At 70.3% G+C, this 46,816-nt stretch carries 34 protein-coding genes and 1 tRNA gene; 26 read left to right on the top strand and 9 right to left on the bottom strand.

Annotation, left to right across the window (positions count from 1 at the left end; all coding sequences use genetic code 11):
* Window positions 1-143: 143 nt before the first annotated feature.
* From ACTWQR_RS46585 to moeZ, 5 genes are all read left to right on the top strand, one after another.
* Complete coding sequence (locus ACTWQR_RS46585; RefSeq protein WP_443233388.1) at window positions 144-1,952, top strand: DUF3492 domain-containing protein; 1,809 nt, start codon at window positions 144-146, stop codon at window positions 1,950-1,952.
* Window positions 1,953-2,158: 206 nt separating this feature from the next.
* Complete coding sequence (locus ACTWQR_RS46580; RefSeq protein WP_443233387.1) at window positions 2,159-3,508, top strand: hypothetical protein; 1,350 nt, start codon at window positions 2,159-2,161, stop codon at window positions 3,506-3,508.
* A gap of 150 nt (window positions 3,509-3,658) precedes the next feature.
* Window positions 3,659-4,618: an NAD-dependent epimerase/dehydratase family protein gene (locus tag ACTWQR_RS46575; protein WP_443233386.1), complete on the top strand. Its 960-nt coding sequence runs from the start codon at window positions 3,659-3,661 to the stop codon at window positions 4,616-4,618.
* Window positions 4,606-5,355 (top strand): spherulation-specific family 4 protein, encoded by a 750-nt coding sequence (locus ACTWQR_RS46570; protein WP_443233385.1) that lies wholly within the window; start codon window positions 4,606-4,608, stop codon window positions 5,353-5,355. Before ACTWQR_RS46575 ends, ACTWQR_RS46570 begins: the two co-directional genes overlap by 13 nt.
* A gap of 63 nt (window positions 5,356-5,418) precedes the next feature.
* Entirely contained in the window at window positions 5,419-6,597 is a 1,179-nt protein-coding gene (gene moeZ / locus ACTWQR_RS46565) for an adenylyltransferase/sulfurtransferase MoeZ (protein ID WP_443233384.1), read from the top strand.
* Between the two features lie 125 nt (window positions 6,598-6,722).
* On the opposite strand, the gene ACTWQR_RS46560 is transcribed toward moeZ, so the two are convergent.
* The 3 genes from ACTWQR_RS46560 to ACTWQR_RS46550 all read right to left on the bottom strand — a co-directional run bounded on the left by ACTWQR_RS46560 (window position 6,723) and on the right by ACTWQR_RS46550 (window position 12,943).
* Window positions 6,723-8,273, bottom strand: a complete 1,551-nt coding sequence (locus ACTWQR_RS46560) for an alpha/beta hydrolase (RefSeq protein ID WP_443233383.1) — start codon at window positions 8,271-8,273, stop codon at window positions 6,723-6,725.
* Between the two features lie 137 nt (window positions 8,274-8,410).
* Window positions 8,411-9,961 (bottom strand): alpha/beta hydrolase, encoded by a 1,551-nt coding sequence (locus ACTWQR_RS46555; protein WP_443233382.1) that lies wholly within the window; start codon window positions 9,959-9,961, stop codon window positions 8,411-8,413.
* A gap of 204 nt (window positions 9,962-10,165) precedes the next feature.
* Window positions 10,166-12,943, bottom strand: a complete 2,778-nt coding sequence (locus ACTWQR_RS46550; protein ID WP_443233381.1) for a lysylphosphatidylglycerol synthase domain-containing protein — start codon at window positions 12,941-12,943, stop codon at window positions 10,166-10,168.
* 176 nt (window positions 12,944-13,119) lie between these two features.
* Between ACTWQR_RS46550 and ACTWQR_RS46545 the strand changes: the two genes are divergently transcribed.
* From ACTWQR_RS46545 to nudC, 5 genes are all read left to right on the top strand, one after another.
* Window positions 13,120-13,494, top strand: a complete 375-nt coding sequence (locus tag ACTWQR_RS46545) for an MGMT family protein (protein ID WP_443233380.1) — start codon at window positions 13,120-13,122, stop codon at window positions 13,492-13,494.
* A 248-nt stretch (window positions 13,495-13,742) separates the two neighbouring features.
* The gene (locus tag ACTWQR_RS46540; RefSeq protein ID WP_443233379.1) at window positions 13,743-17,441 is read left to right on the top strand and encodes a UvrD-helicase domain-containing protein; all 3,699 of its coding nucleotides are present in this window, start codon (window positions 13,743-13,745) and stop codon (window positions 17,439-17,441) included.
* 150 nt (window positions 17,442-17,591) lie between these two features.
* Complete coding sequence (locus tag ACTWQR_RS46535) at window positions 17,592-21,182, top strand: UvrD-helicase domain-containing protein (protein ID WP_443233378.1); 3,591 nt, start codon at window positions 17,592-17,594, stop codon at window positions 21,180-21,182.
* 10 nt (window positions 21,183-21,192) lie between these two features.
* Window positions 21,193-22,596 carry a dipeptidase gene (locus ACTWQR_RS46530; protein ID WP_443233377.1) on the top strand — a complete coding sequence of 468 codons (1,404 nt, stop codon included), beginning with the start codon at window positions 21,193-21,195 and terminating at the stop codon, window positions 22,594-22,596.
* A gap of 86 nt (window positions 22,597-22,682) precedes the next feature.
* On the top strand, window positions 22,683-23,630 hold the full coding sequence (gene nudC, locus ACTWQR_RS46525) for an NAD(+) diphosphatase (RefSeq protein ID WP_443233376.1): 948 nt from the start codon (window positions 22,683-22,685) through the stop codon (window positions 23,628-23,630).
* A 12-nt stretch (window positions 23,631-23,642) separates the two neighbouring features.
* Here the strand turns inward: nudC and ACTWQR_RS46520 are convergent, their stop codons facing one another.
* Window positions 23,643-23,885: a mycoredoxin gene (locus ACTWQR_RS46520; protein WP_030929162.1), complete on the bottom strand. Its 243-nt coding sequence runs from the start codon at window positions 23,883-23,885 to the stop codon at window positions 23,643-23,645.
* Window positions 23,886-24,036: 151 nt separating this feature from the next.
* On the opposite strand from ACTWQR_RS46520, the gene ACTWQR_RS46515 reads away from it, so the two are divergent.
* From ACTWQR_RS46515 to ACTWQR_RS46495, 5 genes are all read left to right on the top strand, one after another.
* Window positions 24,037-26,328 carry an ATP-dependent DNA helicase UvrD2 gene (locus ACTWQR_RS46515; RefSeq protein WP_443233375.1) on the top strand — a complete coding sequence of 764 codons (2,292 nt, stop codon included), beginning with the start codon at window positions 24,037-24,039 and terminating at the stop codon, window positions 26,326-26,328.
* A 164-nt stretch (window positions 26,329-26,492) separates the two neighbouring features.
* Window positions 26,493-26,807 (top strand): hypothetical protein, encoded by a 315-nt coding sequence (locus tag ACTWQR_RS46510; RefSeq protein WP_443233374.1) that lies wholly within the window; start codon window positions 26,493-26,495, stop codon window positions 26,805-26,807.
* 174 nt (window positions 26,808-26,981) lie between these two features.
* Window positions 26,982-27,350, top strand: coding sequence for a WhiB family transcriptional regulator (locus tag ACTWQR_RS46505; RefSeq protein WP_054228178.1), 369 nt, complete (start codon window positions 26,982-26,984; stop codon window positions 27,348-27,350).
* Window positions 27,347-27,670: a hypothetical protein gene (locus tag ACTWQR_RS46500; protein WP_443233373.1), complete on the top strand. Its 324-nt coding sequence runs from the start codon at window positions 27,347-27,349 to the stop codon at window positions 27,668-27,670. The genes ACTWQR_RS46505 and ACTWQR_RS46500 overlap by 4 nt, the downstream gene beginning before the upstream one ends.
* A 119-nt stretch (window positions 27,671-27,789) precedes the next feature.
* Window positions 27,790-27,999, top strand: coding sequence for a hypothetical protein (locus tag ACTWQR_RS46495; protein ID WP_443233372.1), 210 nt, complete (start codon window positions 27,790-27,792; stop codon window positions 27,997-27,999).
* A 72-nt stretch (window positions 28,000-28,071) separates the two neighbouring features.
* Here the strand turns inward: ACTWQR_RS46495 and ACTWQR_RS46490 are convergent, their stop codons facing one another.
* Window positions 28,072-29,460, bottom strand: a complete 1,389-nt coding sequence (locus ACTWQR_RS46490) for an ABC1 kinase family protein (RefSeq protein ID WP_443233371.1) — start codon at window positions 29,458-29,460, stop codon at window positions 28,072-28,074.
* The gene (locus tag ACTWQR_RS46485; RefSeq protein ID WP_443233370.1) at window positions 29,453-30,646 is read right to left on the bottom strand and encodes a TOMM precursor leader peptide-binding protein; all 1,194 of its coding nucleotides are present in this window, start codon (window positions 30,644-30,646) and stop codon (window positions 29,453-29,455) included. The genes ACTWQR_RS46490 and ACTWQR_RS46485 overlap by 8 nt, the downstream gene beginning before the upstream one ends.
* A 209-nt stretch (window positions 30,647-30,855) precedes the next feature.
* On the opposite strand from ACTWQR_RS46485, the gene ACTWQR_RS46480 reads away from it, so the two are divergent.
* The 4 genes from ACTWQR_RS46480 (at window position 30,856) to ACTWQR_RS46465 (ending at window position 34,794) form a co-directional block, all read left to right on the top strand.
* Window positions 30,856-31,452, top strand: coding sequence for a M48 metallopeptidase family protein (locus ACTWQR_RS46480; protein WP_443233369.1), 597 nt, complete (start codon window positions 30,856-30,858; stop codon window positions 31,450-31,452).
* A 152-nt stretch (window positions 31,453-31,604) separates the two neighbouring features.
* Window positions 31,605-33,326, top strand: coding sequence for a TerD family protein (locus ACTWQR_RS46475; protein WP_443233368.1), 1,722 nt, complete (start codon window positions 31,605-31,607; stop codon window positions 33,324-33,326).
* Window positions 33,327-33,339: 13 nt separating this feature from the next.
* The gene (locus ACTWQR_RS46470) at window positions 33,340-34,020 is read left to right on the top strand and encodes an AIM24 family protein (RefSeq protein WP_363105606.1); all 681 of its coding nucleotides are present in this window, start codon (window positions 33,340-33,342) and stop codon (window positions 34,018-34,020) included.
* Between the two features lie 18 nt (window positions 34,021-34,038).
* The gene (locus tag ACTWQR_RS46465) at window positions 34,039-34,794 is read left to right on the top strand and encodes an AIM24 family protein (RefSeq protein ID WP_443233367.1); all 756 of its coding nucleotides are present in this window, start codon (window positions 34,039-34,041) and stop codon (window positions 34,792-34,794) included.
* Between the two features lie 189 nt (window positions 34,795-34,983).
* Here ACTWQR_RS46465 and ACTWQR_RS46460 read toward each other — a convergent pair whose 3' ends face one another.
* Together ACTWQR_RS46460 and ACTWQR_RS46455 are read right to left on the bottom strand one after the other, a co-directional pair.
* On the bottom strand, window positions 34,984-35,505 hold the full coding sequence (locus ACTWQR_RS46460) for an NUDIX hydrolase (RefSeq protein WP_443233366.1): 522 nt from the start codon (window positions 35,503-35,505) through the stop codon (window positions 34,984-34,986).
* A complete protein-coding gene (locus ACTWQR_RS46455) occupies window positions 35,502-36,929 on the bottom strand; it encodes a zinc-dependent metalloprotease (protein WP_443233365.1) in 1,428 nt (475 codons plus the stop codon). The genes ACTWQR_RS46460 and ACTWQR_RS46455 overlap by 4 nt, the downstream gene beginning before the upstream one ends.
* 193 nt (window positions 36,930-37,122) lie before the next feature.
* Here ACTWQR_RS46455 and ACTWQR_RS46450 point away from each other — a divergent pair, with 193 nt between their 5' ends.
* The 4 genes from ACTWQR_RS46450 (at window position 37,123) to ACTWQR_RS46435 (ending at window position 40,550) form a co-directional block, all read left to right on the top strand.
* On the top strand, window positions 37,123-38,286 hold the full coding sequence (locus tag ACTWQR_RS46450; protein ID WP_443233364.1) for an SDR family oxidoreductase: 1,164 nt from the start codon (window positions 37,123-37,125) through the stop codon (window positions 38,284-38,286).
* Window positions 38,287-38,586: 300 nt separating this feature from the next.
* Complete coding sequence (locus ACTWQR_RS46445) at window positions 38,587-39,048, top strand: molybdenum cofactor biosynthesis protein MoaE (protein WP_443233363.1); 462 nt, start codon at window positions 38,587-38,589, stop codon at window positions 39,046-39,048.
* Window positions 39,049-39,197: 149 nt separating this feature from the next.
* Window positions 39,198-39,386 carry a hypothetical protein gene (locus ACTWQR_RS46440; RefSeq protein ID WP_443233362.1) on the top strand — a complete coding sequence of 63 codons (189 nt, stop codon included), beginning with the start codon at window positions 39,198-39,200 and terminating at the stop codon, window positions 39,384-39,386.
* A 69-nt stretch (window positions 39,387-39,455) separates the two neighbouring features.
* Complete coding sequence (locus ACTWQR_RS46435; protein WP_443233361.1) at window positions 39,456-40,550, top strand: YlbL family protein; 1,095 nt, start codon at window positions 39,456-39,458, stop codon at window positions 40,548-40,550.
* Window positions 40,551-40,581: 31 nt separating this feature from the next.
* On the opposite strand, the gene ACTWQR_RS46430 is transcribed toward ACTWQR_RS46435, so the two are convergent.
* Complete coding sequence (locus tag ACTWQR_RS46430) at window positions 40,582-41,139, bottom strand: PPA1309 family protein (protein WP_443233360.1); 558 nt, start codon at window positions 41,137-41,139, stop codon at window positions 40,582-40,584.
* 137 nt (window positions 41,140-41,276) lie between these two features.
* On the opposite strand from ACTWQR_RS46430, the gene ACTWQR_RS46425 reads away from it, so the two are divergent.
* The 3 genes from ACTWQR_RS46425 (at window position 41,277) to ACTWQR_RS46415 (ending at window position 46,409) form a co-directional block, all read left to right on the top strand.
* Window positions 41,277-44,207, top strand: a complete 2,931-nt coding sequence (locus tag ACTWQR_RS46425) for a UPF0182 family membrane protein (RefSeq protein WP_443233389.1) — start codon at window positions 41,277-41,279, stop codon at window positions 44,205-44,207.
* Window positions 44,208-44,271: 64 nt separating this feature from the next.
* Window positions 44,272-44,345 (top strand) — tRNA-Met (locus ACTWQR_RS46420).
* A 240-nt stretch (window positions 44,346-44,585) separates the two neighbouring features.
* The gene (locus ACTWQR_RS46415) at window positions 44,586-46,409 is read left to right on the top strand and encodes a sel1 repeat family protein (protein WP_443233359.1); all 1,824 of its coding nucleotides are present in this window, start codon (window positions 44,586-44,588) and stop codon (window positions 46,407-46,409) included.
* Window positions 46,410-46,816: the final 407 nt, after the last annotated feature.

Genomic DNA, 46,816 nt, shown 5'->3' with positions numbered 1-46,816 from the left:
ATGGAAAATTTACGCCTTTTCCCCTTTTTGGGGGGCGGGGGGAAAACCCTTCCCTCCCGCCACCGTCATGTCCGCATACGTTCGTCCCGCTGCGAGCCGTCGGGTCAACGGCGGCTCCCCATACGGAGATCGGGGGTGCGTTCGTGCGCATCGGACTGCTTACGGAGGGTGGCTACCCGTATGTGAGCGGTGACGCCAGGCTCTGGTGCGACCGGCTCGTGCGCGGGCTCGGGCAGCACGAATTCGACATCTACGCGCTCAGCCGCAGCGAGCGCCAGGAGGACGAGGGCTGGATCCAACTCCCGCCCCAGGTCAGCCGCGTACGCACCGCACCGCTGTGGACCGCGGACGACGACGGTGTCGGGTACGGACGACGGGCGCGGCGACGGTTCGCCGACTGTTACGGCGAGTTGGCGGCGGCCGTGTGTGCGGGGGATACCGCTGTGGTGGCGGAGGATGCCTCCGAGGGCGTGGCGGACCGTTTCGGCAACGCGCTGTACGGGCTCGCCGAACTGGCCCGCGACGAGGGCGGTCTGGTCGGCGCCCTACGCTCCGAGATCGCCGTACGCGCCCTGGAGAGCGCCTGTCGCGCGCCCGGCGCACTGCGTACCGCTCGAGGCGCACGCGTGCCCGATCTGCTGGCCGTCGCCGCCCAGGTGGAGCGTGCGCTGCGACCGCTCTCGCTCGACTGGTACGAGGACGACGGACTCGGCTCGGCCGACCTGTGCCACGCCACGTCCGGCGGCGCGGCGGCCCTGCCCGGTCTGCTCGCGCGGCACTTCTCGGGTGTACCGCTGCTGGTCACGGAGTACGGGGTGCAGTTGCGAGCGCACTATCTGGGCTCTCGTGACGATCTCGACGGTCGTGTGACGTCGGCCCCGGCACGGGCCCTGCTCGCGGCGTTCCACGGCCGGCTCGCCGCCGAGGCGTACCGGCAGGCCGCGGTCATCACGCCCGGCAACACGCATGCCCGGCGCTGGCAGGAGCGCTGCGGCGCCGACCGCGCCAAGATCCGTACGGTCTATCCCGGCATGGAGGCATCCCGCTTCTGGGATGTCGGCGAGAGCGCCGAGTGCGCCGATCCGGACACCCTGGTCTGGGTCGGGCGCATCGAGCCCGCCAAGGACCTGATCTCGCTGCTGCACGCCTTCGCGGAGATGCGCAAGGAGGAGCCGAAGACGCGGCTCCGCATCGTTGGCGCGCCCGCCGACGGGCTGGAGGGCGCGACCTATCTGGCGCACTGCAAGGCGCTGGCCGCACAGCTCTTCCCCGACGAAGCCGACGGCGTGCACGCCGTCGGCGACAACCCGGTCTCCTTCGAGGAGATCGGCGGACCGGAGGTACCGACCCTCGTGGAGGCGTACGCGGCGGGCGCGGTCGTCGTCCTGTCGAGCGTCGTCGAGGGCTTCCCGATCGGCCTCGTCGAGGCGATGCTCTGCGGACGCGCAACGGTGTCCACGGACGTCGGCGCGGTCGTGGAGGTCATCGGCGGTACGGGTCTGGTGGTGCCGCCGCGCAATCCGCGGGCGCTCGCCGAGGCGTGCCTCGCTCTGCTGCGCGACCCCGAACGCCGAGAGCGGCTCGGCGCGGCGGCACGCGCGCGTGCGCTCGAACTGTTCACCGTCGAGCAGAACATCACGGCATTTCACAGCATTTACCTGGATATCGTCTCGCGCTGCCCTGTCCGGCGCGTCCTCGTCGACGAGTCGGGCGAGCCGCTGCCGTTCGCCGTACCGGCCGAGGTGCATGTGCCTGGGCGCTGGGCCGAGTCGGGGACGCGGTTGATCGCGGGTCGACCGGGACCAGGGTGGGCGGCGGGTCCGCCGGTGCGGGGCATGTCTCTGGGCCCCGTCTCGGGTGCCGCTGTGGGTTCCGCCTCGGGTTCCGTGTCGGGGGTTGCTTCGGCCGCTTCGGGCCAGGAGCCGGTGCCCGCGGGGGAGGGCACGTGGTGAGCGGGCGGCGACGGGTCGAGGGCGTGGACCAGCCGCAAGCGTCGGCGAGCCCGGGTGCGTGGGACGTCCGGTCGGAGAAGTGGCTCGTGGGAGTCGGGGAGCTCAGGGAGACGGAAGAGACCGAACCCCACTTGGGAGAGACGCGGGTGGTCGATGTCCGGCTCGGGGAGACGCGAGTGGCGGACGTCTTGCTGGGGGAGACGCGAGTGGCGGATTCCCAGTCGGGGGAGGCCCGCCTGCCGGTTGCCCAACTGGAGGAGGCACGACTGGCGGCTGCCGGGCTGGAGGGGGCACGACCGGCGGCTGCCGGGTTGGAGGGGGCGCGGGTTGAGGCTGTCGGGCTGAACGAGACGCGTGTCGTGGACGCACGGCTGAAGCAAACGCGTGGCGCGGATGCACAGCGCGCGCGGGACGCCACCTTCCGCGGGAGCGAGACCCCCGCCCCCGACCGCAAGCCTCCCAACCGCCGCGGTGCCGCCGACCCCGTGAAGGCCCTGATGCACCGCCACCGCGAATTGTGCGAGCGCGCGGTGGACCCTCTGGAGATCGCCGCGGGCCTGGAGGCGCACGGCGTGACCGACCGGACCGCCACCCGCTTCCGGCACCGGGACGTCTTCTCGCTCGCCGAGGAGATGTACGCGCGTGTGCCCCGCGACGCCGATTCGGCACCGCGACCGGAGGCGCCCGACACACCCGGGGCCCGCGCCGGCTGGGCCGTGCTCGCCCTGTTGCCGGGCACGCTCTGCGCGGCAGCCGTGACCGGGCTGCGGCTCACCGAGGGACGGCCGCGCCTCGCGGTGACCGTCGCGGGCGTACTCGCCGTTGCCCTGGGCCTGCGCGCGGCCCTCCGCCGCGGCCCGCTGCACGCCACACGCGCGTGGCAGACGACAACGTCCACACGGACGTGGATCTGCTGGCTCCTCGCCTACGCACTCCTCGGCGACGGCCTGCTCACCGCGGGCATCGAGGGCGGCCCCGACGGACCGCCCACCGGGGGCCTCGACAGCCCCTGGCCGATCTCCCTCGCCGCCGTCCTGGCCCTCACCCTGGCCTGCGCCCCGGCGGCCTGGTGCGCCCACCTCCTCGCCGTACGAGCCCGACGCAAACTCGCTCTCAGCCGCGGCCTGGAGGAGTTCGCCGCCTCCGTAAAACCCTTGCTCCTGGGCGTGTTCGGACTGTTCCTCTGCGCCCTGGGCGGGCTCCTCGCGCTGTGCGGGGCGGTACTGGGTGAGCCCGCCGCGTACGCCGGAGCCGGCGCCCTCGGCGCGCTCCTGCTGCTCGCCCGGCTTCTCACCGTGCACGGCTTCACGCGCGCCCCCGCCGTCATCCTCGCCGCCGCGGGCACGGTCGAGACGGCGGCCCTGGCGAGCGTCTTCGCGGGCCGCCTGCCCGGCCTCTCGGACCTGGCCCTGCCCGTCGAGAGCCTCGCCGACCGTTGGGGGCCGGGCGCCGTCCCGGCTCTCGTGTGCGGGGGCGCGGCGCTCGTCCTCCTGATCCACGCGACCAGGACCCTCACCCGGGCCTCGGCCCACGCGACACACGGCGACACGCCGTGAATCGCCCCCGGCGCCCGGCGTCCGTGCCGAGCGCGCCCCTACCCGCGGGGCCGACACCGCGGGCCTTCCGCACGACCCAAGGCAACACCCTGAAGGAGAACGCCAGATGATCACCCTCCGCATCGGAGAGTCCGCCCCGGGAGCCGCCCGATGAGGGTGCTGCTGATCGGAGCCAACGGATACCTGGGCCGGTTCGTCGCCGACCGCCTCCTCGCCGATCCGGCCGTGCAGCTCACGGCGCTCGGCCGGGGTGACGACGCGGACGTCCGCTTCGACCTCGCCAGCGGCAGCCCGGGCGCGCTCACCCGCTTCCTGGACGCGGTGCACCCCGGCGTCGTCGTCAACTGCGCCGGCACCACCCGCGGCGGTGCCCGCGAACTGACCCGGCACAACACCGTCGCCGTCGCCACCGTCTGCGAGGCCCTGCGCCGCAGCGGCTGCGGGGCCCGCCTCGTGCAGATCGGCTGCGGCGCCGAGTACGGCCCCAGCCAGCCCGGCTCCTCCACGGCCGAGGACGCCGTGCCGCGCCCCGGCGGCCCGTACGGCGTCAGCAAACTCGCCGCGACCGAACTGGTCCTCGGGTCCGGCCTGGACGCCGTCGTCCTGCGGGTGTTCTCGCCCGCCGGACCCGGCACCCCGGCAGGCTCTCCGCTCGGCCGCCTCGCCGAAGCCATGCGCCGCGCCATGCAGTCCGGCGACGGCGAACTCAAACTCGGCGGCCTCGCCGTCCAACGCGACTTCATCGACGTACGCGATGTCGCCCGTGCCGTCCACGCCGCCTCCCTCTCCGCCGCTCAGGGCGTCATCAACATCGGATCCGGTCGTGCCGTACGCCTCCGCGACGCCGCCGCCGTCCTCGCGCGCGTGGCCGGCTACGGCGGCGCACTCCACGAACTGGACGGCCCGCCCGGCGCGATCAGGCCATCCATCGGCCACCCCCGCTCCGAACCAGAGCACACGGCCCCGGCCGCGTACCCCTACCCGGACGGCTGCGGCAGCTGGCAGCAGGCCGACGTGCGCACCGCACGTGACCGGCTCGGCTGGCGGCCCCGGATCAACCTCGAAGAATCCCTCGCCGACATCTGGATGGAGGCGGCATGCCGTATCTGACCAGCGCCTCAGCGGGAACCGCGAGCACGGACCTGGGGCTCGGCTTCGGCATCCCCGGCTATGCGCACCCCCTCGTCGCGCCCACGGAGTGGGGCGAACTCACCCGCCCCGGAACCCCCTTGCACTGGGTCGTCCTGAACGTCGCCGACGGTCCCGGCACGCGCCCCGACCCCCACTGCCTGGAGGCGACCGGACGCCTGCGCAACGCGGGCGTCCGCGTACTCGGCCACCTGGATGTGACGTACGGCGCACGCGCCTTCGGTGAACTCGTCTCCGACGCGCACCGCTATCTCGACTGGTACGAGGTCGACGGCTTCCTTCTGGACCGCTGTCCCACGGAGCGGACAGCACTCCCCGAGGTGCGGCGTACGGTCGCGACCCTGCGCGCGCTCCTCGGCGGCGGCCACCTCGTCCTCGGCCACGGCACCCACCCGTATCCCGGATATGCCGACACCGCCGACCAGTTGGTGACGTTCGCCGGGCCCTGGAGCGATTACCGCTGGTCGCAGGTGGCGGAGTGGACCGCCGAGCATCCGCCCGAGCGGTTCTGCCACTTGGTGCACGGCCTGCCCCACCGCCATCTCGACGAAGCGCTGCGCATCGCTCGCTGGCAGGGAGCCTCGACGATCTACTTCACCGACCACACGGACCGTGGCGGTTCGACCGATCCTTGGGTGACCATGCCCGGCTACTGGGACGAAATCGTCTCGCGGGTCGGAACAGGTGTCTCGGAATGAAGAGGGGCATGGCAGTGTTACGGCAAGAACAACCGTAGTGATTGACCGACCAACGGAGTCCCCGTGTCGCTGCCACCCCTGGTCGAGCCAGCTGCTGAGCTCACCGTAGACGAGGTCCGCAGGTACTCCCGCCACCTGATCATCCCCGACGTGGGCATGGACGGGCAGAAGCGGCTGAAGAACGCCAAGGTGCTCGCTGTGGGCGCCGGCGGACTCGGATCGCCGGCGCTGATGTACCTGGCCGCCGCGGGCGTGGGCACGCTCGGCATCGTGGAGTTCGACGAGGTCGACGAGTCCAACCTGCAGCGCCAGATCATCCACAGCCAGGCGGACATCGGCCGCTCCAAGGCCCAGTCGGCCCGTGACAGCGTGCTCGGCATCAACCCGTACGTGAACGTGATCCTTCACGAAGAGCGGCTCGAAGCCGAGAACGTGATGGACATCTTCAGCCAGTACGACCTGATCGTCGACGGCACGGACAACTTCGCGACCCGCTACCTGGTCAACGACGCGTGCGTGCTCCTCAACAAGCCGTACGTCTGGGGCTCGATCTACCGCTTCGATGGTCAGGCCTCCGTCTTCTGGTCCGAGCACGGCCCCTGCTACCGCTGCCTCTACCCGGAGCCCCCGCCGCCGGGCATGGTCCCCTCCTGCGCCGAGGGCGGCGTGCTGGGCGTGCTCTGCGCGTCCATCGGCTCCATCCAGGTCAACGAGGCCATCAAGCTCCTCGCGGGCATCGGCGAGCCGCTCGTCGGCCGCCTGATGATCTACGACGCCCTGGAGATGCAGTACCGCCAGGTCAAGGTCCGCAAGGACCCCAACTGCGCGGTCTGCGGCGAGAACCCCACCGTCACCGAGCTCATCGACTACGAGGCCTTCTGCGGCGTCGTCTCCGAGGAGGCCCAGGAGGCGGCCGCCGGCTCGACGATCACTCCCAAGCAGCTCAAGGAGTGGATCGACGACGGTGAGAACATCGAGATCATCGACGTCCGTGAGATCAACGAGTACGAGATCGTCTCGATCCCCGGCGCCAAGCTGATCCCGAAGAACGAGTTCCTCATGGGCACCGCCCTGGAGACCCTCCCGCAGGACAAGAAGATCGTCCTGCACTGCAAGACGGGTGTCCGCAGCGCGGAGGTCCTCGCCGTCCTCAAGTCGGCCGGTTTCGCGGACGCCGTGCACGTGGGCGGCGGCGTGATCGGCTGGGTCAACCAGATCGAGCCGGAGAAGCCGGTGTACTAGGCGTATGCCTTGTGGGCAGGGGCTCGGCACCGAGTGTGCCGGGCCCCTTTCCGCTGCTCGGGCCACGCTGGTTTTCGCTGCCCACGCGGCGCGGGCGGGCAGGGGCCGTCGGCCCTCCGCCCGGGCTACGACTCGCAGACCTTGCCGTCGTCCGGCACCTTCCCGTCCAGCAGGTACGCGTTCACCGTGTCGTCGACACAGGAACTCCCGCTGCCGTACGCCCCATGCCCCTCGCCCTTCCAGGTGAGCTCCACACCGACGTCCTTGCCCAGCTCGTCCGCCATCTTGCGGGCGCCCTCGTACGGCGTCGCCGGGTCGCCGGTGTTGCCCACCACCAGGACGGGCTCGGCCCCGGGCGCGGTCACCTCCGGTGACTCGTGCTGACCGGGCACCGGCCAGTCGTGGCACCAGCCGGCCGTGTCCCAGCCCATGAACTCGCCGAAGACGGGCGATATCTTCCGGAACTCGGGCAGCAGTTCCTTCGCGTCCTCGGGCGTCGGCCGCGCCTTGTCGTCCAAGCACGATATGACCCGCTGCGAATGCGTCGTCGTGCCGTAGTGTCCCGACGCGTCCCGCTCGTTGTAACCGTCGGCCAGCGTGAGCAGCTCCGAACCGTCGCCCGCTTCGGCCGCGTCCAGTGCGCTGGTGAGGGTGGGCCAACCCTGCTCGCTGTACAGCGGCAGGACGATGCCGGTGAGCGCCAGCGTCTGCGTGAGCTCGCGGCCGCTCGACGTCGGCAGCGGCTCGGCGTCTATCTTCTTCAGCAGGTCCGCGATCTTCTGGGAACCCTCGTCCGGGTCCTGTCCCGTGGACTTGAGGTAGTTGTCCAACGCGCGCTGGAAGCCGCGGGTCTGGTTCTTGGCGTGGCCCACCGTGTCGGCGCTCGGGTCGACGACCGCGTCGAGCACCAGGCGGCCCACGTTCTGAGGGAACAAGTGGGCGTATACGCCGCCCAGTTCGGTGCCGTACGAGATGCCGAAATAGTGCATCTTCTTGTCGCCCAGCACCTGGCGCATCAGGTCCATGTCGCGAGCTGTGTCAGTCGTGGAGACATGCGCCATCAGCTTGCCGGCCGACTTCGCGCAGCCCTCGCCGAAGTCGTCGGCGTCCTTCAGGAACGTGGTCTCCTCGGTGGCGTCGTCCGGTGTTCCGTCGACCGACTCGGCGGCCTGGATCTCCTTGTCGCTGCGGCAGCGCACACCCCCGCTGGCGGCGACTCCGCGCGGGTCGAAGCTCACCAGGTCATATCGGCCGCGCAGTTCGGAGGCCAGGTCGGCGTACGACGGCATTCCGGAGATGCCTGAGCCGCCCGGTCCGCCGAAGTTGAAGAGGAGCGAGCCGATGCGTGAGCCCTCGCCGGTGGATTTGCCGCGTATCAGCGCTATGTCGATCGTCTCGCCCGTCGGCTTCGCCCAGTCCAGCGGCACCTTGAGCGTGGCGCACTGCCAGTCGCCGCCCGGCTCGGGGCCGTCCGATGTGGCTTTGCAGCGGTTCCAGTCGAGCTTCTGCGAGGTGAGCGAGGCGGGCAGTCCCGGTGTCGTGTCGGACGGCGACGCGGCCGGGGCCTTGTCGTTGTCCCTGCTCTCGTCCTCACTGCTCCCGGACGAGCTGCCGCTGCAGCCGGCCACCAGCAGCGCGGTGGCGGCCAGAGCCGTCCACCGTGCGAAACGCGCCATGAGCACTTCCCCCCTCGCAACGTCGTCCGCCGGATGTCGCGGATGACTGTCAGGCCATAGTAGGCGGACGGTCGTAGGCGGCGCGGAGGCCTGTGGATAACGCTCTGACCTCCAGTTTTATCGAAGAGCCGCGCATTTTATGCGCACACGGTGCGGGTCATGGGGACCTTGCCGTCGAGCAGATAGCCGTTCACCGCGTCGCGCACGCACTTGTTCCCGCTGTTGTACGCACCATGTCCCTGTCCCCTGTACGCCAGCTCGACGCCGACGCCCTTGCCCAGCGACTCCACCATCTTGCGGGCGCCCTCGTAGGGCGTCGCCGGATCGCCGGTGTTGCCGACCACGAGGACCGGCGCCGAGCCGGGTGCGCTGACATCCGGGTGGTCGGCGGCGCCCGGCACGGCCCAGTCGGTGCAGCCGACCAGACCCCACGCCAGGTAGTCGCCGAACAGGGGAGACGCCTCGCGGAACTCGGGAAGCCTCACCAGCACGTCGGCGGTGGTGTACCGCTGCTTCTCGTCGGCGCAGTTGATGGCGACGTTGGCGGCGCTGATGTTGCTGTACTCGCCGTCCTGGTCGCGCCCGTTCATGGAGTCGGCCAGCAGCATCAGGACCCTGCCGTCACCCTCGTACGCCCGCTGGAGGCCCTCGGTGAGGTACTCCCAGAAATCCTGGGAGTACAGCGCCTGCACGATGCCGCTGGTGGCGTAGGTCTGGGTCAGCTGACGCGGGAAGACGCCCGGGATCGGCTTGCTGTCGAGGTCCTTGAGCAGCTTGGCGATCCGGTCCTTGACGTCCTGCGCGCTCTCGCCGAGCGGGCAGTCCTCATCCTTCGAGGTGCAGTCCTCGGCGAAGTTGTCGAGCGCGAGCTGGAAGCCCCTGGCCTGTCCGAGCGACCCCTGTTCCGGGTTCTGCGTCGGGTCCACGACCGCGTCGAAGACGGCCCGCCCCACCTTCTTGGGGAACAAGTGGGCGTACACGCCGCCCAGTTCGGTGCCGTACGAGATGCCGAAGTAGTGCAGCTTGTCGTCGCCGAGGACCTGGCGCATCAGTTCGATGTCGCGGGCCGCGTCGGTGGTGCGTACGTACGGGAGGGTCTTCCCGGAGTTCTTCTCGCAGGCCGAGTTGAAGTCCCTCGTACTGTCCAGGAGTTGCTTTTGCTCGGCCGCGTCGTCGGGGGTGGCGTCCTGCTGGAAGTACTCGTCGAGTTGTTCGTCGTTCTCGCACTTCACGCCCGCGCTGCGGCCGACGCCGCGCGGGTCGAAGCTGACCAGGTCGTAGCGGGTGCGCAGTTGCGCGTAGTCCTGGCCGAACGCGGGGAGCGTCGTTACGCCCGAGCCGCCCGGGCCGCCGAAGTTGAAGACCAGCGAGCCGATGCGCTGGTCCTTGGTGCCGCTCGCTTGCGCCCGGATCAGTGCGAGCCCGATCGTGTCTCCCTTGGGCTTGTCCCAGTCGAGGGGCACCTTCAGGGTCGCGCACTTCCATGTGTCGCCGTTCGGCAGGGGCGACGGGGCGCCTCCGCCGCCCTGCGAGTCGGACGGCTCCGGGCAGTCTTTCCAGCTCAGCTTCTGCGCTGCCAGGTCCTCGTCCTCGGAGTCGCCGTCGCCGCCGCATCCGGCGAGGGCCGCGGCCAGCAGAACGGCGGTGGCGGTCAGGGCAGCGGCGCGCAGCGGGGAAGGATTCGGCATGATTCCATCCTGGCGTCGTCCAGGACGGGGCGCTCGGGGCGCGGGCCGTGCGGGTGAGAACCCCGCGTATGCAGACGCGCGTTTCATGGGCCGGAGGCCGACGCTCCTGGGCGCGGCAGGTGGCACGCGCGCGTGGAGCCCGTTTTCGCGTGGGCTGTTGGACCGTTTTGCGTGGGTCGTAGGTCGGTGGCGGAGGACGTACGGCTAGAGCGCGCCCTTGCGTGTCAGGTGGTTGAAGAACAGCCAGCCCGGCAGGACGGGAAGCCACAGCGTGAGGAGCCGGTAGAGGAGCACCGAGGGCGCCGCGACCTCGCTGGGGAGCCCGACGGCGACCAGACCGGCGAAGAGGGTGGCCTCGACCGCGCCCACGCCGCCGGGTGTCGGAGCCGCCGAGCCCAGCGCGTTCCCGGCGAGGAAGACCACGGCGACGCTGGCGATGCTGATCGTGGGCATGTCGTCGCTGCCGAACGCCCGGATCGACGCATCCAGGCACATCACGAAGCAGGCTGTCAGCAGGAGCATGCCGCCGATGCCCGTCATGAGCTTCTGCGGCCGCTGCAGCACGTCGAGCATGCGCGGTACGACACCCGCGAAAAGCGATCGCACGCGCGTGACGACGAATTTCCGCAGGAACGGCACCGAGGTCACCACGAGGACGAGCACCGCGACGGTCAGCAGACCCGCGATGACCGTCCTGGACGGCGACAAGGAGGGTGTCTTCTCGGTGCCGGTGAGGTAGCCGAAGGACAGCAGCATCAGGATGTGGCAGCCGAGCCCGAACAGCTGCGACGCGCCGACACTCGCCACCGCGAGCCCCGGCCGCACTCCCGCGCGCTGGAGGAAGCGCGTGTTGAGGGCGACACCGCCCACCGCCGCGGGCGCCACGATCTTCACGAAGGACCCGGCGACCTGTGCCGCCACGGCCCGCATGAACGGCACTCGCTCGGGCACGAAACCCAGCAGACTCATGGCCGCCGCGAAGTAGCTCAGCGTGGAGAAGAGCGCGGCCGCGGCGACCCAGCCCCACTCGGCCTCGTCGAAGAGCGTGCCGAACTCGATGTGTGTGAGCTGCGACAGCAGGAAGTACGCGCCGAACGCGCCGGCGATGAAACTGATCAGTGTGCGCGGCCTGATGCGTTCCAGGCGGGCCGGCTCGACCGGCGCCTGTGGCCTGATCCGCAGCACCTGGTGGCGGATCTGAGTGAGCAGATCCTCCTCGCGTGCTTCCTCCAGCGCCTCGTCGATGGCGCGCTTCTCGGCCCGCATTTCGGCGCGTACGGCCTTCTTGGCGGGCTTCTCAAGGACGGGCCTGGTGTTCTCGGACGTGTCCTCGTGCTCCTCGGCGCGGGCCAGCTTGGCATGCCGCGAGGCCTCCAGAACCGCCTCGCGCTCGCGCTGTGACCGCTCCCTGGCGAGTTTCCGCAGCGTCGCGCGGTGGGAGCGCGTCAGCGCGATGGGCTGCAGCATCGGCAGACAGTCGGCGACCGTGTCGGGGCCGAGTACTCCGACCGCCGACGCCACCGCGCGCTCCGCGCCGACCCGCAGGCCGAGCGTTGTCACCAACTGGGCGACGTCCATGCGCAGCAGCAGTTCACCGGCCGCGATCTCACCGTTGCGCAGATCCGTGAGGATCACCGTGCCGGAACGATCCACCAGGATCGCGTCGCCCGCGAGCCGGCGGTGCGCGATGCGCCTCGACTGCAGCGCCTGCACCTGGCGCCACGTGTCGCGCAGCAGATCGTCGGTGATGTCCTCGTCCGCCAGCGAGTCGAGCGTGCGCCCTCCGATGTGCTGGTAGACGAGCATCACTGCGTCCGGGCCGAGCTCGGAGGTCGCGATCAGCTTGGGCGCGTTGGCCCCGGCCGCGATGGCCGCGTACGCGAGGAGCGCCTCCTGCTCCAGGGCTTGGCGCAGTGACTGGAGGCTGCGGCGCGTTGTGATGCCGCGCAGCGTCAGACGGCGCCACGCACGGTAGAAGAAGCCCTGCGCCTGCTGCTCGCGGTCGACCACCGTGACGTCCAGCGGCGGGCCGTCCTCCAGCGACACGAAGTACCGACGTCCGCGGTCGCCGTATTCCGCTACCTCCGGTGTCTCCTCGCGGGCCGCGCTCACCGGTCGGAAACCGACGTGCCGCAGGCCCGCCATCAGGGTCCGCCCCGTGGGCTGCACGTTCGGCGAGCCGACCGCGTACAGCGTCCCGTACGCCACGCTCCAGCCGATCAGCACCGTCAGGATGATCGAGAACGGGGTTGTGTAGCCGGTGACCAGCATGGAGAAGGCGTCGAGCAGCAGCACCACCCACAGCACCGCGCGCCAGCGTGGCCGCCGCGACATGCCGACAGCCGTCATGTATGCGATGACCGGAGCGAGATAGCCGTGCACCGGGTCGGTGAGGGCGTGGATGTCGCCCGGCGAGGGCTGCGTGAGTGCCTTCTGGATCGAGTCCGGGGCCGTCTTGGCGACCCACAGGTCGGTGGCGAGCGTCACTCCGTGCGCGAGGACCGCGGCCAGGACGCCGTCGGCGATCCGCAGCCCGTCCCGCTTGATCAGCCGCTCGATCGCGAAGGCGACAGGCACCAGGAGGATCGCGATGCTCGACGCGAGTCCCGCGACCTTGATCAGCAGGTCGGGCGCCTCGTCGGTGCCCTTGTTGATGTCCTGCGCCAGCCCTGACGTCGTGCCGTGCGCGAACGCGGCGATCGACAGCAGCACGACGATCGCGAGGACGCCCACCACGAGGCGCATCAGGTCCGAAGGGCGGTGCACGCGCGCGGGGAGCAGCGGTTCGTCGCCCTCGACCTCTTCGGAGTAGGCGTCGCCGGCGGCGCGATCGGTCTCCTCGACGGCACTCTCCTCGCTGGTGTCCGTCTTCCTCTTGGTCAGGTCCGGGGGGCGCGCGTCCGAGTCGTCGCCGGTGTCCGGGCGCGACGAAACCTCAGAGGTGCCCTCCGCGTCTTCGGGGTGCACACCCTGCTGTTTCATCGTCTCTTCTTGATCTCGTATCACCAGTAACCGCCCGCACGATGGTGGCATGCCCCGCCGACACAGGGGGGCATCAGGGTGCAATGCGGGGGCGCATAGTCTGCCCCAAGCGCTGCTTCGGGGCGAGGTATACGCACGGTCGCCGCCCCGTCCCATTGTCGGTGGGGTGGGGCAGGATGGGGCGGATGAGCGAGCAGAGCCTTCCGGCGGACGCCCTGCCGGAGTACGCGGAGCGGGTCCTCGAGGTCGCCGAGCTGATTCCGCCCGGGCGCGTCATGACATACGGAGACGTCGCCGAATGGCTGGAGGAAGGAGGGCCGCGACAGGTCGGCCGCGTGATGGCCCTCTACGGAGGAGTCGTTGCTTGGTGGCGGGTCATACGTGCGGACGGCGTGCTGCTCCCGGGCCACGAACTGGAGGCGCTGGACCAATACCGCGCGGAGGGCACGCCCCTCAAGGAGGCCGGCAGGGCCGCCGAAGGCCATCTGCCGCGCGTCGACATGAGACGGGCACGGTGGGACGGCGGGGAACGCGCGGAAGGTCACACCTGACAGCTTCCGCCATCGGAACGCCGGAAGGGGGATCGATGGCCCGTACGGGGGAAACGAGGCACGTCCGTGACATGCCGTACGTTCGTGATGCGGGAGACGCGTGTGCCGAGAGGGAACAAGAGGAAGCCCTGCTTCCACCACATCCACCGGCGTAGCGTCGACGGCACGCATCCCCTTCATCCCGCGGCCACCGCCCTCCACACGCGGTAGTCCGCCAACCAGCACACCCACCAGGACCGGCGAACCACGTGAGCTCCTCTTCTTCCACCAGGCGCCTGTCGCACCCCCAGGGGCGGCAGGGGGCCCGTGGCGCTTACCGACTGGTGCGTACCCCGCCGGTCCGGGTGGCTCCCCCTCTGCTTGACGCAGGGCAACGCGCGGTGGTTGACCACAAGGCCGGCCCGCTGCTCGTCCTCGCAGGTCCTGGCACCGGCAAGACGACCACACTCGTCGAGTCCGTGGCCGCCCGGATCGCGCGCGGCGCGGACCCGGAGCGCGTCCTCGTGCTCACGTTCAGCCGCAAGGCCGCCGTGGAGCTGCGCGACCGCATGGCGCTGCGCATAGGAGCGGCCCGCGCGCCCCAGGCGACGACCTTCCACTCCTTCTGCTACGCCCTGGTCCGCGCCCACCAGGACAGCGACCTGTTCGTGGAGCCGCTGCGGCTGCTCTCCGGCCCGGAACAGGACGTGGCGGTGCGGGAACTGCTCTCGGGCCAGCCCAGCCTGGAGAGGCTCGGTCTCGCCCATGTGCGCTGGCCGGACGAACTGCGCGCCTGCCTGACCACACGCGGCTTCGCCGACGAGGTCCGCGCCGTCCTCGCCCGCAGCCGCGAACTGGGCCTCGGCCCTGAGGCACTGCGGCTCTTCGCGAGGCGCATCGGCCGCCCCGACTGGCTCGCGGCCTCCGCCTTCCTTGCCGAGTACCTCGACGTTCTCGACATGCAAGGAGTGCTCGACTACGCGGAACTGGTACACCGCGCGGTGCTGCTCGCCCGGCGCCCAGAGGTGGCCGAACGGCTCGCCGCGCAGTACGACGCGGTGTTCGTGGACGAGTACCAGGACACCGATCCGGCGCAGGTACGGCTGCTGCACGCGCTCGCGGGCGGCGGCCGCACCCTCGTCGCCTTCGGAGACCCCGACCAGTCGATCTACGCGTTCCGGGGCGCCGATGTGAACGGCATCCTGGAGTTCCCGGAGGCATTCCCGCGCGCGGACGGCACATCGGCGCCGGTCGAGGTCCTGAGGACATCACGCCGCTCGGGCGCCGGCCTGCTCGCGGCCACCCGGCTGGTGACCCAGCGCATGCCCCTGACCCGCCTCCCGGCGGAGAAAGTACGCGCCCACAGGGAACTGGCTCCGGTCCGGGGCGGAGGACGCGTCGAGGTCTACACGTACCCGACCCCCGGCACTGAGCTGGACAACATCGCGGACATCCTGCGCCGCGCCCATCTGGAGGACGGTGTCCCTTGGAGCGACATGGCCGTCCTGGTGCGCGCCGGCTCCCGCACCATCCCGACGATCCGCCGCACCCTCACCGCGGCGGGCGTCCCCCTGGACATCGACGGCGACGACGTGCCACTGCGCCATGAACCGGCGGTGGCGCCGCTGCTGACGGCACTCAAGGCGGTGGCCTCGGCGGAGCTGGGGGAGACCGGCGGGAGTGCGGTCGAGGAGCCTGAAGGTGCTGCCGGCGAAGAGGCCGAAGCGGCTGCTCACGCTGGAGGGGCTGCTCACGAAGAGCCGGAATCCGAAGGCGCCGAACAGGAGAGGACCGGATCGAGCGGGCCCCGGCCGGAAGCGCCCGGTACCGGGGAACCCGAAGGATCTGGAGAACTCGAAGGACCCGGAGAGCTCGAATCTTCCGGGGAACGCGCATCCCGCGAGGAATCCCAATCCCCTGAGGAACTCACATCCGCGGAGGAACCTGGATATCCCAAGGAACCCGCGTCCCCCGGGGAGCCCCGATTCGTCGAGGCACCCGGGTCGGAAGAAACCGGGTCAGAAGAAACCGCAGAAGAACCTGCATCAGAAGAACCTGCACCAGAAGGACCAGCCCCCGAAGAGTCCTGGCTCGACACCGAGACCGCGCTCACGCTGCTCGCGTCCCCGCTCGCAGGCATGGACGCCGCCGATCTGCGCCGCCTGGGCCGCGCCCTGCGCGAGGAGGAGCGAGCCGCGGGCAACCTTGTGCCGCCGCCCTCCGACGAGTTGCTGGCGCGGGCACTGGCCGAACCGGAGCGGCTGGTCGCCCACGACCCGTCGTACGCGCGCGGAGCCCAGCGCCTCGGCGCCCTGCTGCGGAAGGCCCGCGAGCGCCTCGCGGGCGGTGGTACGGCCGAGGACGCGCTCTGGGAGCTGTGGGACGGCACACCGTGGCCGCAGCGGCTGGAACGGGCCGCCCGGCGGGGCGGTGCGGCCGGGCGCAACGCGGACCGTGACCTCGACGCCGTGTGCGCGCTGTTCGCGACCGCGGCCCGCGCGGAGGAGCGCACCGGCGGCCGCGGCACCCTCAACTTCCTCGAGGAGATCGAGGCCGAGGACATCGCCGCCGACACGCTCACCCGCAGGGCCGTACGCCCCGACGCCGTACGCATGATGACCGCGCACCGCTCCAAAGGCCTGGAGTGGCGCCTCGTCGTCGTCGCGGGCGTCCAGGAAGGTCTGTGGCCGGACCTGCGCCGCCGCGGCTCCCTCCTGGAGGCCGACCGCATCGGACGCGACGGCCTCGCCGAACCCCTCACACCTGGAGCGCTCCTCTCCGAAGAACGCCGTTTGTTCTACGTGGCCGCCACGCGCGCGCGTGAGCGCCTCGTCGTCACCGCTGTGAAGGCCCCCGCCGCCGACGGCGACCAGCCCTCCCGGTTCCTCACCGAACTCGGCGTCGAGCCCAAGGACATAACGGGCCGTCCCCGCCGCCCCCTGTCCGTCGCCGCGCTCGTCGCCGAACTGCGCGCCACGACGGTCGACCCACGCGTGTCGGAAACGCTCAGGGAGGCCGCGGCCCGCCGCCTGGCCAGGCTCGCCGCGCTCGGCGACGAGGACGGCCGTCCACTCGTGCCGTCCGCGCACCCATACCGCTGGTGGGGCATGTACGAGCCGACCGAGAGCAAGGTGCCGCTGCGCGACCGCGACCACCCCGTAGTGCTCTCCGGAAGCGCCCTCGACCAGCTCGCCAACACGTGCGCCCTGCAGTGGTTCCTCGGCCGCGAGGTGAAGGCCGACGCGCCCGCGACAGCCGCCCAGGGCTTCGGCAACGTGGTGCACGTCCTGGCCGACGAGGTCGCCTCCGGCCGTACCCCCGCCGACCTCGCCGTCCTCATGGAACGCCTCGACTCCGTGTGGAACGCGCTCGCCTTCGACGCGCCCTGGAAGTCGGCGCAGGAGAAGGAACACGCGCGCGTGGCGCTCGAACGCTTCCTGAAGTGGCATGTCGATTCCAATGGCGCCCGCGCCGGACGGACCCCGGTGGCCAGCGAGCACGACTTCGACGTCACCCTCGAAGCGGGCTCCTACGAAGTACGCATCCGCGGCTCCATGGACCGTGTCGAGGCGGACACCGAAGGCCGCGCCTACGTAGTCGACTTCAAGACCGGCAAACAGACGCCGAGCGCCGCAGACGTGGCCCACCACCCACAGCTGGCCGTCTACCAGCTCGCCGTCCGCGAGGGTGCCGTCGACGAGGTCTTCGACGGCGAACGCCCCGACCCCGGAGGCGCCGAACTCGTCCAGCTGCGCCAGGGCGCCCCCAGGAAGGACGGCGGCGAGACCCTCCCCAAGGTGCAGGCCCAAGCACCACTGGAGGGGGAGTGGGTCGGCGACCTGCTCGCCACCGCTGCGGGCAAGGTCCTCGACGAACGGTTCACGCCGACCACCGGCCAGCACTGCTCCCACTGCTCGTTCCAGGCCTCCTGCAGCGCGCGGCCCGAGGGACGGCACGTCGTCGAGTGACCCCGGGCGCCGGGCCCGCGCCCCACGAGCGCCGCGTCGTCAAGCCATACCGGAAGTGACGTACCGCACCACACGTGCTGACCAGCTCATCTTCCGGCCCGGCCACCGATACTGCACCGACTGTCAGTGGGCGCGGCTAGCCTCTCTGACGTGCCAGCCCGTATCACCGATCCCGAGCAGCTCAAAGAGCTCCTCGGCATCCCATTCACCCCGGAGCAGACGGCCTGCATCACCGCACCGCCCGCCCCGCAGGTGATCGTGGCCGGAGCCGGCTCCGGCAAGACCACGGTGATGGCCGCGCGCGTGGTGTGGCTGGTCGGCACCGGACAGGTCGCCCCCGAACAGGTCCTCGGCCTCACCTTCACCAACAAGGCCGCCGGCGAACTCGCCGAGCGTGTCCGCAAGGCACTGATCAAGGCCGGCGTCACCGACCCGGACGTCATCGACCCCGACAACCCGCCGGGCGAGCCGGTCATCTCCACCTACCACGCCTTCGCGGGTCGCCTGCTCACCGACCACGGGCTGCGCATCGGGCTCGAACCCACCGCGCGACTCCTGGCCGACGCGACCCGCTACCAGCTCGCCGCGCGTGTCCTGCGCGAGGCCCCGGGGCCCTACCCGGCGCTCACCCGCTCCTTCCCCGACCTCGTCAGCGATCTCCTCACCCTCGACTCCGAGCTCGCCGAACACCTCGTACGCCCCGAGGAACTGCGCGCGTACGATGCCGGGCTGCTGCGCGACCTGGAGAGCGCCAAGCTCACCAACGCCGACCTGCGCAAGGTCCCGGAGACGGCCGCCGCCCGGCGTGAACTGGCCCAGCTGGTGGGCCGCTACAGGGCGGCAAAGCGTGAGCGCGACCTCCTCGACTTCGGCGACCAGATCGCCCTCTCAGCGACCCTCGCCCGCACCCGCCCCGAGGTCGGCGGCATCCTGCGCGACGAGTTCTGGGTGGTCCTGCTCGACGAGTACCAGGACACCTCGGTGGCCCAACGCATCCTCTTGGCGGGCCTGTTCGGCGGCGGCACGGGCCACCCGGTGACCGCCGTCGGCGACCCCTGCCAGGCGATCTACGGCTGGCGCGGCGCCTCCGTGGCCAACCTCGACGACTTCCCTGAGCACTTCGCCCACGCCGACGGCCGCCCCGCGACCCGCCAGGCGCTCAGCGAGAACCGCCGCAGCGGCGGCCGCCTCCTCGACCTCGCCAACGGCCTCGCCGAGCCCCTGCGCGCCATGCACGCGGGCGTGGAGGCCCTCCGTCCGGCCCCCGGCGCCGAGAGCGACGGCATGGTGCGCTGCGCCCTGCTGCGCACCCACGCCCAGGAGATGAACTGGCTCGCCGACTCCATCGCCCACCTCGTACGCACCGGAAAAGCGCCCGGCGAGATCGCCGTCCTGTGCCGCACAGCGACCGACTTCGCCGAGATCCAGGGCGCGCTCGTCGCCCGCGACATCCCCGTAGAGGTCGTCGGCCTCTCCGGACTGCTGCACCTGCCCGAGGTCGCCGACCTGGTGGCCGTCTGCGAGGTCCTCCAGGATCCGGGCGCCAACGCCTCGCTGGTCCGTCTGCTCACCGGCCCGCGCTGGCGGATCGGCGCCCGCGACCTCGCCCTCCTGGGACGCCGAGCCAGGCTCCTCGTGTCGCACGCGCGGGTGGGGGCCGACGACGACCCCGACCGGCGGCTCGCCGCGGCCGTCGAGGGAGTCGACCCGGCCGAGGTGATCTCGCTCGCGGACGCGCTCGACACGTTCCTGGAGACGCCACTGGGAGGCGACGGGGACGACGACGGGCTGCCCTTCTCGGCCGACGCGCGCGTACGGTTCGCTCGACTCGCCACCGAACTGCGCGACCTGCGCCGCTCGCTCGCCGACCCACTGATGGACGTCCTGCACCGGGTCCTCGCCACGACCGGCCTGGAAGTGGAGCTCTCCGCGTCCCCGCACGCCCTCGCCGCCCGCCGCCGCGAAACCCTCTCCAACTTCCTCGACATCGCCGCGTCCTTCGCCGCCAACGACGGCGAGGCCAGCCTCCTCGCCTTCCTCGGCTTCCTGCGCACCGCGGCCCAGTACGAGAAGGGCCTCGACAACGCCCTGCCCGGCGGCGAGAACACCGTCAAGGTGCTCACCGCGCACAAATCCAAGGGCCTGGAGTGGGACGTCGTCGCGGTCCCCGGCCTCGTCACCGGCACCTTCCCCAGCACCCAGGGCCGCGAAAAATGGACCGCCCAGGGCAAGGTCCTGCCACACGAACTGCGCGGCGACGCCGACACCCTGCCCGACATCGACGCCTGGGACTCCCGGAACATGAAGGCCTTCCACGAGGCCATGAAGGACCACCAGCACACCGAGGAACTCCGCCTCGGCTACGTCACGTTCACCCGCCCCCGCTCCCTGCTGCTCGGCTCCGGCCACTGGTGGGGCCCCTCCCAGAAGAAGCCACGCGGTCCCTCCGACTTCCTGCAGGCCCTGTACGAGCACTGCGCGGCCGGACACGGCGAGATCGAGGCCTGGGCGGACGAACCCGACGAGAACGAGGAGAACCCGGCGCTGCACGAAGCCGCCGGCGACCACGCCTGGCCTCTCCCGCTCGACGACACCGCGATGGCCCGCCGACGCGCGGCCGCGCAGACGGTGCTGGCCCACCTGGAGTCCGGACACTCCCACGAGACGGCCCACCCCTCAGCCCACGACGCCCCGGGCCCGTACGACGATCCGGACTGGCCACCTCCGCCCGAGGAGGACGAGCCCCCTTACGGGGACGGCGACTTCGCGGACGAGCCCCCGTACGCGGACGAGCCCCCGTACGCGGACGAGCCCCCGTACGCGGACGAGCCCCCTTACAGGGAGGCCGATTTCGAAGTCGCGCCCCACAGAAAAGCCGATTCCACGGACACCGACCCCGGCGACTGGGAGCCGCGGACCACGAACCGGCCGAAGGTCCCGCACCCCACTCCCGCCCCAGACGCCCGCCCGCACCCCCTGCCAACCGCTGCCGAGGAGCGCCCCACCCCCGAGGAAGCCCGCACCATCGCCTCCTGGGACCGCGACCTGGACGCCCTCACCGGAGAACTCCTCCGCGCCCGCGCGAGCGTCACCGACGTACCCCTGCCGGCCTCCCTGACCGCGTCCCAGCTACTGCGCCTGGCCGCCGACCCGGACGCCTTCGCACAGGAACTCGCGCGCCCCATGCCGCGCCCGCCCCAGCCGGCAGCACGCCGCGGCACCCGCTTCCACGCCTGGGTCGAAGCCCGCTTCGAAGAACTGCGGCTGCCGATGCTGGAGCCCGAGGAACTGCCCGGCAGCGAAGCCGACATCGCCGACGAGCGCGACCTCGAAGCCCTCAAGGACGCCTTCGAACTCACCCCGTACGCCCACCGCACCCCGTACCGCGTCGAAGCCCCCTTCCAGCTCGCGATCGCCGGACGCGTCGTACGCGGCCGTATCGACGCCGTCTACAAGGAAGGCGACGGTGACGGGGCGACGTACGAGATCGTCGACTGGAAGACCAACCGCACCCGCACCGCCGACCCCCTCCAGCTCGCCCTCTACCGGCTCGCCTGGGCCGAGCAGCACCACGTGCCCCTGGAATCCGTGCAGGCCGCCTTCCTGTACGTGCGCAGCGGCGAGATCGACCGCCCCGAAGCCCTGCCGGACCGGGCCGCACTGGAGCGGCTCCTGCTGGAAGAACCGCCCGATGGGGCCCTTGACGAACCGCCGGACCAGCACGCTCGCGTGGACGGATAGGCTCGTGGCCATGAGCAAGACTCCGGACAGCGCCGTCCGCACGTACATCGAGCACCACCGCGCCGCCTTCCTCGACGACCTCGCCGAGTGGCTGCGCATCCCGTCCGTGTCGGCGCAGCCCGACCACGTCGCGGACGTACGGCGCAGCGCCGACTGGCTCGCCGCCAAACTCCAGGAGACCGGCTTCCCGACCACCGAGGTCTGGGCGACCGCCGGCGCCCCCGCAGTCTTCGCCGAGTGGCCCTCCGACAACCCACAGGCACCCACGGTCCTCGTCTACGGACACCACGACGTACAACCCGCCGCCCGCGAGGACGGCTGGGACACCGACCCGTTCGAGCCCGTCGTCCGCGGAAACCGCCTCCACGCGCGCGGGGCCGCCGACGACAAGGGCCAGGTGTTCTTTCACACACTCGGAGTCCGCGCCCACCTCGCCGCGACCGGCGGTACCGCACCCGCCGTCCACTTGAAACTGCTCATCGAGGGCGAGGAGGAATCCGGCTCCCCGCACTTCCGCGCCCTCGTCGAATCGCGGCGGGAACGCCTGGCCGCCGACGCCGTGATCGTCTCCGACACCAGCATGTGGTCCGAGGACACCCCCACGGTGTGCACAGGCATGCGCGGCCTCGCCGAGTGCGAGATCGAGTTGTACGGGCCCGACCAGGACATCCACTCCGGTGCCTTCGGCGGCGCCGTACCGAACCCCGCCACCGCGGCCGCCCGCCTCGTCGCCGCCCTGCACGACGAGCACGCGCGCGTGGCCATCCCCGGCTTCTACGAAGGCATCACCGAACTCAGCGACCGCGAGCGCGAACTCTTCGCCGAACTGCCCTTCGACGAGGAGCAGTGGCTGCGTACCGCCAAGTCGACGGCCACCTACGGAGAGGCCGGACAGACCACCCTCGAGCGCATCTGGGCCCGCCCCACAGCCGAGGTCAACGGCATCGGCGGCGGCTACCAGGGCCCCGGCAGCAAGACGATCATCCCGTCATCGGCGATGGTGAAGCTCTCCTTCCGGCTCGTCGCCGGACAGGACCCCGACCACATCGAGAAAGCCGTTCGCGTCTGGGCCGCCGAACAGCTACCCGCCGGAATCAGCCACGAGATCACCTTCGGCGCCGCCACCCGCCCGTGCCTGACGCCCCTCGACCACCCGGCCCTGCAGTCCGTCGTACGTGCCATGGGCCGCGCCTTCGAGCAGGAGATCCGCTTCACCCGCGTGGGCGGTTCAGGGCCCGCGGCCGACCTCGAGGAAGTCCTCGCCGCACCCGTGCTCTTCCTCGGCATCTCGGTCCCGTCCGACGGCTGGCACGCCCCCAACGAGAAGGTCGAAATCGATCTGCTCCTCAAGGGCTCCGAAACCGCGGCCTACCTATGGGGCGATCTGGCCCAGAACTGGCGAGATGCACCCTGAAAAAGGCCCGCGGCACACACCCCGCCGTACATCCCTCTGAACCGCCCGCCGAAATAACCGTTCCACCGGGGGAGTTGGAAGCACCCGTGACCACCTGGACCGATCACACCGCCGACCGTCCCATCTCACTAACCGCCCCCAGCGGCATCGACCGGGCCGCCCACCACCGGCTCGACGAGGCCTGGCTCGCAGCGGCGTGGAGCCACCCCACCACCCGCGCCTTCGTGGTCTCCGGCGGCCAGGTCCTCATCGACGAGACGACGGACGGCACCACCGAACTCGTCATGACCCCGTCCTTCGAAGCCCCCCTCACCGAAGCACACCGCTATTTCCTGGGCACCGACGACGACGGCGTCAGCTACTTCGCACTCCAGAAGGACGCACTTCCCGGCCGTATGGACCAGTCCGCGCGCGCGGCGGGCCTGCGCGAAGCAGGCCTGCTCCTGTCGCCCCGCGACACGGCCCTCATGGTGCACGCGGTCGCACTGGAGAACTGGCAGCGCCTGCACCGCTTCTGCTCCCGCTGCGGCGAACGCACCGTGATCGCCGCAGCCGGTCACATCCGCCGCTGCCCCGCATGCGGCGCCGAGCACTACCCGCGCACCGACCCCGCCGTGATCATGGCCGTGACGGACGACGAGGACCGCATCCTCCTCGGCCGCCAAGTGCACTGGCCCGAAGGCCGCTTCTCCACCCTCGCGGGCTTCGTCGAACCCGGCGAATCCATCGAGCAGTCGGTCCGCCGCGAGGTCTTCGAGGAAGCCGGAGTCACCGTCGGCGAGGTCGAATACGTGGCCAGCCAGCCCTGGCCCTTCCCCTCCAGCCTCATGCTCGGCTTCATGGCCCGCGCCACCTCGGCGGAGATCAACGTCGACGGCGAGGAAATCCACGAGGCACGCTGGTTCTCCCGCGAAGACCTGCGGGCCGCCTTCGAGTCCGAGGAGGTTCTGCCTCCGTACGGCATCTCGATTGCGGCCCGCCTGATCGAACTCTGGTACGGCAAGCCCCTGCCGACGCGGGGGACAGCCGCCTGAGGCACGTACCCGCTACGCGCCGATCTTCTGCTTGACCTGCGCCAGCGAAGGGTTCGTGAGCGTCGAGCCGTCCGGGAAGAGGACGGTGGGAACTGTCTGGTTTCCGCCGTTCGCCTTCTCCACGAAAGCCGCGGAATCCGGGTCCTGCTCGATGTTGATCTCGTTGTACGTGATGCCCTCACGGTCCATCTGGCTCTTCAGCCGACGGCAGTAGCCACACCACGTGGTGCTGTACATCGTCACAGTGCCCGGCATGTCTCTTGTGCTCCTTCGCCGCTGGGAGTGCGTCTTCGCAGTGGATGGAACGTACGCGACCGGGCCGCCATTCCCATACGCGCCCGGGGGAGCCGCGGGTACCCGGCGGCGAAGAGAGCGGAAGTGACTCCGGCGTGACGCGGCGTCCGCCGTGCCGAGCCGAGCGCCTGCCGCATTAATACGACTGCAACCGCCTCCCTGTGGACAACCGGCGCACCCGTCTCCACCGACCTGGCAGCATGGCGGGGTGACAGCAGCAACGCATTCCACCCTCTTCCCGCAGGCCCCCGACACGGCCGACGCGGTACTCGAAGGGCTCGACCCCGAGCAGCGCGAGGTCGCCACCGCCCTGCACGGCCCGGTGTGCGTGCTGGCAGGAGCCGGCACGGGCAAGACCCGCGCCATCACCCACCGCATCGCCTACGGGGTACGCGCCGGGATCCTCCAGCCCTCCAGCGTGCTGGCCGTCACCTTCACCAACCGCGCCGCCGGCGAGATGCGCGGCCGCCTCCGCCAGCTCGGCGCCTCCGGAGTCCAAGCCCGCACCTTCCACTCCGCCGCCCTGCGCCAGCTCCAGTACTTCTGGCCCAAAGCAGTCGGTGGCAGTCTGCCCCGGATCGTCGACCGCAAGATCCAGCTCGTCGCCGACGCCGCGGCCGCCTGCCGCATCCGCCTCGACCGAGGTGAGCTGCGCGACGTCACCGCCGAGATCGAGTGGTCCAAGGTCACCCAGACCATCCCCGCCGACTACGCGGCCGCCGCGGCCAAGGCCGGCCGCGAAGCCACCCGCAACCGCGCCGAGATCGCCCAGCTGTACGCCGCCTACGAGGACCTCAAACGCGACCGCGCCGTCATCGACTTCGAAGACGTCCTGCTCCTGACCGTCGCCATCCTCCAGGACCAGCACGACATCGCCGAAGCAGTCCGCGCCCAGTACCAGCACTTCGTGGTCGACGAATACCAGGACGTCAGCCCCCTCCAACAGCGACTCCTCGAACTTTGGCTCGGTGAGCGCGACAGCCTCTGCGTCGTCGGCGACGCCAGCCAGACGATCTACTCGTTCACCGGCGCAACCCCAGACCACCTCCTCGACTTCCGCACCCGTCACCGCGGAGCCACCGTCGTCAAACTGGTCCGCGACTACCGCTCCACCCCCCAGGTCGTCCACCTCGCCAACGGCTTGCTCGCCCAGGCCCGAGGCCGCGCCGCCGACCACCGCCTGGAGCTGATCTCCCAACGTGCCCCAGGACCCGAGCCCACCTACGCCGAGTACGCCGACGAGCCCACCGAGGCCGAAGGCGCCGCCCGCCGCATCCGCGACCTCATCGCCTCAGGCATCGCCGCGAGCGAGATCGCCATCCTCTTCCGTACGAACTCGCAGTCCGAAATCTACGAACAGGCCCTCGCCGACGCCGGAGTGCCCTACCAACTGCGCGGAGCCGAGCGCTTCTTCGACCGCCCCGAAGTGAAGAGAGCCATCCACGCCCTGCGCGGAGCCGCCCGCTTCGGAGGCAACGACTCCCTCCTCGACGACGCCCCCGACCTGCCCTCGCAGGCACGAGCCGTCCTTTCGGGAGACGGCTGGACGCATGCACCCCCGGCGGGCTCCGGAGCCGTCAGAGAGCGCTGGGAGTCCCTCGCCGCCCTCGCCCACCTGGCTCAGGACTTCGCCACAGCCAAACCCGACGCCACCCTCGGCGACCTCGTGGCCGAACTCGACGAACGCGCCGGCGCCCAGCACGCCCCGACCGTCCAAGGCGTCACCCTTGCCTCCCTCCACTCCGCCAAAGGCCTGGAGTGGGACGCCGTCTTCCTGGTCGGCGTCGCCGAAGGCATGATGCCGATCAGCTACGCGAAGACCGACGAACAGATCGAGGAGGAGCGCCGCCTCCTCTACGTCGGCGTCACCCGCGCCAGAGAACACCTCTCCGTCTCCTGGGCGCTGTCCCGCTCACCCGGCGGCCGCCCCAACCGGCGGCCCAGCCGCTTCCTCGACGGCCTGCGCCCCGGCTCTGGCACCACCGCGACCCGCGGCGGCACGGCCGGCCCCGGCGGCATCGAACGCGGCACCCAGGGCAGCGTCACCGGCGTCACCCGACGGGCGAACCGCGCCCCGGCCCGCTGCCGGGTCTGCGGCCGCACCCTCAGCGACGCAGGCGAGATGAAACTGATGCGCTGCGAGGACTGCCCCTCCGACATGGACGAGGGCCTCTACGAGCGGCTCCGGGACTGGCGAGCTGTCCAAGCGGAACGCAGCGGTCAGCCGGACTTCTGCGTCTTCACGGACAAGACGCTGATGGCCATCGCCGAGGCAGTCCCGTCCAGCCCGGCCGAACTGGCCCACATCCCAGGGGTCCTCGCACGCAAGCTCAGCCGCTACGGTCCCGACGTGCTCGCCATCTGCGCAGGTCAGGAACTTGAGACGGACGAAGACCAGGACTGATTCAAACTCGTCGAAAAAATAGTTTGCGCATGCCCCAGCAATCCCCATAGGTTCTAAAGCACGGAAACGGCGGCCTTCTCCAAGGCCCTGGTTCCGTGCTGTACTTAATAACCGTCGGACCGGCTCACCCCGGTCCCCAGAGACGCCGAGAGGAGGCGATTCCAGTGATCAGCATCAACAGCAGCTCCGTCAGCACCGTCAAAATGACCGATCGCTCGGTCGTCTCCACCTGCCTGCTCGGCTTCTCGAACCTGGGCACCGGTCTGTCCGGCATTCCCGCTGTCCGGCCGGCGTCCTCCGTGTCTCTCGCGGTCCTTCCCGTCCGTGAGCGCAATGAGCGACCGATGAAGGCACTGGAAGCAGTAGAGGCACAGGCGCAGGCCTATGCCTTTGCGGCCGCCGGTGCCGGAGCCGCCAAGCAGACGCACCACACGATGTGGGCCTTCCGTGGGCCTGACCCCTGGAGTGATCCAGCCTGATCGACGATCAGGCCGGCGCCTTCAGGGCCGCGGAACCCCACCCGGGATCCGCGGCCCTTCTGTTTGTCCCCGATCAGGGATGGCAGAGCGAAGGGGCCTCGGGACAAGAAAAGAACCCGGTACCAGCCGCCAACCGGCCAACCGGCCGGCACGACCAGACGAGGAAGACCAACCGTGCAACTCGAAGCGCACGCCCCGTCCGTACCGCCTTCCGAAACGATCCCCCCGCCCGGCCTCACGGAGGACTCCACCTTGATCCCGCTCACCGCGCTCACCGCGCTCGACGACGCCATCGAGAACCTCGGCGTACCCGTCCCCTGCCGCTCCTACGACCCGGAGGTCTTCTTCGCCGAGTCGCCGGCCGATGTCGAGTACGCCAAGTCCCTCTGCCGCACCTGCCCGCTGATCGAGGCCTGCCTCGCCGGCGCCAAGGAGCGGCGTGAGCCCTGGGGCGTCTGGGGCGGCGAGCTCTTCGTCCAGGGTGTCGTTGTCGCCCGGAAGCGGCCGCGTGGCCGCCCGCGCAAGAACCCGGTCGCGGCATGAACACCACAGGAACGATCGATCGCCCCCTGACGCACGACCCCAAGAAACAGGCCCCGATGAAGCCGTCCACGAACGAGCCCGCCGGCTCCGCGATTCCAGACTTCACCACCACCAGTGCGAACGACTCGCGCCAGAACAGGACCCGAGAGATGCAACTCATCCCAGAAGCCATGGCTCGTGCGCATATGCGCGAGCGGATCCATGAGGCCGAGCAGGAACGCCAGGCGATGCGCCTGGTGATGGCCCGCCGCATGCAGCGCCGCGCCGAGCGCGCGTCACTGCGCGCCCGCCGCGCCCTGGCCATGGCGGTCATGCAGTAAAGCCCGTTGACGCAACGGCAACAGAAACAATCGCGGTTCGCGGGGGTCGGTCCGAACGGACCGACCCCCGCGGTGCGTTGTGCCTCTGGATCCGCCGATCCCGGCGCTATGGTCGCCGCGTGACGAGTCTTCCCGGGGACAGTGACAACGCCGGCTCCACCCCGGAGCCCCAGCCCATCGTGTGCGCCCGCTGCGGCGTCACATCAGAAAGTCCCCCGCTCACCTGGACCTGTTCCGTGGAAAACGGCGCCCGCCGCTACTTCTGCGGGAACTGCGCACGGGCCAATCTGCGGGCGATCGAGGGGCGGTTGGACTCGGCTTGGTGGTGAACTACCGACTCTCCTGGGGGCCTCCCCCCCCCGCCCCCCCTCCCCTCGCCCCTCAAAAACGGCACCCCAAACTCACGCCTCAGCCGCCGATCCCCCCTCCTCTTCCAACACCGCCTCCTCGTCCGGCAGGAAGCCCGGAAGCCAGCCCTCGAGTTCATCCCGCAGCCGTACCGTCGCGCCCAGCTGGCACAACACGCCGATCGTGCTCAGCGTCACCCGGTGTATGAGGAGGTACGCCGGGGGGAGGTTGAGCTGCTTGCCGAGTTGGTGTGCGGGGGAGCGGGGGTCGGCCACTCGGGCGGCCTGGCTGCGCATCCAGCCCCGGCTGAAGGTGAACTCGTCGACCTGGGCCGGCTCGATGATGGGGAGCAGGTATTCCAGGACGGCGTCCGGGTCGAGCTCTATGGACTCCTTGACGAAGCCCTCCTCGCGGAGCAGGTCGTAGACGGCCTCTGCCTCGCCGTCGAGGGTCATGCGGAGCGAGTCGCCGATCGTCGACGGCAGGCCGCCCGGCAGGCGGTCCACCGTGCCGAAGTCCAGGACGCCCAGACGCCAGCCGCCCTTGCCGTCGGGGTCTTCCGGGTCGTCGGGCAGGAGGCGGAAATTGCCCGGGTGCGGGTCGGCGTGCAGCAGGCCGGTGCGGGACGGGCCGGAGAAGAGGAAACGGGCCAGGAGCTGGCCTGCTCGGTCCCGCTGCTCCTGGGTGCCGTCGTTGATCACTTCTGACAGCGGTATTCCGTCGATCCACTCCGTCACGAGCACCTGCTCGCGCTGGTGGACCACGGCCGGCACCAGCACATCCGGGTCGTCCGCGAACTCCTCCGCATGCGCCTGCTGTGCCTGTGCCTCCAGGGCGTAGTCGAGCTCCTCGGACACCCGGTCGCGCAGCTCCGCGATGAGCGGTTTGATGTCCATGCCCGGCATCATCGGACCCAGCAGGCGGGCAAAACGGCTGAGCTGGTTCAGATCGGACAGCAGTGCCTCGCCCGCCCCGGGGTACTGGACCTTGACCGCGACCTCCCGGCCGTCGTGCCACACGGCCCGGTGGACCTGTCCGATCGACGCCGCCGCGGAGGGCTTGTCCTCGAACTCCAGGAACAGGTCGTGCCAGTCCTCGCCGAGCCGTTCCTCGAGTACGGAGTGCACCGTGCGCGTCGGCATCGGTGGGGCCGCCTCCTGGAGCTTCGTCAGCGCCGCGCGGTACGGTCCGGCGACCTCTTCGGGCAGCGCCGATTCGAAGACGGACATGGCCTGTCCGAACTTCATCGCACCGCCCTTGAGTTCGCCGAGCACCTTGAACAGCTGTTCCGCCGTGCGCTGTTGCAGCTCGCGGCCCACGATCTCCGCGGACTTGCCGCCGATTCGTTTGCCGAGTCCCCAGGTCGCCCGCCCGGCGAAGCCGAGCGGTAGTGCGGCGAGCTTGGCGGTTCGGGTGACCGCCTTCCGGGGAAGATCAGACATGCGCCCTCCAAGTACCGGCCAGCCGTGCCGCGCGCGGCTGTTGCCCGGACATTGTCTCGTGCGGCCTTTCGTCGTCCGAGGTCTGCTCCCCTTTAGCATGCTCCGCGGTCCCGCATGGGCATGCGGGATGCTGCCAGACCGGACGCGCGTGCCAGTCGAAACCGGGCACGGAGACCTCCAAGCGAGCTCCCGCGCTCGACGGTAGCTCTCCGTCCAGGAAAGCGAGCGCGTGGCCCGCTGCCAGCCCGGCGACCGTGGTCGAGAGTGTCAGATCGCACGGCGCTACGTGGCGGGACTTTCCGGAGCGCCACTGGGCGAGCAGGCGCGGCCAGGCCGGGTCACGGTCGGTGCGCCCCAGGTCCAGACAGCCCGCGCAGGCCGTGTCGCCGGGCAGGACCAGGGGGCCGACGACGCCTGTGCCCTCTACCACTCCGGCGTACAGATGAGGGGTCCCGGAGTCGATCAGCGGCTCGGCCGCGGTCGGATCGGGCGCGTGGGCGGCCAGGCCGTCCCGGGGCGCGATGATCACCAGAGACAGGCCCGGGTCCCCTTCGCCGGAAGTCGGCTGGGCACCGCCGTGCCCGGGCGGTCGGTCGGGTGCCGCCCGGCGCACCGCACGTCCGGCGGCCGCGTCCCTGCGCTCGCCGATGGATTCGACGGGCAGTCCGCCCGGCGCCACGTCCCACGGTTCGACACAGCCGCCGTCCTGCACGTCGACGCGGCCCACGCCGGCGCCCGCCAGCGCCGTCGCCAGGACCACTCCGACCCGGCCCGCGCCCCGTACCTGCACGCGCAGTGAGCGACGGGCCGTCAGGCGGCGCATCGCGTCGCCCGGTTCGGGGGCGACCAGGGAGAGCGAGGCGAGGTCGGGGCGCAGCCGGTCCAGGACCGCCGGTTTTTCGCGCAGGGCGTCGGCGGCCGGGCCGCCGCCCGTCGCGTCGTCCAGCAGTCCCGCCCGGGCCAGCCGCTCCACCAGGCCGTCGACATGGCCGTCGGGCAGGCCCATGCCGCGCCCCTCGTCACGTAGGAGGGGAAGCCCGCGTGTTCCGTCCAGCAAGGTCAGGAAACTGCCCGTCGCCGTGTCCATCGGGCCGAGCACCATCGCGTGTGCGGGTGCCATCCCGAACTGCACGGTGTTGAGATCCCTCCAGCCGCGCCGCAGCGCGGGTTTCACCATCGGATGCATGACCGACCCCCGTACGTCCCCGTTGCGCCGGCGGTGGCCGTCCTGCTCCGCCGGTCGAATGTCAGCATGCCCGCATTGCCCGTCCCGTGCCGAAAGTTGTCCACAGGTAGTGGATATTCGTCGTACAAATTGAGCGCGCGGGGTGCGGTTCGGCATCGATGCGTCCCGGAGGCGGGACTTCCACCATGTAGAACGGGTAACGTCGGGGCGTGCCCGCCGACCCACTGCACCGCGCCGGAAACCCAAAGCGCAGCACGACGAGCCAGCCGCCAAGCGGCTCGGGGGCGAGCGCGATCGAGGTCCGCAGGAGCGCGCGCCGGCGCAGAACGGTCTCCGCGTACCGGGAAGGCGATCGCACCGTCGTACTCATTCCCGCCCGGATGTCCGAGGCGGAGGAGCAGCGCTGGGTGAGCGTCATGCTCAACAAGCTCGCCGCCCAGGAGAACAAGAGGGTGCTCGGCGACGCGGAACTGTCCGAGCGTGCCGCCCGGCTCTCCGATCTGTACTTCGACGGCCGGGCCAGGCCCACCTCGGTCCGCTGGGTCACCAATCAGAACACGCGCTGGGGCTCGTGCACCCCGGCCGAGGGCAGTATCCGCCTTTCGCACCGGCTGCAGGGCATGCCCGAATACGTCGTCGACTACGTCCTCGTCCACGAACTCGCGCATCTTCTCGTGCCGGGCCACGGGCCGGATTTCTGGCGGCTCCTGGAGGCCTATCCGCGCACCGAGCGGGCCCGCGGCTATCTCGAAGGAGTGGTCGCCGCCGACCGGCTGCCCCACCTGCCCGCGGCGCGCGGCGAGTGATGTCGGCCTGATGCCGAGACCCCCGGACTTGCGCCGGGACGGCTGGAAGCAGTGATTCTGTACCGGGTCTGTACCGGCTTCGTCCGCGGCTGGATTTTGCCGTTAGCCTGACGCGACGCACTCGTATCGGGATGGGGGACGGTCGATTACGCATGGCCAGGGAATTCCAACGCGGCCACAAGGCCAAGATCAGTGACCTCACCGCGGGCACCGATTTGTACGTAGGTGTGCAGATTGCCGGCCCCGGACTGACCTTCGACATCAGCTGTTTCGGTCTGGACGCCGATGAACGGCTTTCGGACGACCGGTACTTCGTCTTCTTCAACCAGCCGAAGACTCCCGAGGAGTCCGTTCAGCTTCTCGGCGTGCAGGCGGGTGACACGGAGTCCTTCCGCGTCACGCTCGACAAGATCCCGCCGCAGATCCAGAGGCTGTCGTTCACGGCGACGCTCGACGGCGCCGGGCAGCTGTCGCAGATCGCCCCGGGATACATTCGCATCGTCGCGGGCGGCGAGGAGGTGGCCCGGTACTCCTTCGACGGAGCCGAGTTCTCCACCGAACGCGCCGTGATGCTGGGCGACTTCTATCTCAAGGACGTGTGGCGGTTCGCCGCGGTCGGGCAGGGTTTCGACGGCGGACTCGACGCGTTGCTGAAGAACTTCGGCGGTGAGGTCGCCGAGGAGGAGCCCGCCGCCGCGCCTGAGCCGCAGGGCGCCGCCCCGTCGTTCGCTCCGCCCGCCCAGGCCGCCGCGCCGCCCGCCTTCGGGGCCCCGGCGGGTCCCGCGGCCCCGGCACCCGGGCATGTACCGGCAGCCCCGGCGCCGCAGCCCGTCCAGGGTTTCGCGCCGCCTCCGGGAGCCACGCCACCACCGGCGCCCGCGCCTTCGGTGCATGCCGCGCCGACCATCGTCGCGCCCATGACTCCGCCCGGCGGAGCTCCCGTACCGCCTCCGGCGCCCGCTCCCGCGCCCTATGGGCAGCCGGGGCAGCAGCCTCCGTACGGCCAGACTCCCGGCCAGACGGCACCCCTGCCGCCCGGTTACGGACAGCCCCAGGCACCCCAGGCGCCTGCCCCGCCGCCGGGTTACGGTCAGCCGACCGCGCCTCCGGGCTACGGCCAACAGCCGCCGTTCGGGCAGGCGCCCGGTCAGCCCGGCGCTCCGGGCGCGCCCGCTTCGTACGAAGCCCCTCAGGGCGCTCCCGCGGGCGGCGCTGGTGTCGCCGCGGCGCTGCAGCCGTACAAGGAGGCACCCACCGGGCAGCGGTGGACCCAGCAGAACAAGAAGATGGTCCGTGTCGATCTCGGCATGGGCGGCGACCAGGCCGTGCTGGCCCGTCAGGGCAGCATGGTGCTCTACCAGGGCAAGGTCGACTTCAGCTACAAGGGCGCCGGATTCTCCGGCCGGATCGTGGGAAACGCGACCGGCCAGGAGATGCAGCTGATGCGCTGTTCGGGCCGTGGCCAGGTCTTCCTCGCCGACAACTCCGCCATGCTGCACCCCATCGAGCTGCAGGGCGACGCGGTCTGTGTGTCCGCGGAGAACGTCCTCGCCTTCGATGAGACGCTGCAGTACGAGGTGCGCCGGGTCGAAGGGCACGGCATCCCCGGAGGCGCGCTGTTCACGATGCAGTTCCAGGGGACCGGCACGATCGTCGTCAAGACGCGCGGTGTGCCCGTCGTGCTGCCGGTGACGCCGACGACGTTCGCGGACTGCAACGCCGTTGTCGCGTGGTCCGCCGCGTCCCAGGTGATCGTTTCCAGCCAGGTGCGGATGCGCCGGAACGCCTACCCGGGCGACACCGGGGAGAGTGTGAACCTCCAATTCCGCGGTGCGCCCGGCAATTTCATCGTCGTCCAGCCGTACGAGGTCTGAGGGAGCCCGTCCAATGAACCAGCAACTCGCGGGCTTCGCCCCGGCACCCGTTGCCGCACGCATGGAGAACCACGGCAACCACATGCTCAAGGTCGCCATGCAGACCGGAAACGACCTCCTCGCGCGCGTGGGGTCGATGGTCGCCTACGAAGGTTTCGTCCAGTACGAGCCCAATCCGCCGGCCGTGCGCCAGATCGCGCGCGACTGGGCCACCGGTGAGGGCGCACCCCTGATGAAGTGCTCCGGAGACGGCCTGCTCTACCTCTCCGACTACGGCGCGAACGTCGTCGTCATCAACCTCAACGGGGACGCGATCTCCGTCAACGCCACCAACCTGCTCGCCTTCGACGCGCACCTGACGTGGGGTGTCGAACGCGTCAAGGGACTGGCGAAGTTCGCCGGACAGGGCCTGTGGAACACCAAGATCTCCGGACAGGGCTGGGTCGCGCTGACCTCCCGGGGCAAGCCCATCGTCGTCGACTGCGGCGGCGGTGAGGACGAGACGTACGTCGACCCGGACGCGCTCGTCGCCTGGTCCCCGAACCTGAAGGTGAAGGGCAAGCGGAGCTTCAAGGCGCAGTCGCTGATCGGGCGGGGCAGCGGGGAGGCGTTCCAGATGGCCTTCTCCGGACAGGGCATCGTCGTCGTCCAGCCCAGCGAGGACAGTACCGATCGCCTTCGGGCGCGGGGCTGAGGGGGAGGGACACACATCATGCAGAGCCCGCTTTTCGCCTACAACGACCAGCAGTCCCAGGAGCGCTACAGCCTGCAGAACAAGCAGATGCTGCGCGTCGTCCTGGAGGGCCACGACGACGTGCTCGCCCGCAAGGGCACCATGGTCGCCTACCAGGGTCTTGTGGAGTTCGACGCCGAGTTCCAGAGTTCCGGTCAGCGGCGCTCGCGCGCACAGACCGGAGAGGGTCTTGACCTGATGCGCTGCCACGGGCAGGGCACTGTCTACCTGGCCAACCTCGCCCAGCACATCCATGTGGTCGATGTGGACCAGGACGGCCTCACCGTGGACAGCAGCTACGTCCTGGCGATGGACTCCTCGCTGCACCACGACGTGATCGCCGTGGACAGCCAGTACGGCATCTCCGGCTCCGGCAAGTACCAGCTCAACATCTCCGGGCGGGGCAAGGTCGCCTTGATGACGTCGGGCATGCCCCTGATGATGCAGGTCACGCCGGACCGGTACGTCAACTGCGACGCCGACGCCATCGTCGCCTGGTCGACGAGTCTGCGTGTACAGATGCAGGCCCAGACGCACTCCTCCGGAGTGTTCCGTCGGCGTGGCAATACCGGTGAGGGCTGGGAGCTCAGCTTCATGGGCCAGGGCTACGCGCTCGTCCAGCCCAGCGAGATGCTGCCGCCGCAGAACGTTGTGATCGGCCAGGGTGTGCGCGCCCAGTACGGCATGGGGCAGCAGGGCGCTCACGGCCAGAACCAGGGCAACGCCTGGAGCTAGGCGCTCCGCGGGAAGGGCGGTTCGACAGCTGCGGGCCGCCGTCCGTGGCTGGTCGCTCCCCCACTCTCGACTTCGCTCGAGCGGGGGGACCCCCATCGCGGCGGAGCCGCACAATTTCACAGCCCCGCGTCCCTGGAGGTGCGCGTGTGTAAGGGGCGGTCGCCACTGCGGCCGCCCCTTACCACTTCTTCAGAGCCTTGCGCGTGTTGCCTCCAGCAGCCGTACCACCGACGCGTCGGCCACCGCCGCCACCTCGTCGTACGCGAACCAGCGCAGGTCGAGCGATTCGTCGCTGATCTCCTGAACGGCTCCCGGTGCGGCCACGACCGCGTACTGGACGTCGAAATGGCAGTTGCACGGCGGCGGGATCGGATGCCGGTCGAGTCGTACGGGCCCTCCGTGGAGCAGCGTCAGTCCCGCGATGCCCGACTCCTCTGTGGCCTCACGCAGCGCCGCGCCCTGCAGACTGACGTCCTCCGGCTCACAGTGACCACCCATCTGGAGCCACATCCGCAGCTTCTTGTGGAGCGTCAGCAGCACCCTGCCGTGCTCAGGATCGATGACCAGAGCGCTCGCCGTGATGTGCCCGGCCGTGCAGGCCTTCCATATTCCGTCCGGATGGGCCTCCAGATGGTCCAGATACGCCTGGCGCAGCTCCTCCTGGTCCTCGTAGCCCTTCAGGACCAGGACGGCGTCGTCGTACAGGCTCACTGGTCGTCGTCGCCCTTGTCCTCGTCCTTCTTCAGGTTCGGCTTCTCGGCGGAGCCGTCCGCCGCCTCGCCGAGCATCTTGTCGAGCTCGGAGAAGTCCAGCTGCTCGCGGTGCACGAAGCCGTCCGGATCGTCCAGGTCGGAGGCGGTCGGCAGCATGTCCGGGTGCGCCCACAGGCCGTCGCGGCCGTCGACACCGCGCGCGTCCGTGAGGGAGGCCCACAGGCGCGAGGCGTCCCGCAGGCGGCGCGGGCGCAGCTCCAGGCCGATCAGCGTGGCGAAGGTCTGCTCGGCCGGGCCGCCCGTCGCACGGCGCCGGCGCAGCGTCTCACGCAGTGCGTCGGCGGACGACAGGCGCGGCTTGGCGGCCGCGTGCACCACCGCGTCCACCCAGCCCTCGACGAGCGCGAGCGCCGTCTCCAGACGGGCCAGCGCGGCCTTCTGCTCCGGCGTGTCCTCCGGCTGGAACATGCCCTGCTGGAGCGCCTGCTGCAGCTCCTCGGGGTTCTGCGGGTCGAACTGGCCGACCACGTCCTCCAGCTTCGCCGTGTCGACCTTGATCCCGCGCGCGTACCCCTCGACCGCACCGAACAGGTGCGAGCGCAGCCACGGCACGTGGGCGAAGAGCCGCTGGTGGGCAGCCTCGCGCAGGGCGAGGTAGAGCCGCACCTCCTCCTGGGCGATGCCCAGGTCCTTGCCGAACGACTCGATGTTCAGCGGCAGCAACGCGGCCCGGCCGGCCGGGCCGAGCGGCAGGCCGATGTCGGTCGAGCCGACGACCTCGCCCGCGAGCACGCCGACGGCCTGCCCGATCTGCGTACCGAACATGGCGCCGCCCATGGAGCGCATCATCCCGAGGAGCGGGCCCGCCATGGCCTGCATCTCCTCGGGCAGAACGTCACCCATGGCCGCGCCGACACGCTCGGCGACCGGGTCGACGAGCTCCTTCCACACCGGCAGGGTGGCCTCGACCCACTCCGCGCGGCTCCACGCCACCGCGGAACCGGCGCCGGACGGCAGAGACGTCGCGTCGTCCAGCCACAGGTCGGCCAGACGCACCGCCTCCTCGACCGCCGTACGCTCGGCCGGGCCGATGCTCGAGTCCTTCGTGCCGTCGCCGGTGCCCTGGGACACCGTCTGGCGGGCGATCTGCTTGGCCATGTCCCAGTTCACCGGGCCGCCCTCGTACGAGAGCATCTGGCCCAGCTGCTGGAACGCGGCGCCCAGGTCGTTGGGGTTCAGGGAACCGAACATGGCAGCGAGCGGATTGTCGCCACCGGGGCCTCCCGGTCCTCCGGGCAGCCCGAAACCGAACGGGTTGTCAGGTCCCTGACCACCACCGCTCTCCTGGTCCTTCTTCTTGCCCTCGTCGCCGTTCTCCGGCTCCTCCGGCGGAAGGCCGAATCCGAATGGGGTGTCACTCACGGGATTCCTCGGCTGTTAAGGCCGCCGGTTTCGGTCCGACGGCGGCTGCCCTACATCACCCCACCCAGCGTAGACACCACAGCCGGTTCGGGCCTCGGTGCTTCGCCGACTCTTGGGCTGCGGCAGGATGGATGCCACCTGGTACGTACGCGTTATGCGCGTTCTTACTGAAGACAACCGCTGGAGACGCCCGGTGAGTTCCCCAGATCCACAGGTTCGCGCAGCGCGAAACCCGTCAGCCCACCCGTCGCCCGACCACCGCCCCTCAACGGCGGCGCTGCGCGCCGGCGAGTCATCCGCCGTACGCGGCCCCGTCGTCGCGGTCACCGGTGCCGCGGCAGGCATCGGCGCGCTGCTCACCGAGCGGCTCGCCGCCAGCGACGAGATCAAGCAGGTCATCGCCATCGACGAGCGGCGCGGTGAGTGCGCGGCCGCCCAGTGGCACATCCTGGACGTCCGAGACCCGGCGATCGCCGAGAAGCTGCGCGGCGTGGACGTCGTGGTGCATCTGGCGCTCGATCTGGACCTGGAGACCGACTCGGCCGCGCGCACCGCGTACAACGTGCGCGGCACCCAGACCGTGCTCACCGCCTCGGCCGCCGCCGGGGTCCACCGCGTGGTGCTGTGCACCTCGACGATGGTCTACGGAGCGCTGCCGGACAACGAACTGCCCCTCTCGGAAGACGCCGAACTGCGGGCCACCGCGGAGGCCACGGGTGTCGGGGACCTCCTGGAGGTCGAGCGGCTCGCCCGGCGGGCGCCGCGCGCGCACCCCGGGCTCAACGTCACCGTCGTACGGCCCGCCATCCTTGTCGGAGGCACCGACACGGCCCTCACCCGGTACTTCGAGTCGCCCCGGCTGCTCGTCGTCGCCGGGTCACGGCCCGCCTGGCAGTTCTGTCACGTCGAGGACCTCTGCAGTGCTCTGGAGTACGCCGTCCTGGAGAAGGTCGACGGGGAGCTGGCCGTCGGCTGTGACGGGTGGCTGGAGCAGGAGGAGGTCGAGGAGCTCAGCGGGATCCGCCGGATGGAGCTGCCCTCGGCCGTTGCCCTGGGCGCCGCTGCCCGGCTTCACCGGATCGGGCTCACTCCGTCGCCGGCCGGTGACCTCGCCTACACGATGTATCCCTGGGTGGTCAGCGGAAGCCGGTTGCACGATGCCGGGTGGCGGCCGCAGTGGACCAACGAGGAGGTCCTCGCCCAGCTCCTGGAGGAGGTCGCCGGGCGGCATACCGTTGCCGGGCGGAGGCTCGGGCGGAAGGATGCCACCGCCGCGGGTGCCGCGGGGGCGACGGTTGCTCTGTTGGGTACGGCTGCGTTGGTGCGGCGGGCGCGGAAGGCTCGGCGGCGGATCTGAGGGCCGGGCGTTGTGGCTGGCGTCCAAGGGGTTCGCCCCCGCCGCCCCTACCCGTCCCATCCCTGGGGCTCCGCCCCAGACCCCGCCTGTCGGCCTGAACGGCCTCGTCCTCAAACGCCGGACGGGCTGGGTGGTGGGGGCCTGCCTCGCGCATGGGCCCAGTTCCTGACCCCGGTCCTGCTCCCGGCCCTGAGTCCTGGCTCTGAGTCCCGGTCCTGTAGAAGGCTCCAACGCTCCACGCACGCGTGCCGGGTGAAAACGCTATTTCGTGGTGTCGGTGAGGTGGGGCACGATGGGGGCATGGCACCCATGAACGACCACCCTGGTGAGCAGGCGGCTCAGGATCCCATCAAGCTGCTGGCGATCAGGGAAACGGCTCTCTCCTTGGACGAGGTCTTCCGTGCCGTCGGCGACGATGCCTCCGGAGGGACCGCTCTCTTCGTGGGGACCGTGCGCAACCACGACGGGGGAGCGGACGTCGACGCGCTGGGGTACTCGTGCCATCCCACTGCCGAGGCGGAGATGCGGCGGATCGCCGAGAAGGTCGCTGCCGAGTATCCGGTGCGGGCCCTGGCCGCTGTCCACCGGGTCGGTGATCTGCGGGTGGGTGATCTCGCGGTGGTCGTCGCAGTTTCCTGCCCGCACCGGGGTGAGGCATTCGAGGCCTGCCGCAAGCTGATCGACGACCTGAAGCACGAGGTTCCGATCTGGAAGCACCAGAAATTCTCCGACGGTACGGAGGAGTGGGTCGGGGCCTGTTGACCGGCCTCAGGGCCCCCATCCGACTCTCCGGTCACACCCGGCCACCGTTCCGGTTGCGTAACCCGACCCCTGCCGTGAGCGTTGAGCAGGCGGATGGTTAATCTGCTGATCAGTCAGTTGCGGTCGCTCAATGGGGTCGGGAGGTCGACATGGCGGCGCTCGCCTGGTTGCTGATTCCGCTTTTCGCCGGGATCGGTGCCGGACTGTGGGGCAGTTGGGTCGGTCGGAACCGCAAGACCATCGGGGACGGCACCGAGCTCGCGGGCTACACGCGCTTCCGCGAAGCCATGGAGAAGAAACCCACCGAGAAGTCGGTGGAGTCCCGCACGGACGCCTGACCGGCCCTCCGGATCCCGGACGGACGGCCCCGACGGTGCGCTGACAGGGTGGTCCCGTACTGTCGTTCCATGCCACGCCGCACCGCGACGATGCTCGCCTCCACCCTGATGCTGATCGCGCTCCTCTGCGCGGGAATCTTCATCGAAGTGCCGTATTCGGAGATGTCACCGGGTCCGACGGTGAACACGCTCGGCGAGCACGAGGGCGAGCCGGTGCTCCAGATCTCCGGCCGCAAGACGTACCCGGCGACCGGGAACCTCAACATGACGACGGTCCGGGTCACGAGCGCCGACTACAAGATGAACCTCGTCGAGGCCGTGTACGGCTGGCTGGCGCACGACAACAAGGTGGTCCCGCACGACACGCTCTACCCCGACGGCAAGACGGAGGAGCAGTCGACGCAGGAGAACGCCGAGGAGTTCAGCCAGTCCCAGGAGAGTGCCAAGGTCGCCGCCCTCAAGGAACTGAACATCCCGGTGAAGTCCTGGGTGATCGTCCAGTCGGTCCTCAAGGACTCCCCGGCCGAGGGCAAGCTCCACGCCGGTGACGTCATCAGGGCCGTGGACGGTACGACGGTCAAGGCGTTCGACGACGTCGCCAAGCTGGTCACCAAGCACAAGCCCGGCGAGCCGGTCGCCTTCACGATCGTGCCCGCCAAGGAGCAGGCGGCCGCCGAGAAGGAGAAGCGGACACCGACGGTCACCAAGGACATCACGATCACCACCGAGAAGTCCGACGACGAAGGTGAGGACCGTGCGATCGTCGGCATCTCGGCCGGCACCGACCACACGTTCCCGTTCACCATCGACATCAAGCTTGCCGACGTCGGCGGTCCCAGCGCCGGCCTCATGTTCGCCCTCGGCATCGTCGACAAGCTCACCGCCGGCGACCTCACCGGCGGCAAGTTCGTGGCCGGCACAGGCACCATCGACGACGACGGCAAGGTCGGTCCGATCGGCGGCATCGAAATGAAGACGGTCGGCGCCCGCGACAAGGGCGCCCAGTACTTCCTGACACCCAAGGACAACTGCGCGGCCGCCGCCCGTGACGTCCCCGAGGGACTCACCCTCGTCAAGGTCGACACCATCGACGACGCGATGAGTGCCCTCAAGGACATCCGCGGCGGCGACACCGCCGACCTGCCGAAGTGCACGAAGAGCTAGCTCACCGAGTCGGCTCACCGGCCCAGGCGGACTACTCCGAGAACGTCGCCGCCAGTGCCTCCGCCAGCCCAGGCACCAGGTCGGACCCGGTGAGCACCTCGGTAGCCGAGTCCTTCTCGCGCAGCCGCAGCGCCGACTCGCGCTGCCCGCCGCGCAGCACCGCGACGGTCATCCGGACCTCCTGGCGCTCCGGATGCTCGGCGACCCACTTCGCCAGCCGCTGCTCGTCGAGTCCCTGCGGTACGGACGCCTCCGCGGACGGCGGCAGCATCAGCCGCTCCACGGACAGGGCGCAGCCGACGACCGCGTCCGGCCAGGCGATGGTGCCGAGGAACTCGTCCAGCGGGCTGCCCGCCGGGAGTTCGTCCTGCTCGATGGGGGTGAGGGTGCCCTCGGGGGCGTCTTCGGTCAGACCGAGGCGGCTGGCGAGACCAGGTTCCTGGGAACGCAGTTGAACGGTGTCGACCAGTGCGAAAAGCCGGGCGGGCTGATCCCAGCCGAGCCCCGAAACGTACTCGTCGATCTCGAGGACGGCACGGGTGAGAGGCTCGGCCGCCATGGGGGTGCCTGAGGAGGCGGTGTTGGACATGGTCACAATCCTGCCTCGTTCGGCCCCCGAAGCGGGAACCGAGTAAAGCATCAGTAAGTTGCATAGTGGGGGGCCCGGCGCTCGCAGGGTCCCGAAGACCAACAGCGAACTTCGAGGTGCGCACCTTGGCTTTCCAGATGCCGGACCGCGGCGGAGGCCCGACGGGGCCACGGATCAGAATGGGCCGACCGTCCCGGCGCGTCCGGACGCTGCTCATGACACTGGGCGTCCTGGCCGTGCTGGCCATGGCGTTCGTCATGTTCGCGGGGTTCTGGACGGAATGGCTCTGGTATCGGTCCGTCAAGTACTCATCCGTCTTCACGACGACCCTGTGGACCAAGATCGGCCTGTTCTTCGTCTTCGGACTGCTGATGGCCCTGGCCGTCGGTGTGAACATCTGGCTGGCCCACCGGCTCAGGCCACCACTGAGCGCCATGTCGATGGAGCAGCAGAGTCTTGACCGCTACCGGATGGGCGTGGCCCCGTACAAGAAGTGGATCCTCCTGGGGATCACCTCCCTCGTCGGGCTGATCGCGGGTGCCTCCGCGGCGGGTCAGTGGCGTACGTGGCTGATGTGGGTGAACGGGGTGTCCTTCAACCAGAAGGACCCGCAGTTCAAACTCGACGTCTCCTTCTACGCCTTCGACCTGCCCTGGTACCGGTTCCTGCTGGGCTTCGGCTTCGCCGCCGCGATCCTCTCGGTGATCGCCGCCGCGCTGACCCACTACCTGTACGGCGGACTGCGCATCACCAGCCCCGGAGCGCGCGCCACGGCCGCGGCCACCGGGCATCTTTCGGTGCTGCTCGGCATCTTCGTCACGCTGAAGGCGGTCGCGTACTGGCTCGACCGGTACGGGCTCGCGGTGAAGTCCAGTGACTTCAAGGCGACGGGAAACTGGACGGGCCTCAGGTACGTCGACGCGAACGCGTACCTGCCGGCCAAGACGATCCTGTTCTGCATCGCGGTCATCTGCGCCCTGCTGTTCTTCGCCACCCTGTGGCGGCGCACCTGGCAGCTGCCCGTCATCGGCTTCGGCCTGATGGTGCTCTCGGCGATCCTCATCGGCGGCCTGTACCCGGCGATCGTCCAGAAGTTCCAGGTCCAGCCGAACGAGCAGGCCAAGGAAGCGCCGTACGTCGAGAAGAACCTCAAGGCGACCCGCGAGGCGTACGGCATCGACGGCACCCAGGTCACCGAGTACCCGGGGAGCAGCACCACCCAGGACAAGGCCACACTGCGCGACGACGCCAACGGTGCCGCGAGCATCCGGCTCCTGGACCCGAACGTCGTCTCGCCGACGTTCCAGCAGCTCCAGCAGGTGCGTAACTACTACGCCTTCCCGTCGAACCTGGACGTCGACCGCTACAGCAAGGACGGCAAGGACCAGGACACGGTCATCGGTCTGCGCGAGCTGAACCTCCAGGGCATTCCGAAGAACAACTGGATCAACGACCACTTCCGGTACACGCACGGATTCGGCGTGGTCGCGGCCAATGGCACCAACGCCGACGCCGAGGGCCGCCCGGAGTTCACCGAGTACGACCTGCCGTCCAAGGGCGACCTCGTGGAGGGGGAGTACCAGCAGCGGATCTACTACGGCGAGAAGACCAGCCAGTACTCGATCGTCGGTGGCCCGCAGAAGGAGATCGACTACTCCGACGACAGCGGCGAGAAGACGACCAGCTACAAGGGCAACAGCGGCGTCAACCTCTCCAACCCGGTCAACAGGGCCGCGTACGCGGTGGCGTTGAGCGAGCCGCAGATCCTCTACTCCGGTGCGATCGGAGAGGGCTCGCGGATCCTGTACAACCGCACGCCCAAGGAGCGCGTCGAGGCGGTCGCCCCGTGGCTGACCATCGACGGTGACGCCTACCCGGCGGTCGTCGACGGGAAGATCGAGTGGATCGTCGACGCGTACACGACCACCAACGGCTATCCGTACGCCTCTCGTACCACGCTCGGCGACACGACGGCCGACTCGCTGACCGCCGCCAACAACCAGCGCGCGGTGGTGGCCCAGCAGAACCAGGTCAACTACATCCGCAACTCGGTGAAGGCGACCGTCGACGCGTACACCGGCAAGGTCACGCTCTACGAGTGGGACAGCAAGGACCCGGTCCTGAAGACCTGGAAGAAGGCCTTCCCCGGGACGGTGAAGGCGAAGGCCGACATCCCGACGGCCCTCATCGACCACTTCCGTTACCCGCAGGACCTGTTCAAGGTCCAGCGCGAGCTGCTGACCCGCTACCACGTGAAGGACGCGGAGACGTTCCTCAGCGGCAGCGAGGTGTGGCAGGTCCCGGACGACCCGACCAACAGGTCGGGCAACGCCGTGCCGCCGTACTACCTGAGCATGAAGCTGCCAGGTGAGAAGTCCCAGGAGTTCTCACTGACGACGACGCTCACGCCGAACGGCCGGGACAACCTGAGCGCGTTCATGTCGGTCAACGCCGAAGCGAACACGAGCGAATACGGCAAGATCAGCATCCTCAAACTGCCCACCGGCAGAACGGTCGACGGGCCGAAACGGGTGCAGAGCCAGTTCAACTCCGAGCCATCCATCGCCGAGTCCATCAGGCTGCTGAGAGGCGGTGACTCGGAAGTCGAGTACGGCAACCTGCTCACGGTGCCGCTCGACGGAGGCCTGCTCTACGTGGAGCCCGTCTACGTACGCGGTGGTGGACTCAAGTACCCGCTGCTGCGGAAGGTGTTGGTGACCTACGGAGGCGCCACGGCCTTCGAGAACACGCTGGGCGAGGCGCTCGACAAGGTCTTCGGAGCCGAGGGAGCGACCGAGGAGCCACCGAGTGAGGGCGAGGAGCCCACACCGCCACCGAAGTCCGAGGACCCGACAGTCCAGCAAGCGCTCGACGACGCCCAGAAGGCCTTCGACGCGGGCCAGGAAGCCCTCACGAAGGGCGACTGGGAGGCGTACGGCAAGGCGCAGAAGGATCTGGAGGACGCGCTGAAGCGGGCCGAGGAAGCGCAGGCCAACGCCCCCCAGGGCAGCGGCGGTGGCGCCAACAACAGCGAGGAGAACAGCGGCGAGAGCGCCGACGGCGGCTGAGTGGCGTCACCGGCGGCTGAGTCAGGAACCCACCCCGCGCCGTGGTACGGTTGCAACACAACGGCGCGGGGTGGAGCAGCTCGGTAGCTCGCTGGGCTCATAACCCAGAGGTCGCAGGTTCAAATCCTGTCCCCGCTACTGAAATCGAAGGGCCCGGATCCTCCAAGGATCCGGGTCCTTCGGCGTGTACGGACGGTGTGCGGACCCTGTGCCTGTGTCCGTCGCTCACCAGTGCAGCTGTGGCGAAGGCCGCGCCACGAGGGGGGAGTTGGGAAAACTGTGTTTCACTTGTCTCTCTGTGGGCATGTCGACAAAACGCTGAAGTGACCTCACTGGCTGCGGTATACCAGGTGTACCCAGGTTGCAGGTGGTGCGACGATGGACGTTATGGGGGACAAGGCAACTCTGTTGGAGACAGGGCGGTTTGTGCAGCCTTCCGACTTTGTGCAGCCTTCCGACCGGGACGAGACCGGCGAGGCTGTCGAGGAGGCGCGTCAGCGGCTCGCCGCGGAAGCGGGCGACGCCGGGGCGATGAGCGTCCTCGGAGCCATGCTGCTCCGCCGCGGTGATCTCGACGGCGCCGAGCCTCAGCTGCGCGCTGCCACGGCGGCCGGAGACCGGGCCGCCGCCAACAATCTGGGTGTCCTCCTGCACCAGCGCGGCTACGCCGAAGAGGCCGCCGGATGGTGGCGCATCGCCGCCGTCGCCGGATCCGCGGCCGCCGCCCACGCGCTGGGCCGTCACCACCGCGAGCGTGGCGACGAGCCCGCCGCCGAGTACTGGCTGCGCCAGTCCGCCGAACAGGGACACGCCCTCGGAGCGTACGCGCTCGCCGACCTCCTGGAGCACCGCGGCGAGACCCGCGCCGAGGGGTGGATGCGGGCGGCCGCCGAGCGGGGGCACCGCGAGGCGGCGTACCGGCTCGCGCGGGCGCTCGACCGGCAAGCCGTACGGGCGGAAGAGACCGGCGACGGCGACGGTGTCGGTGCGTCCGCCGCAGCAGAGGCCGAGCAGTGGTACCGGCAGGCGGCCGCGCGCGGCCACCGGCGGGCCGCGCTGCACCTCGGCGCGATCCTGGAGAAGCGAGGGGAGCTCAAGGAGGCAGGGCGCTGGTATCTGACCTCCGCCAAGGACGGCGAGGCGCGGGCCGCCTGCGCGCTCGGGTTCCTGCTGCGCGACGCGGGCGACCCCGAGAGCGCCGCCGTGTGGTGGCTGCGGGCTGCCCAGGACGGCGACGGGAACGCCGCCAACGCGCTGGGCGCGCTGCACGCCCAGCGGGGCGAGACGCAGACCGCCGAGCGCTGGTACCGGGCCGCGATGGACGCAGGCGATGTGAACGGCGCGTACAACCTCGGGCTGCTCTGCGCCGAGCAGGGGCGGACCGCGCAGGCCGAGCAGTGGTACCGGCGTGCGGCGTACGCGGGGCACCGGGAGGCGGCGAACGCGCTGGCCATTCTGCTGCTCCAGGTCGGTGACGCGGCCGGGGCGGAGCCGTGGTTCTCCAAGGCCGCGGAGGCCGGCAGCGTGGATGCCGCGTTCAATCTCGGGATCCTGCATGCCGGGCGCGGCGAGGACGCGGCGGCGCTGCGGTGGTACGAGCGTGCCGCTGCCGCCGGGCACACCGAGGCCGCCCTCCAGGTCGGGATCGCGCGGCTCCGGGACGGGGACGAGCGGGCTGCCGAGCGGCATCTTCGGGGTGCCGCGGGTGGCGGTAGCGCGGAGGCGGCCTACCGGCTGGCCACCGTGCTCGATGCGCGGCGGGTGCCCGCGCCCGAGCATGAGCTCGGGGAGCCGGCCACCGAGAAGAGCGAGTGCGAGGAGTGGTACGAGCGGGCCGCGTCCCAGGGGCATCGGCGGGCTCAGGTGCGGGTGGGGATGTTCGCGTCCGCCCGGGGTGACGTCGTGGAGGCGGCTCGGTGGTACCGCGAGGCCGCGGAGGCCGGGTCCCGGAACGGGGCGTTCAATCTTGGGCTGCTGCTCGCTCGGGAGGGGAGTGAGCCGGAGGCTGCCCTGTGGTGGACTCGGGCCGCTGATGCGGGGCATGGGCGGGCGGCGTTGCGGCTCGCTCTCGTCTACGCGCGTCGGGGGGAGCTCGCGGAGGGGCAGCGGTGGGCTGATCGGGCTGTGTCGCTCGGGCCGGATGAGGTTTCGGAGCGGGCGGCTCGGTTGCGGGATGCGTTGCGGCAGGAATTGTCTGCGTGATGGTGGCGGCGGGGTGTTTTTCGCCCCCGCCGCCCCTACCCGTCCCGTCCCTGGGGGCTGCGCCCCCAGACCCCCGCTCATCGGCCTGGACGGCCTCGTCCTCAAACGCCGGACGGGCTGAGAGGTGCGGGCCCGAGCTGAAAACCTCGCGCCAAAGCCCCGTGCCGAGGCCTCGCGCCAAGGCTCCGCGCCAAAGCCCCGTGCCGAGGCCTCGCGCCAAGGCCTCGCGCCAAGGCCTCGCGCCAAGGCTCCGCGCCACGGCTCCGTGTCAAAGCCCCGCGCCAAGGCCGGGTGCCCGCCCCGCAGAAGCGATTTGCGCTGGTCGTGGCCTTGACGTAGTGTTCACTTCATCGACGCGGGGTGGAGCAGCTCGGTAGCTCGCTGGGCTCATAACCCAGAGGTCGCAG

The sequence above is a fragment of the Streptomyces sp. 2A115 genome, from assembly GCF_052245575.1.
GTDB lineage: Bacteria > Actinomycetota > Actinomycetes > Streptomycetales > Streptomycetaceae > Streptomyces.
Note: the sequence above shows the minus strand (reverse complement) of the source record. Positions and strands in the feature narration are given on the sequence as shown.

Bases quoted from the DNA above. Each gene is read 5' to 3' on its own strand.
- ACTWQR_RS46575 (WP_443233386.1), top strand. From the start codon at position 3,659: ATGAGGGTGCTGCTGATCGGAGCCAACGGATACCTGGGCCGGTTCGTC.
- ACTWQR_RS46570 (WP_443233385.1), top strand. From the start codon at position 4,606: ATGCCGTATCTGACCAGCGCCTCAGCGGGAACCGCGAGCACGGACCTG.
- ACTWQR_RS46560 (WP_443233383.1), bottom strand. From the start codon at position 8,273: ATGGCGCGTTTCGCACGGTGGACGGCTCTGGCCGCCACCGCGCTGCTG.
- ACTWQR_RS46555 (WP_443233382.1), bottom strand. From the start codon at position 9,961: ATGCCGAATCCTTCCCCGCTGCGCGCCGCTGCCCTGACCGCCACCGCC.
- ACTWQR_RS46550 (WP_443233381.1), bottom strand. From the start codon at position 12,943: ATGAAACAGCAGGGTGTGCACCCCGAAGACGCGGAGGGCACCTCTGAG.
- ACTWQR_RS46545 (WP_443233380.1), top strand. From the start codon at position 13,120: ATGGGGCGGATGAGCGAGCAGAGCCTTCCGGCGGACGCCCTGCCGGAG.
- ACTWQR_RS46530 (WP_443233377.1), top strand. From the start codon at position 21,193: ATGAGCAAGACTCCGGACAGCGCCGTCCGCACGTACATCGAGCACCAC.
- ACTWQR_RS46520 (WP_030929162.1), bottom strand. From the start codon at position 23,885: ATGCCGGGCACTGTGACGATGTACAGCACCACGTGGTGTGGCTACTGC.
- ACTWQR_RS46500 (WP_443233373.1), top strand. From the start codon at position 27,347: ATGAACACCACAGGAACGATCGATCGCCCCCTGACGCACGACCCCAAG.
- ACTWQR_RS46490 (WP_443233371.1), bottom strand. From the start codon at position 29,460: ATGTCTGATCTTCCCCGGAAGGCGGTCACCCGAACCGCCAAGCTCGCC.
- ACTWQR_RS46485 (WP_443233370.1), bottom strand. From the start codon at position 30,646: ATGCATCCGATGGTGAAACCCGCGCTGCGGCGCGGCTGGAGGGATCTC.
- ACTWQR_RS46475 (WP_443233368.1), top strand. From the start codon at position 31,605: ATGGCCAGGGAATTCCAACGCGGCCACAAGGCCAAGATCAGTGACCTC.
- ACTWQR_RS46470 (WP_363105606.1), top strand. From the start codon at position 33,340: ATGAACCAGCAACTCGCGGGCTTCGCCCCGGCACCCGTTGCCGCACGC.
- ACTWQR_RS46465 (WP_443233367.1), top strand. From the start codon at position 34,039: ATGCAGAGCCCGCTTTTCGCCTACAACGACCAGCAGTCCCAGGAGCGC.
- ACTWQR_RS46445 (WP_443233363.1), top strand. From the start codon at position 38,587: ATGGCACCCATGAACGACCACCCTGGTGAGCAGGCGGCTCAGGATCCC.
- ACTWQR_RS46440 (WP_443233362.1), top strand. From the start codon at position 39,198: ATGGCGGCGCTCGCCTGGTTGCTGATTCCGCTTTTCGCCGGGATCGGT.
- ACTWQR_RS46435 (WP_443233361.1), top strand. From the start codon at position 39,456: ATGCCACGCCGCACCGCGACGATGCTCGCCTCCACCCTGATGCTGATC.
- ACTWQR_RS46430 (WP_443233360.1), bottom strand. From the start codon at position 41,139: ATGTCCAACACCGCCTCCTCAGGCACCCCCATGGCGGCCGAGCCTCTC.
- ACTWQR_RS46425 (WP_443233389.1), top strand. From the start codon at position 41,277: ATGCCGGACCGCGGCGGAGGCCCGACGGGGCCACGGATCAGAATGGGC.
- ACTWQR_RS46415 (WP_443233359.1), top strand. From the start codon at position 44,586: ATGGACGTTATGGGGGACAAGGCAACTCTGTTGGAGACAGGGCGGTTT.